The following is a 57,422-nucleotide window of genomic DNA, read 5'->3' as shown; positions in this document are numbered from 1 at the left end:
CAGCAGCTGCACGAGGATCGGCATCGACCTGAACAGCCAGACGTAGCCCCAACTCACCGCGCGCAGCACGGGGTTGGCGGACAGCCGCATGACGGCCAGCAGGGTGCCGAGGGCGAAGCCGAGCGCCATGACGAGGGCGGTCAGCCAGAGGGTGAGACCGAGTCCGCGCAGGACGGACGCCGATGTGAAGTAGTCGGCGACGACGTCCCACTGGAAGGCGTCGTTGCGGATCACCGAGTTGGCGGCGAGCGCGAGGAGTACGAGGACGACGGCGGCGGCGAGCCACTGGCCGGTGCGGGGCCGGCGGACGATGCGGGGCTGTGCCTCACCGGTCTCGGCGGGCGGTCCGGCCGCGGCAGGCGCGGTCTTTGCGAGTGTGTTCGAGGACATGCGAAGGCTCCGTGGGCACTGGAATCCAGCACGGTCTTGCCTTCACACGGAACTTGCGGACCGAGCCCCTCAGCAGCGGTCCCCTCACCGAGGGTACGGGGCTCGCTCCGCTCGCTGTCAAGGCTGTCCAGAGTGTGAGCCGTACGTCTCATGTGAGTTGACGCGGAAACGGATGCCTGTTCCACTTGCCCCATGCATCCGCAGCAGTGGCTGGTCACGCGCTCCCACATCGACTTCGGTCGAGTGTGGTCGGCGTCCTGTTGATGCCCTTCTGACGCCCGCTGCGCGTCTGCTTCTCTCTCTTCTCGACGCTTCCTGACGCTCGCCGCGTTCTGAGCGTTTCTGCGTTTTCTGCGTTTCCCGGTGCGCCCAAGTGCGCGCACTCGTCCGCGCCTTCACACACCCACGCGTCCTCGCGTACCCCTCCCCTCAGCTGCCTCCTCACCCCTGCGTGCCTGTTGTCTTCGAAGGGCAGAACTCCACGCCATGCGTACAACCTTGACGACCCATCAGCGGCTCACCGCCGCGTTCGCGCTGATCACCGCGGCCACGCTGACACTGACCGGCTGCGGCTCCGGCGACCCCGGAGCCTCCGCCGGCGGCGCCGCACCCGCGGGCAAGAGCGACAAGATCCCCACGACCGACGTGGTGAAGGCCGTCAAGAAGGACGAGGCGGCGGCGAAGCTGCTGCCCGCCGACGTCCGGGCCGGCGGCAGGCTGACCGTCGGCGCCTCCATCGGCGGCACCCCGCCCGGCGCCTTCTACCTGGAGGACGGCAGGACCGCGGCCGGCCAGGACATCGACTTCGCCGACGCCGTCGCCAAGGTCCTCGGGCTGAAGCTGAAGCGGGAGGCGGCCGGTTTCGAGGCGATCCTGCCCGCGCTCGGCAGCGGCAAGTACGACCTGGGCACAGGCAACTTCGGCGTCACGGACGAGCGGCGCAGGACGATCGACTTCGTCACGTACATCAATGACGGCCAGGGCTTCGCCGTGCGCAAGGACAGCGACCTGAAGAAGGTCACCGACCTCAGGCAGCTGTGCGGCCTGAACGTGGCGACCGGCGCGGGCACCACCTTCGAGGCGACCCTGGAGGAGAACAAGCACCTCTGCGCGGACGCCGGGAAGAAGGCGTACAGCGTGAAGACGTACGCCGACCAGAGCGCGATCTGGTCGTCCCTCCAGCAGGGCAGGTCCGACGTGGTGATGAGCACCATCAACGGGCTGCGCTACGCCGTCGCCCACCAGGAGGGGCTGAAGTTCCTCAACGAGTACCACCGCCTCGACGTCGGCTTCGCCTTCAAGAAGGGCACGAAGCTGGCGCCGGCGTTCCGCGCGGCGGTGAACAGGCTGATCGCCGACGGGACGTACGACAAGATCCTGAAGAAGTGGGGCACGAGCGAGTCCGCGATCGAGAAGTCGCAGATCTCACCGCCCGAGATCAAGGACTGACCCCGACCCCGGACCCGCGACCTGCGACCCGCGCCCCGGGGGCTCAACAGTCGCAGCAGGAGCAGCACTCACAGCATTCGCAGATGGAGCACGCCTCGCAGCAGCTGCAGTCGGTGGAGCAGCATTCGCTGCACCAGCCGTCGCGCTTCTTCCGGGACCAGGGCCCCTCGAACTCGTCGGCACAGCACACCTTGCAGGTGCAGCAGAGCCCGATGGCCGCGGCGCACCCGGCGAAGAACCCGCGCTTGCCGGGCTTCGGCGGCTGAAAGGACGGCCCGCCGCCGTAGCCACCGGGCCCGCCCGGACCACCGGGACCGCCCTGCCCGCCGCCGTACGGATTCTGCGAGCCGTACGGGCCCGAGGATCCGGGCGGCACATACGGGCCCGATCCGGTGGGCACCCAGGGGCCGGGCGCGCCGGGGCCCTGTTGCGGCGTGGACGCGGCCGGTGCGTGCGCGCCGCGCGCGGGGCCGGCGCCGTGGGACGCGTCGGTTCCGTGGGACGCGTCGGCGCCGTGCGCACAGCCCGACGTGCCGAAGACGCGGTCGACCGAGCGGCGCAGTTCGTGGACGAACAGCAGGTGCGCGAGCGTGCCGTCGACGAATTCGGCCTCGCGCAGGGCGAGGCGGATGCCGCGCAGCGCGTCGTCGGCGAGGCGGCGCGCCTCGGCGAGGTCCGTGCCGGTCGCCGTGAGCGGGTTCCAGGCACCCGACGCGGCGTCAGCTTCCTTGTCCTCCACGGCATCCAGAAGGTGCGCGAGTCGCCCGAAGAGCCGGCCGGCCTCGGCGAGCGGCGCCGCGTTTCCGGGGCGTCCGGCGAGGACCGCGGTGTGCGCGAAGGCGGCGGCGGTCGCCGTCTCGGTCGGTTCGGTGACCGTGAGCACCGGGGTGCCGAGGCCGGCGAGCGCCTCGATCCCGATCTGGCGCTCCACGGCGTCGACCAGGACCGCCGTATCGAACCCCACGTCAGAACCCGTACGGGAACCGGCCTTTCCCCACTTTGTGGCGACCCTGCGGGCCGCCGCGGCCACCGGCCTGCGGGCCAGGAGGCCGTCGCCGTCGGCGACGTGGTCGCGGACCTTCGCCGAGGCGAGGACCAGTGAGACGGCCGCGGCGAGCCGGGCGCCCTCGCCCTGCGCGACGGACGCGGTGCGCATCCCGCGCAGCGGACAGGGCCCTGCCGTGCGCCGTCCCCCCGCTGCGTGTTCGGCCTGAGCCTCCGTCAGAACCGAGATCAGCAAACCGTCGTAGTTCGTGACAACTCGGGCGAACTGCCCGTGGTCACCGCGAAGTGCCAGGCAGAGTCCGCACAGATGAGCCATCCATTGCGCCTTGAGCCCCTCGCCGAGACGATGGCTGCAAGGCCGGACTATTCCGAACAAGACGACTCCCCCGAGGGTCTCGAAGACGTAAGCTGCGGCATCGTACCGAGGGTGCCGTTCACCCGTACGCCCCGGCCGTCACCCATACGCCGCGAAGAATCATATTTCACTCACTGTCAGCAGCCGTACGGGGTACGACCCTTGGGATTCACGGGACAGCGCCGTGTTGACTCTGCACCAGTAGCGTCACGAAAACCCCGCGCGGCGACTATCCACTTGGCGCACCATCCGCATCATGGACGACCATAGGGATGCGGAACGCAGAGGAACCGCTGTGAGAGGAGGCGTCCATGGGATCGGTGCGCAAGGCGAGTGCCTGGCTTGGCCTCGTCGACGACAACGATGACGAGCGTTACTACGACGACGACTACGCCGAGGGGTCCGAGCCCCACACCGGCGCCGCCTGGGTCACGGACCCGCGCGTGAAGGTGGCGGCCGACGCCGCCGAGGAGCAGGGCCGCCGGATCGGCACGGTCACCCCGGACGGATTCCGGGACGCCCGTGGCATCGGCGAGATGTTCCGGGAAGGTGTCCCGGTCATCATCAACCTCACGGCCATGGAGCCCGGGGACGCCAAGCGCGTCGTCGACTTCGCGGCCGGGCTCACGTTCGGGCTGCGGGGTTCGATCGAGCGGGTGGCGAACCGGGTGTTCCTGCTGAGCCCTGCCGACACGCAGGTGGTCAACGGTGAGGCGGAGAGCCGTCCGACGGACGGTTTCTTCAACCAGAGCTGAGCGTCACGAGTGGGCAGGGCCCGGCCCCTAGGGCCTGTCTTCAAATTCCCGCCGTCCGCCCGGAGGGCGGGCCCCGCGGCGTCTGGTGCGTGCAGCTGCAAGGCGGAGGAGGGCGTCGACGCGATGGGGGTCCCCCCTGCTCGAGCGCAGCCGAGAGCTCGGGGGAGTCGGCAACCGACGACAACGCCGCTGGGGGTCCCCCCACGCCCTTAAGGCAGTGGGGGAGTGCGTGCCAGACGCCGCGGGGCAGGCGGGAATTTGAAGACAGGCCCTATAGGCCGGGCCACCGCCCGCGGCAGCCGTCACGCGACGGTGGACTCCACGCCGACCCGCTCGGGACCGCGCTGGGGCCCGATCTTCGCCGTGCCCTCCGCGTCCTGCGGGGCAACGGCTTCGCACTCCATCCGCCGGGGCAGCCGCAGGGCGGCCAGCGCCCCGAGCAGCAGGAGCCCGGCGCTGACGAACAGCGTCACGTGCAGCCCGTGGACGAAGGCGACCCGGGCGGCGCTGCGCAGCGCCTCACCGGCGGTGCCGCCGAGCCGCGTCGCGACCTGGTACGCCTCGCCGAGCGAGTTCCCCGCGTGGGCGCTCGCGGATCCGGGCACCCCGGTGACCCGGGCGATCCCGGGTGCGTACGCGGCGTTCATCACCGAGCCGAGCAGGGCGATGCCCATGCCCGCGCCCAGCTGGTAGGAGGTCTCCCCTATCGCGGCGGCGCCGCCCGCGTCCTGCGCCGAGGCCTCGCTGAGCATCGACTCGTACGCGCCGAAGAGGGTGGTCTGCAGGCCGAAGCCGAGAAGGACGAAGCCGAAGGTGAGCAGCGACGGCCGGTCGTGCTGTCCCATCAGCGTGAGCGTGAGCACCGCGGCCGCGGTGAGGACGAAGCCGGCCGAGACCATGCGGCGCGGTCCGAAGCGGCGCAGCTGGGACGAGCCGAGGACACCCGCGGCCATCGCCGCGAAGGTGAGGGGCAGCAGCCGCAACCCCGTCTCCAGGGGGCTCAGGCCGAGTACCAGCTGGAGGTACTGGACGGCGATCAGCTCCAGGCCGACCAGGGCGAGCATGGCGAGGACGATGCAGCCGACCGCGGTGGAGAAGGCGGGCCTGGCGAACATCTTCATGTCGATGAGCGGATGCTCGCGGCGCTTCTGCCGCCGCACGAACACGATCAGCACGGCCGCGCCGACGAGGAGGGGGCCGACGGCGGACGGGTCGAGCAGGTCACGGTCGACGCCGAGCCGCTTCACGCCGTAGACGACACCGAGCATTCCGACGGCCGCCATGAGTGCGCCGACCACGTCCCAGGGCCCGTCGGAACGGCCCTTGGACTCGGGAAGTATGAGACGGCCGAGGGGCAGCATGACGGCCATCAGCGGGATGTTGATCAGGAAGACCGAGCCCCACCAGAAGTGCTCGACCATGAAGCCGCCGAGTACCGGTCCGGTGGCGGCGCCTATCGCGGCGACCGCGGACCAGACGCCGATGGCCACGGCCCGCTCGCGCCGGTCGGGAAAGACCGCCCGCAGGATCGACAGGGTCGCGGGCATGATCATCGCGCCGCCGACGCCGAGCAGCGCGCGGGCCAGGATCAGGACGTGCGGCGTCGAGGCGAACACGGCGAGTGCGGAGGCCACGCCGAAGAGGCCGTATCCGAGGAGCAGGACGCGTCTGCGTCCGACGCGGTCGCCGAGTGTGCCGAAGAGGATCAGGAGCGCCGCGCAGATCAGCGGATAGGCGTCGACGATCCACAGCAGCTGTACCGCCGAAGGGCGCAGGTCCTGGGTGACGGCGGGGACGGCGACGTGCAGCACGGTCGCGTCGAGGGCGACGAGCAGCAGGCTGGTGCACAGGACGACGAGGACGACCCAGCGATTGGCGCCTGGCCCGGCGGTCCGCCAGCGAGAGGGCACGGCGGCCGTGGTCGTCCCGGACATATGCGTACCTCCCAGTGGTCCCTCGCGCTCGGCGGATCCGCAGGGTGGGGACTTCCCCGCGGTTGCGGCCGGAAGGAGCGGACCCCCGTGCCCACGCAACGATTGGCGAGTGAGCCGCCAGAGTACGCGAGTTCATTGCGGTGACACGTGGCGGACCTCTCATGTCCCTGACCGTGGAGTGTGGTGTACGCCACGCTCCACCCCCCCGACCACGCACCGCGCGTGCGGTCCGGTTGCGCCCGGCGCCGATAATCGACGCCGTGACCGAAGTCGACCTGCAAGAACTGCGGCGCGTGCCGGCCCGGGCGGCCGGTGCGCTGCGCCGCGCGGCGCCCGCGCTCCTTGCCTATGCCGGGGTGCGCGCCCTGGGCCTGCTCATGCTCGCCGTGTGGAGCGCGGGGAACGCGGAAAAGGGGAAGAGCCCGCACACGCTGCTGACCGCCCGCTGGGACTCGCTCTGGTACACCCGCGTCGCGGATTTCGGCTACGGCTGGGAGGTGCGCCTGCCGGACGGCACCGTGCACTCGAACCTCGCGTTCTTCCCGCTGCTGCCGTGGCTGGAGCGGCTGGTGTCGGCGGTGAGCCCGCTGTCGTACGCGGACGCGGGCCTGCTGGTGAGCTGGCTCGCGTCGCTCTGCGCGGCCTGGGGGATCTTCCTGGTGGCCGAGCTGCTGTACGGGCGGCGGGCCGGGGTCTGCGCGGTCGTGCTGTGGGCGGTGCTCCCGGTCGGGATCGTGCAGTCGATGGCGTACAGCGAGTCACTGTTCACGGCGCTCGCGGCCTGGTCGCTGTACGCGGTCCTGACCGGACGGTGGGTGAGTGCGGGGCTGCTCGCCTCGCTCGCGGGGCTGACCCGGCCGGTGGGGGCGGCGGTGGTCGCCGCGCTCTGGGCGACGGCTGCGGTCCACGTCGTTCGCGACAGGAAGGTCTCCTGGCGCATGGCCGTCGGCGTGCTGCTCGCCCCGCTGGGCGCCGCCGCGTACGTCCTGTGGGTGGGGCACCGCACGGGGGGCGGCCTCTTCGGATATCTCGACGTGCAGGGCCAGTGGGGCAACGGCTTCGACGGCGGTCTCGCCTTCGCGCGCTTCGTCGGCGACAAGTTCACGTCATTCCCCTCGGCGCTCGCGGGGCTCGGCCTGATCGTCGGGGTCGCGCTCGTGATCTGGCTCTACGTGCTGTGTGTACGGCGAGGTCAGCCGCTCGCGCTGCTCGTCTACTGCGGGATCGTCGTCGCGCTCGCCCTGTGCGCGTCGGGGTACTTCGGCTCGAAGCCGCGACTGCTGCTGCCCGCCTTCCCGCTCCTGCTGCCGGTCGCGGTGGCGCTCGCCCGGCTGCGTACGAGCAGATCGGCGGCGGTGCTCGGCGGCGTGGCCGTGGCGTCGGCGGTGTACGGGGCCTTCTGGCTGAACGGGTCGGGTCCTCCTTGATCGACTCGGCGGGCCCCGGGAGGCCGTCCGATCGCCCCGGGTGATCGGACGGGAAATTCCGGGGAAGCCGTCGGTGAACGAATTCGGGCGCGGCGAAAAACGAATGCGAGAAATGATCAATGAAATTGAAGGCGGTACCCCGGTCGGATAGTGATATCCGCAGGAATAAACGCCCCGCTGAGAGCAATCCCACATCACATCGTCATCACAAACCGAGTGATTCGGCCGGGTTCGGCACTCACTCGCTGTAGCGTCGATTGGGTGCGTACCGAACGAAACCTCACCCGTCTGGAGCGGCTCTTCGCCCGCCTCGACCGTGAGCCGGAACGACCGGTCAACCTGGATGTGCCCAGGATGAGCCGGCACAGGGTCGTGCTCTTCGGGGCCACCCTGTCCTTCTACCTCGCCATCGTGGTGGCCGTGCTGATCACGTCCTGGCTGGTCACGTTCGACTGGCAGGTCATGTTCTTCCGGCCGTACCAGCAGTGGCCCGAGATCCACGCGTTCCTGGACTACTGGGTGGTGCTCGGCCAGCGCGGTCCGACCGCGGTCATGGTCATGGCCTGGCTCGGCTGGCGCTCCTGGCGCCAGCACACGCTGCGGCCGCTGCTCATGTTCGGTGCCGCGCTGCTGCTCCTGAACATCACCGTGGGCGCCGCCAAGCTCGGCATGGGCCGCCTCGGCCCGCACTACGCGACCACCATCGGCTCGAACGAGATGTGGCAGGGCGGCGATATATTTCCTTCCGGCCACACCGCCAACGCCGTGGTGACCTGGGGAATCCTCGCCTATCTGGCCTCGACGCCGCGCGCCAGGCGCTGGCTGTCGGCCGCCTCCGCCGTGATCTCGCTGAGCGTCGGCCTGACCACCGTCTACCTCGGTACGCACTGGCTCAGCGATGTCTTCCTCGGCTGGACCGCCGGACTGCTCATCCTGCTCGCGCTGCCCTGGGTCGAACCGCTGATCACGCAGGTGGAGGCCTGGATCTTCTCGCTGCGCGAACTGTGGCGCAACCGTCGTTCCGGTGCGCTCCCGGCGCCCGCCCCGGCCGCCGCCACGCCCGCGCTGGTTCCGCAGCGCGTCTCCCCGCCCGCCTCGGAGGAGCCGCCGGTACGCGAACCGGTCGGCGCCGCGCGGGCCGTGCGGCCTCCCGGGCTGCTCGCCCCGGGTCCGCACACCGCGCGCTCCGAGCGCACCCCGGTCACTCCGGCCGGCAGCCGCAGGCCGCCGCACGCGGACCGGGTGCCGCGCGGCACCACGTCCGCCCGCCCGGTCGCCGGCGGCTGACCGCCCCCGGCGCGAGAGCGTCGAAGGCCGCGGGGCCGGTACGCACCGCCTGCCCCCGCACGCCGAAGGCCCCCGGTTCCGTCACGGAACCGGGGGCCTTCGCGCTGCTTGTCGGCCCTGTCAGCCCTTCCAGCAGCGGGTCACGGTGCCGTCGGACACCTCGAAGTTCAGGCGTCCCACGCGGTACTCCATGGTGATGATCGCGCCCGGGGGCAGCGACCTGACCGTGGACCAGCCGCGCTCACGGGCCCGCCGCTCGGCGCCCGGCGCATCGAGGCCGACGTACGTGTCGAGGGTGTCCTGGGGTTCTGCGGGAGGGGTCGGAATGGGTGCCATGACCGCCACGTTAGGCGGCCGGGCTGCCTGGCACCAGGGCGGACCACACCCCGTCACCGGTCCCCCTCCGGTCACGCTTCTGTCACAGGTCCACGACACGCGTTTCACTCGAACTCCGTCACACGTACGAGCGATTTGATGCTCCTTCTGCGCATGTTCTGCGCGCGCCACGACATAATTCCGCGGCTTCGCCGAAAGCGTCCGGATAACGTGCCCGAAATAGCGTCACGACCGCGCCCGGGACCCGCCCAATTCGGATTCCCCGGGCGCTCTTCATCAGTTGACGTCCCATCGGAATTGCATGAACGCGACACAGAGCTCCCGTACGCCCACTGTCGGAGTCGGTGGGGAGGCGAGCATCATGGCGTGTGCTCGAGGCAGGCCCGGGGCGCGAGAAGCGAGGGGGCAAGCGATGGGTACGACGGACGTGCAGCCCGTGCAGCCGGCGGCAGGAGCGGTGCGGACGAGGACGCCGGGCCGGATCGTCGTGGAGTGGCTGACCACCACGGACCACAAGAAGATCGGCCACCTCTACCTGATCACGTCGTTCGCGTTCTTCCTCGCCGGCGGGATCATGGCGCTCCTGATGCGGGCCGAGCTGGCACGGCCCGGCCTTCAGATGCTGTCCGCCGAGGAGTACAACCAGCTCTTCACGGTGCACGGCACGATCATGCTGCTGCTCTTCGCGACCCCGACCTTCGCGGGCTTCGCCAACGAGATCATGCCGCTGCAGATCGGCGCCCCCGACGTGGCGTTCCCCCGGCTCAACATGTTCTCGTACTGGCTGTTCCTGTTCGGCGGGCTGATCGTGATCAGCTCTCTGATGGTGCCCGGCGGGGCCGCGGACTTCGGCTGGTTCGCGTACGCCCCGCTCAACAGCCTGACGCGCTCGCCGGGCGTCGGCGCCGACATGTGGATCATGGGGCTGGCGCTGGCGGGCTTCGGCACGATCCTCGGCGCGGTGAACTTCCTGACGACCATCATCGGGATGCGGGCGCCCGGCATGACGATGTTCCGGATGCCGATCTTCACGTGGAACACGCTGTTCACGTCGATCCTCGTGCTGATGGCCTTCCCGGTGCTCGCCGCGGCGCTGCTCGTCCTGGAGGCGGACCGGCGCTTCGGGGCCGTGGTCTTCGAGGCCCAGTTCGGGGGTGCACTGCTGTGGCAGCACCTCTTCTGGTTCTTCGGCCATCCGGAGGTCTACATCATCGCTCTGCCGTTCTTCGGCATCATCTCCGAGATCCTCCCGGTCTTCAGCCGCAAGCCGATCTGGGGCTACTCGACGCTGGTCGGCGCCACGATGGCCATCACCGGGCTCTCGATCGTCGTGTGGGCGCACCACATGTTCGTGACGGGTGGGGTGCTGCTGCCGTTCTTCTCGTTCATGACGTTCCTGATCGCGGTGCCCACGGGCGTGAAGTTCTTCAACTGGATCGGGACGATGATCAACGGGTCCCTGTCCTTCGAGACCCCGATGCTGTGGTCCATCGGCTTCCTGGTGACGTTCCTGTTCGGCGGCCTGACCGGCGTCATCCTCGCCGCGCCGCCTATGGACTTCCATGTGACGGACTCGTACTTCGTCGTCGCGCACTTCCACTACGTCGTGTTCGGCACGGTCGCCTTCGCGACGTTCGGCGGCTTCTACTTCTGGTGGCCCAAGTTCACCGGGAAGATGCTCGACGAGCGGCTCGGGAAGATCCACTTCTGGACGCTGTTCGTCGGCTTCCACACCACGTTCCTGGTGCAGCACTGGCTCGGTGCCGAGGGCATGCCGCGGCGGTACGCCGACTATCTGGCGGCCGACGGGTTCACTGCGCTCAACACGCTGTCGACCATCGGCTCGTTCCTGCTCGGCTTGTCCACGCTGCCGTTCCTCTACAACGTCTGGAAGACGGCGAAATACGGCGAGAAGGTCGACGTGGACGACCCGTGGGGCTACGGGCGTTCGCTGGAGTGGGCGACACCGTGCCCGGCGCCGCGGCACAACTTCCTCACGCTGCCCCGGATCCGCTCCGAGTCCCCGGCGTTCGATCTGCACCATCCGGGGTTCGCGTCGTCCCGTCCGCTGAGCCGGCCCGTTCCAGTGCCCGGGACAGACGGTCTCGAGCGGTCCTGATCACGTCCGTGAGCCCGTCGGGTTCGAGCACCTCGAACTCGAAGCCCATCAGGATCACGTGGATCACCATCGCGTCGAGGCTCGCCGCCCCGGTGCGCAGCACACAGCTGTCGTCGCCGTCGGCCTCGAGCGTGCCCGCCGACGGGCTGATCCGCTGCGCCGCCTCCTCGACGGGCACCAGGAGCCGGATCGTCGCCCCGGTGGCGTACGGGCCCTGCGAGACGCCCTTCGAGACATACGCGGCGAGGTCGTCGGCGGGTGGCGTGCGCGGGGTGAAGCGCGGCCCGTGCGGCGGCTTCGGCGTGATGCGGTCGACGCGGAACGTGCGCCAGTCCTCGCGGTCGACGTCCCAGGCGACCAGGTACCAGCGGCGCTCGCTGCACACCAGGCGGTGCGGCTCGACGGTGCGGCGCGTGGCGGCGCCCCCGTGGTCCTCGTAGGCGAAGCGCAGCCGCTCCGAGTCCCGGCAGGCGGCGGCGAGTTCGGTCAGGACGGACGGGTCGACGTCGGAGGGCCCGGGCCGCGGAGCATCGGCACGGTGAACGCGTTGAGGGCGGACACGCGGCGCCGGAGCCGGCCGGGGAGGACCTGTTCGAGCTTGGACAGGGCCCGTACGGACGTCTCGCCGATGCCCTCGATGCCCTGGCCGGCCGAGGTGCGCAGGCCGACGGCGACGGCGACGGCCTCATCGTCGTCGAGGAGCAGCGGCGGCAGCTCGGCACCGGCGCCCATCCGGTAGCCGCCGCCGGTGCCGGGGCTCGCGTCGACGGGGTAGCCGAGCCCGCGCAGCCGGTCGACGTCGCGGCGGACGGTGCGCGGCGTGACGCCGAGCCGGTCCGCGAGGTCGGCGCCCGACCACTCGCGGCGGGCCTGCAGCAGCGAGAGCAGCCGCAGGAGTCGGGCCGAGGTCTCCAGCATGGGCCCGAGTCTGCCAGCCCTCGCGGACAGCCGGAGTCCGCAAGGGCGCCGCGCGGGCTACTCGGCGGCGGCCGCCGCGGTCACCAGGACCGCCAGGTCGTTGTCGCTCGTGTAGTACGGCTCGACCGCGATCCGGCCGCGCCCGGTGTCCAGGCGTGCGGTCGGGTAGGTGAAGATCGGCTTCTTGTCGGCGACGTCGTCCAGGAGCCGGGCGACGCGTACCGCGAGTCCGTCCTCGCCCTCCGGGCGCACCCACAGGTCCCAGCGTCCCGCTTCCAGCTCCTCGTACCCGACGCGGAAGGTGAACTCGTCGCCACGCGGGGTCAGTTCGCTGCGGAGCGCCGGCCCGCCGTCCGTGCGTGAACGTATCTCCGCGTACGCCTTGGGGGTGATCGCGGTGCCGTAGACCCGGCCGCTGACCGTCATCTCGCTGTCCGTGACGAGCAGTTCGCCCGCCTCGGCGTGCGGCGCGCGCAGCCAGCTGCGCACGGTGAGGTTGCCGTGCTTGGTCGCGTAGGGGATGCGGACGGCGACGAAGCCGCGGGAGCCGCTGGGTACCCGGTCGACGAGGGACCGCAGGTCGTTGAGGCCGGGGGCCAGGCGCCGCGGCTCCTCGCCGGCCACCTGCGCGAAGACGTCCCAGCGTCCCTCGGGCAGCCGGACGCTGCTGGGCAGCGCCGCCCGGAGGCTGCCGTCGCCCGCCGGGGTCAGCGGCAGGCGCACGTCCTCGCCGCTGTCGCGTTCGGTGAGGACCAGATGGGCCGGGTCGGGCCCGCCGTGGTCGGTGACATCGAAGGTGAGACCGCCCGCCGAGTCGGCGATGCAGTCGGCGTGGGGCGCCGTGGTCCCGCCCCCCAAGGACGGCTCGGACGAGGCCGAGAAATCGGCCGAAGCGGTCGGCGGCGTCATGCCGTGCGCCCCTTTCTCTGTGACGTTCCCTGGGCCGTGAACGCGGAGCGTCCCGAGTCCCGCACCGCGTACGCGCCCCCGAGCAGCGCGCCGCGGGTGCGGTGCAGAAGGCCTCCGCCGCGGCGGGCCGTCAGCGAGCCGAACAGCGATTCGTAGCGCTCGGCGATGTGCGCCGGGTCGAACCGCTCGGAGTCCTTGAGCGCGGCGCTCGCCATCCGGGCGCGCAGCGCGTCGTTGTTGATCAGTTCGAGGAGGCCGCCGGAGATCGCCGCGACGTTGCCCACCTCGACCAGACGCCCGTCGACACCGTTGTCGATGATTTCGCCGGGGCCGTGCGGACAGTCGGTGGCGACCACCGGGAGGCCGCAGCGCATCGCCTCGACGATCGTCATGCCGAACGACTCCAGGCTGGAGGTGACGGCGGCGATGGAACCTTTCGCCCACTCCGGTTCGATGGGGTGGGCGGGGCCCATGAGGAACACGTGGTTGTAGAGACCGAGGTCGTCGATCAGGGCGCGGAGCTTGTCCTTCTGCTTGCCGCTGCCGTAGATCCGCAGGCGCCAGTCGGGCCGCTCGGCGCGGACCCGGTCGAAGGCCCTGACCAGCAGGTCGTACCGCTTCACGGGCGCGAGCCGGCCGGCCGCGACGACCCACTTGCCCGAGCCGTCCGCCGGCTCGACGCCGGGCGCGGGCACGGGGTTCGGCACGGCCTCGATCCGCACGCCGGGCAGCCGCATCTTCGCGCGGTAGGCCCGGGCGTCGGCCTCCGTGGTCGTGGTGAGCGCGTCGAGCCGCGGGTAGACCGCGCGCAACTGCCGGTGCAGCGCGGTGGGGTGGCTGTCGAGAGTGAGGTGTTCCTGGCCGACGCGCCGGGGGCCGCGCCGGGTCTGGCGGGCCAGGTGCACGTTGAGTCCCGGGCGGGTGCCGACGACGACGTCGGCGTCGACCGCACGCAGGTGCTCGGCGATCCGCCGGTCGGTGAGCGCGTTGTACTGGTCGTAGCGGCCCTCGGCGTGCGGGAACGTCGTGGCGGGGGTGCGGTATTCGGGGCTGTCGCCCTCGTAGCCCGGGCTGCCCTTGCGGATGTCGACGAGATGACGGACCCGGATCCTCGGGTCGGCCCTGAAGACCGGCTCGTCACGGTGGCGCAGGACGGAGACCACCTCGACGTCGTGCTGTTCGGCAAGCGTGTTCGCGAGGTTGTACGTCGTCCGAATCGTCCCCCCGATTCCATACGCGTTGTGAATCAGGAAAGAAATCTGCATGCGTCCCCGTATTCCACTGTTCCTCGCGGACAGTCCGTCTCGTCCGCCTACCGCAGGGTTAGACAGGGGTGCGGGGGCAGAGGTTGGGCGTCATCACCATCTTGTTCCAGAACAGATGCGTGATTGAGAGACGATTCGTGGAACCTTTTGACGTTTTCTGACATCAAGGCAGATAGGAGAGCTGAGGTACCACGAAACAGTTCGTGGTCATGTCACCCGCTTGAGTGACCCACCCCGAGCCGTCCTTCCAGCGCGCCGACCGCGTCCATCCCGAGCGGCAGGCGGTCTTCGGCTCCCCGACCGTGGCCGAGAACCTCGAACTGACGGCCCGAAGCCGCGATTTCGGGCCGGCCCTTGAGGCGTACCCCGAGCTGCGCCCCCTGCTGCTGGGGGAGCTCGACGCGTGCGTGGTCGTCGCCGAGCAGCGGCTGCCGCCCGGCCTGCGCACGCGCGCGGGTGTGGTGGTGTACGAACTGCGGCGGGGTGCCGTCGTGTTCGCCGGCGAGGCAGCCGAGCTCAGTTGAGGCTCTCGGCCGACGCCTTCGGGATGAGCAGCATCGTGCCGGTGTTGAGGCGGTCGGGGTGGGCCCCGACCATCTGCTTGTTGGCCTTGTAGAGCGCCTGCCAGCCGCCCTTGACGCGGTACCGCGTGGCGATCGAGCTGAGGGTCTCGCCCGGCTTGACCACATGGACGGAGCCGTCGACCTCGAGGACCCTGGAGCAGACCGGCCAGGCACGCCAGCCCTGGGTGCTCAGCACCTTCTCGGCGACCGCGATCTGTTCGGCGCGCGTCGCAAGGTCCGCGCGCGGGGCGTACCCGAGGCCGCCGTTCTCCTTCCAGGTGGACTGCCGGAACTGCAGCCCTCCGTAGTAGGCGTTGCCGCTGTTGATGTGCCAGCGCCCGCTGCTCTCGCACTCGGCGAGGCAGCCCCACGGCCACTGGTCCTTGGCGCAGTCGTCCAGCTTGAGGATCATGCGCCCGGGGCCGGGAGCCGGTGGGGGCGGGACGGCGGCCGCGGCCGCGGGGGCGAGCAGGGCGGCGAACAGGGCGGCCGGCAGGGCCGCGAGACGGAAGCGGCGTGCGGGGCGCGTGCGGTTCACGGGCATGGGGCGCATCGCGTCACGCTAGGCACGCGAGCCCGCGCCCGCGCCGAGCCGCGCCATGCACGGACCCGGCCCCACCCGGTCGGCCGCCTCCCGGCCCGCCGTAGGCACACTTTCGCCAACGACTGTTTTCAGCCACCTGCTTCATTACACGATTTCAGGATTTGTCGACCTGTGGGCATGGCGACCTGCCGCTCACCTCTCCGGATCAATCTCCTTACGTACAACGGGAGTTGATGTGGAGCGATTGATTCCGGCCGCCGGTTCGCGCCGTGCGTCGGATGGGTCGATTCCGTCCCCTTCCGGGCGTGACCCCCGGCACAGATCATCCGTTGTCTTCTTTATGAGCCGGGGACCGCCCGGCCGCATTCGACGCAGCAACACACCGAATCCGAGGAGCCACCCGTGCCGCGCATGCTCGACGTCAGCGACGACGTACGCGCCGAGATCGGCGACGCAGAAGCCGACCGGCTGCTCGCCGGAGAGAACGCCCCGGGCACGTACGACTGCACGTCCTGCCGTACTCCGGGCGATTCGGAACAGGAGCGCACCAGCACCGTCCTGTTCATCGGCGACGAGACCGCCGTCCTGGCCTTCGCCCACTCCACCTGCCTGCCCTCACAGGTCGTCCAGGTGTCCGAGGAGCAGCTGCAGGGAGCCGTACGTTCCATCACCGGCGACGGCGGCGCCCCCGCCGCGGCCCCCGCCCCCTCCCCCGCGGCGCAGTCCATCCCCGGGCAGGCCGTTCCGGAGCAGGCCGTGCTCGGCGTGACCAGCGGGCTCGTCCTGATCTCCGGCGAGCTGCACCCCGCGCTCGTCGTCGAGCCGACCGGGCCGATCGCCCGCCCCGGCTCGACGGGCGGCATCGACGAGTTCCTGACCCTCCTCGTGGAGCAGGGCTTCACGCCGACCGCCCAGGTCGGCGAGGTGCCGCCGGTGCTGCACGGCTGGTCCGTGCTGCTCGCCATGGGCCAGCTGCACGCCGTCCTGCAGCCCGGCTCCGTCGGTGCGGGTCAGGTCGCGTGGTGGCAGGCGCACCAGCCGCTGCACGTCACCGACAGCTGGCGCGCGGCGGCGAACAAGACGAACTCCGTCCTCGTCTTCGCCGCCCCGGCCGGCACGATCGGCCGCCAGCCCCGCGAGGACCTGCTCCGCGGCGCCCTCGACAAGGCCGCGGCGAACGGGCTGCTCGTCGGCGCGACGATGCCCCTGGCAGGCACGTGACCCTCAGCCGTGAACCGAGTTGACCGTGGGCCGGGCGCGCGCCCGGCCCACGGTCGTACCCGGCCCCGGACGCCGGCCCGTGCACCTCCGCGTGCGCCGCCCGCACCCTCGTCGGGCCTGCGAAAGCGCGAACCGGACCGCATCCGCGAGGGTGTGCGGGTCGTTGGCACCTACGTGCACGCATACGACCCCCCTCGCCGCCCGCAGTATCCGACCCCGATCCCCGCCATGCGCGGGACGCATGAATCGGCGGGTGGCCGCTCGGCCACACCGATCTACGACGCCCTGTACTCGGAGTACCGCAGATCCTTCCGGGCCCTGCCGGGCGACCGCAGCGGCGAAGAGAACCTCTCGTTCTCCGCGTTCGGCTCGAGCCTGTACGCCGTGCACCACAGCACCAGCGGCCGGCACAGCGCGTCGTACCACGAACCACAGCAGGTCCACAGCTCGCCGCCGACCGGCTCCTGGCACACGAGCGGGCGGCAGCACAGCACCGGGAGCAACCTCCCTGCCGCACTGCCGCCCGCTCCACGCCGCGAGCGCTAAGGCCCAAGTCCTGGGAGCCGGGCGCTAGTTCACTTCTTGCGGCCGCGCTTCTCGCGCACCCGGACCGAAATGTGGATCGGCGTCCCCTCGAAACCGAACTCCTCGCGCAGGCGCCGCTCCACGAACCGGCGGTAGCCGGCCTCGATGAAGCCCGAGGCGAAGAGCACGAACCGCGGCGGCTTCGTGCCGGCCTGCGTGCCGAAGAGGATGCGGGGCTGCTTGCCGCCGCGGACCGGGTGCGGGTGCGAGGCCACCAGTTCACCCAGGAACGCGTTGAGCCGGCCCGTCGGAACGCGCGTCCCCCAGCTGTCGAGAGCCGTCTCGATCGCGGGGACGAGCTTCTCCATGTGGCGCCCGGTCGTCGCCGACACGTTCACCCGGGGCGCCCACGCGACCTGCGCGAGCTCCGTCTCGATCTCGCGCTCCAGGTAGTAGCGCCGCTCCTCGTCGAGCGTGTCCCACTTGTTGTACGCGACGACGATCGCGCGGCCCGCCTCGACGGCCATCGTCACGATGCGCTGGTCCTGGATCGAGATCGACTCGGACGCGTCGATCAGGATGACCGCGACCTCCGCCTTCTCGACGGCGGCGGCGGTGCGCAGGGACGCGTAGTAGTCGGCGCCCTGCTGCAGGTGTACCCGCTTGCGGATGCCCGCCGTGTCGACGAACTTCCAGGTCTTGCCGCCGAGCTCGATGAGCTCGTCGACCGGGTCGCGGGTGGTGCCCGCCAGCTCGTTCACGACGACGCGGTCCTCGTTCGCCACCTTGTTCAGGAGGGAGGACTTGCCGACGTTCGGGCGGCCGATGAGGGCGACGCGGCGGGGGCCGCCGATCGCGGTGCCGAAGGTCTGCGCCGGAGCGTCGGGCAGCGCCTCGATGACGGCGTCCAGCATGTCGCCGGTGCCGCGGCCGTGCAGGGCCGACACCGGGTACGGCTCGCCGAGGCCAAGGGACCACAGGGCGGTGGCGTCCGCCTCGCCGCTCGGCCCGTCCACCTTGTTGGCGCACAGCACGACCGGCTTGCCGGCCTTGCGCAGCAGCCGTACGACCGCCAGGTCGGTGTCGGTGGGGCCGACCGTGGCGTCGACGACGAAAACGACGGCGTCGGCGGTCTCGATCGCGTACTCGGCCTGCGCGGCCACGGACGCGTCGATGCCGAGGACGTCCTGCTCCCAGCCACCCGTGTCGACGAGCCGGAAGCGGCGGCCCGCCCACTCGGCCTCGTACGAGACGCGGTCGCGGGTGACGCCCGGCTTGTCCTCGACGACGGCCTCGCGGCGGCCGATGATGCGGTTCACCAGGGTCGACTTGCCGACATTGGGGCGGCCGACGACGGCGAGTGCGGGCAGCGGGCCGTGGCCCGCCTCCTCGATCGCGCCCTCGACGTCCTCGATGTCGAAGCCCTCTACCGCGGCGAGCTCCATGAACTCCGCGTACTCCGCGTCGCCAAGGGCCCCGTGCTCGTGCTCGGCCGAGCCCTCCGGCTGGATCTGGTCGTTCATGAAGTCCGTACCTCGTCGTTCATCGTGGTGATCGGTGGACCGTCTGATCACTTACGGCGGTCCACTACTGAAAGTCTCGCTCAGTGCCCGGTGAGGCGCCTGGCGTTTTCCAGGTGGGCGGTGAGCCGCTCCTGGATGCGCACGGTCGCCTCGTCCAGCGCCTTGCGCGTACGCCGCCCGCTGCCGTCGCCCGCCGGGAACGGGTCCCCGAAGACGACATCGACGCGGCTGCGCAGCGGCGGCAGCGCCTTTATCAGCCGGCCGCGCTTGTTCGTGCTTCCCAGGACCGCCACCGGCACGATCGGCGCCCCGCTGCGCACCGCGAAGTACGCGAGGCCGGCCCGCAGGGAGGCGAAGTCGCCGCCCCCTCGGGTGCCCTCCGGGAAGATCCCGAGGACTCCCCCCTCGTCGAGCACGCTCAGCGCACGCGTGATCGCCGTACGGTCCGCCGTCGAGCGGTCCACCTCGACCTGGCCGATGGCGCCCAGGAATGTGCCGAGCGGTCCGACAAAGGCTTCCTTCTTGATCAGGAAGTGCGTCGGCCTGGGCGCGACGCCCATGACCATCGGCCCGTCGACGTTGTGCGCGTGGTTGACGGCCAGGATCACCGGGCCGGTCGCGGGGACCTTCCAGGCGCCGAGGACGCGGGGCTTCCACAGCCCGTACATGAGGCCGACCCCGATACGGCGGCCGACCTCCGCGCCTCTTTCCGAGGGGGAAGCCGCGGTCACTTCGCCGCCCGCTTCTCCCCGATGAGGGTGACCACGCACTCGATGACCTGCTGGAGCGTGAGCTCGGACGTGTCCACCTCGACGGCGTCGCCGGCCTTGGCCAGCGGGGACGTCTTGCGGCTGGAGTCCGCGGCGTCCCGCTTGATCAGGGCCTCCTGGGTCGCCTTCACGTCGGCGCCCTTGAGCTCACCGCTGCGGCGGGCCGCGCGGGCCTCCGGCGACGCGGTGAGGAAGATCTTCAGGTCGGCGTCGGGCAGGACGGTCGTACCGATGTCACGGCCCTCGACGACGATGCCCTGCCCGGCCGAGGCGGCGATGGAGCGCTGCAGCTCGGTGATGCGGGCACGCACCTCGGGGACGGCGCTGACGGCGCTGACCTTCGAGGTGACCTCGGTGGTGCGGATGGGACCGGCGACGTCGACGCCGTCGACCGCGATCGTCGGGTCGGACGGGTCGGTGCCGGAGACGATCTCGGCCTTGCCGGCCACGGCGGCGATGGCCGTCGGGTCGGTCAGGTCTATGCCGTTGTTCACCATCCACCAGGTGATCGCCCGGTACTGGGCGCCGGTGTCCAGGTAGCTGAGCCCGAGCTGGGCGGCGACGGCCTTGGAGGTGCTCGACTTGCCCGTGCCGGAGGGGCCGTCGATGGCGACGATCACTGCTGCCGGGGCGGCGCTTGCGGCGGTTGCGGCGGTTTCCACGGGGCTGCGGACACCTTTCTCAGTGCACGGGACAGGGAGGCGGGGCGCAAAGGCGCCCCGCACAAGGTTACTGGCTCAAGCACCCTGCCCTTACAGCCCCTGAGGACAGGACCTACTGGCGCATCGCCCAGCCCCGGTCGCGCAGTGCCGCCGTCAGCTTCGGGGCCGCCGCCGGCTGGACCATCAGCTGGACGAAGCCCGCCTGCTGGCCGGTCGCGTGCTCGATGCGGACGTCCTCCACGTTGACGCCCGCGGCGCCCGCGTCGGCGAAGATCCGGGCCAGCTCGCCGGGCTGGTCGGAGATGAGGACCGCCACGGTGTCGTACGCCGCCGGGGCCGCGCCGTGCTTTCCGGGGACGCGGACCTGGCCCGCGTTCCCGCGGCGCAGGACTTCCTCGATGCCGGTGGCGCCCTCGCCGCGCTTCGCCTCGTCCGAGGACTGGAGGGAGCGCAGGGCGCTCACCGTCTCGTCGAGGTCGGCGGAGACCGCGGAGAGCAGGTCGGCGACCGGGCCGGGGTTCGCGGAGAGGATGTCGATCCACATGCGGGGGTCGGAGCCCGCGATGCGCGTCACGTCCCGGATGCCCTGACCGCACAGGCGTACGGCCGACTCCTCGGCGTGCTCCAGGCGGGCCGCGACCATGCTGGAGACCAGGTGCGGCATGTGGGAGACGAGGGCGACGGCGCGGTCGTGGGCGTCCGCGTCCATGACGACGGGGACGGCCCGGCACAGCGCGACCAGTTCCAGCGCGAGGTTCAGGACCTCGGTGTCGGTGTCGCGGGTGGGCGTCAGCACCCAGGGGCGGCCCTCGAAGAGATCCGCGGTGGCCGCCAGGGGCCCGCTGCGCTCGCGGCCCGACATGGGGTGCGTACCGATGTAGGGGCTGAGGTCGAGGCCGAGGGCCTCCAGCTCGCGGCGCGGGCCGCCCTTGACGCTGGCGACGTCGAGGTAGCCGCGGGCCACCCCGCGCCGCATCGCGTCGGCCAGGGTCGTCGCGACGTGCGCGGGCGGCACGGCCACCACGCACAGGTCCACGGGTCCCTCGGGCGCCTCGTCGGTGCCGGCGCCCAGCGCGGCGGCGGTGCGGGCCTGCGCCGGGTCGTGGTCGGCGAGGTGCACGTGCACGCCGCGCGAGGCGAGCGCCTGGGCGGCCGAGGTGCCGATGAGGCCGGTGCCGATGACGAGGGCGGTTCTCACTGGGCGATGTCCTTGCGCAGGGCGGCGGCGGCGCCGAGGTACACGTGCGCGATCCCGGACTTCGGCAGCTCGGACTCGATATGGGCGAGGACGCGGACGACGCGCGGCAGCGCCCCCTCGATGTCGAGTTCCTGCGCGCAGATCAGCGGCACGTCGACGATGCCCAGCTTGCGGGCGGCGGCGGCCGGGAAGTCGGCGTGCAGATCGGGGGTGGCCGTGAACCAGATCGAGATCAGGTCGTCGGAGGTCAGCCCGTTCCGCTCAAGGATGGCGGTGAGCAGCTCGCTGACCTGCTCGTCCATGTGTCCGGCTTCGTCCCGTTCCAGTTGGACGGCGCCCCGGACCGCTCGTACCGCCACGGTGTCGCTCCTTGCTCGCGTACGTACAGCTCATGAGGTGCCAAGCCTAGTCAGCCCCGCAGACACCGGCGCGTGGCGCCCGCCTGCCGAGACGGACGCCGCGCACGGTGCGGTACATCAGAGCTTCCGGTCTCCGGCCGGCAGGTCAGAACTTCTGCTGCTTGACCAGCTCGTCGAGCGAGAGGCCCGGCACCTCGCCCTCCGGGGTCAGCTTGTCGACGGCCGTGGGCAGGGCGCTCGCGATGTCGTTCGCCGCCTGGTCGGGGCTGACGCCCGACTCCGCCGCGACCTTCTGCAGCGTGGCGTCCGGCAGGGCCTCCTTGACCTGGTCCGGGGTCAGCTGCTCGTTCGAGCCGGTGCCGACCCAGGACTGCGCCTGCCCGCCGAGGCCCGACTTGGCGAGCGCCTCCAGGAGGCCGCCCAGCGGGTTGCCGCCCGCGGAGCCGCCCTGGCCCTGGGTGAACGCCGCCAGGAGCGAGGTGAGGACTCCGCCCGCCGAGCCGCCCGCCTTGTCACCGAGGAGGCCGCTGAGCAGGCTTCCCAGATCGTTGTTACCCGCCATGGTCACGCCTTTCAGAACGTTCTTGAAGTCTTGATTTGGGCTCGCTCCGGGGGTCCACAGACCCTGCCAATGTGACCCCACCCACACCCTGTCGCCACTCGGGCAGCCCTGCCCGGCCCGCTCTCCGGAAGATCGATGGCACCGGAAATTCGGCCGCTCCGGCCGGGCACGGCCCGTACGCTCCGTCCATGACAGAGGCCCTGGACCTGGTGCGCGACCACACGATCTACTCCTGCGTGATGGGGTCGCGGGCGTTCGGCCTGGCCACGGACGACAGCGACACCGATCGCCGGGGCGTGTTCGTGGCGCCGACGCCGATGTTCTGGCGGTTCGAAAAGCCGCCGACGCACGTCGACGGTCCGGCGGACGAGCAGTTCTCCTGGGAGCTGGAGCGCTTCTGCGAGCTCGCCCTGCGGGCCAATCCGAACATCCTGGAGTGCCTGCACTCGCCTCTGGTCGAGCACCTCACCGACACGGGCCGCGAGCTGCTCGCCCTGCGCGACGCGTTTCTGTCCCGGCAGGTCCACGTCACGTTCACCGGCTACGCGATGGGCCAGCGCAAGAAGCTCGACGCCGATGTCCGCCAGTACGGCGCCCCGCGCTGGAAGCACGCGATGCATCTGCTGCGCCTCCTCACCTCCTGCCGCGACCTGCTCCGCACCGGCCGGCTGACCCTCGACGTCGGCGAGGACCGTGAGGCACTCCTCGCGGTGAAACGGGGCGAGGTTTCCTGGGACGACGTGGTGGCCCGGATGCAGTGCCTGGGCGGCGAGGCGGAGGAAGCCGCCGCCCGCACCCCGCTCCCGGCCGAGCCGGACCGGGCGCGAGTGGCGGACTTCCTGTTCGGGGTGCGCCGGGCGTCAGCCCTTGAGCCGGAGCCGCGGCCTTACACCCGCTGAGCCCCGCTGAGCCCCCCTCTGACGTTCGTCGAAGACGACGCGCACAGACCAGGCCCCTGTCCGGCACATCGTCATCGATCACGCGTCCCAGAGCGCGCCGAGCGACAGCAGGTCGCTGCGGTACTCGATCCGTTCCGACCAGTCCGCCGGCCAGACCTCGTCGCCCAGGTACGCCCCGGCGAAGGCTCCCGTGAGGCAGGCGATCGAGTCCGAGTCGCCCGAGGTGCAGGCGGCGCGGCGCAGGGCGGTGACGGGTTCGTCGACGAAGAGCAGGAAGCAGAGCAGGCCCGTGGCGAGCGCCTCCTCGGCGATCCAGCCCGCGCCGGTGGCCAGGCACGGGTCGGTCTCGGGCGACGGCGAGGCCAGCGCCTCCTGGAGCCGTTCGAGCGCGGCCAGGCAGTCGTCCCAGCCGCGCGCGATGAAGTGCTCCGGGCTCGGGTCGGCAGCGTGCGCCCACAGGTCGCCGAGCCAGGCCTCGTGGTACTTCTGCCGGTTCTCGTACGCGTACGAGCGCAGCATCCCGACGAGTCCGGTCGGCTCCGCGCCCTGCGCCAGGAGGTGAACGGCGTGCGCGGTGAGGTCGGACGCGGCGAGGGCCGTGGGGTGGCCGTGCGTGAGCCCGGACTGCAACTGGGCGGCGCCCGCGCGCTGTTCGTCGCTGAGGCCCGGGATCAGGCCGACCGGCGCGACGCGCATGTTGGCGCCGCAGCCCTTGGACCCGATGCGGCTGGCCTCCTGCCAGGGCTTGCCGGTCTTGAGGAGGTAGCAGGCCTGGAGGCAGGTGTTGCCGGGGGCGCGGTTGTTCTCCGGCGACTGGTACCAGTCGATGAACTCCTCACGCACGGGCCGCGTCATGCCCATCGGCGCGAGCACGCCGCGGTCCATCGCCGTGCGCAGGCCTCGCCCCAGGGCGAGCGTCATCTGGGTGTCGTCGGTGACGATCGCGGGCTTGGGCAGAGCCATCTGCCGCCACGGCCCGAACTTGGCGAGGATCGACGGCACGTCGTTGAACTCGGTCGGGAAGCCGAGCGCGTCCCCCAGGGCGAGCCCGACGAGGGAGCCGGTCGCCGCACGCTTCTTCATGAGGGTCGTCCTTCCACGGGGGGCCTGAGCAGGGGCGGGTGCAGGGTGGTGGCGGGCCCTGCCTTGTAGAGCGCGGCGGGCTTGCCGCGGCCGCCGGTGAGCCGGGCGGCGCCGAGCACCGGTTCGACGAAGCCGGGGGTGGCGAGGACCTTGCGCCGGAAGTTCGCGGGGTCGAGCCCGGCGCCCCACACCGCTTCGTAGACTCCCCGCAGCTCGCCGAGGGTGAACTCGGGCGGGCAGAAGGCCGTGGCCAGGCAGGTGTTCTCGATGCCGGCGCCGACGCGTTCGTGCGCGTCGGTGAGGATCCGGTCGTGGTCGAAGGCGAGCGGGCCGTACGCGCCCGTGCCGTACGGCAGCCAGTCCGCGCGGGCGGCGTCACCGCCCCCGCGCACCTCGGGCGGGTCGGGCACGAGGGCCGCGAACGCGACGGAGACGACCCGCATCCGGGGGTCGCGGTCCGGGTCGCTGTAGGTGCGCAGCTGTTCCAGGTGCAGTCCGGTGACGTCGGACAGGCCGGTCTCCTCGGCCAGTTCGCGCGCCGCCGCCGTCTCCGCGGACTCGTCGGGCAGGACGAAACCGCCGGGCAGCGCCAGGCGTCCCGCGTACGGGGCCTGCCCCCGCTCGACGAGCAGCACCCTCAGCGCGCCGTCCCGGATCGTGAAGACGGCCAGATCGACGGTGACGGCGAAGGGCTCGAAGGCGTGCTTGTCATAGCCCTGCACGCACACCACCCCCCTCTCTTTATGGTCTTACCGACTATAAAGAGAGGGGGGTGGCACACACAAGAGCCAGGCCCCTGCCGGGGCGGGGTGCCCAGGCGCTTCTAGAGGTCGACCTCCTGCATCAGCATGCCGACCTCGGTGTTGGACAGGCGCCGCAGCCAGCCCGACTTCTGGTCGCCGAGCGCGATCGGCCCGAAGGACACCCGCACCAGCTTGTCGACCGGGAACCCGGCCTCCGCGAGCATGCGGCGCACGATGTGCTTGCGGCCCTCGTGCAGGGTGACCTCGACCAGGTAGTTCTTGCCGGTCTGCTCGACGACGCGGAAGTGGTCCGCCTTCGCGTACCCGTCCTCCAGCTGGATGCCGTCCTTGAGCTGCTTGCCCAGGTCGCGCGGGATCGGGCCCACGATGTGCGCGAGGTAGGTCTTCTTCACGCCGTACTTGGGATGGGTGAGGCGGTGGGCCAGCTCTCCGTGATTGGTGAGCAGGATGATGCCCTCGGTCTCGGTGTCGAGCCGCCCGACGTGGAACAGCCGCGTCTCGCGGTTGTTCGTGTAGTCACCCAGGCACTGGCGGCCGTCGGGGTCCTCCATGGTGGAGACGACACCGGCCGGCTTGTTCAGCGCGAAGAACTGGTACGACTGGGTCGCCACGGTCAGACCGTCGACCTTGATCTCGTCGTTCTCGGGGTCGACGCGCAGCCCCTGCTCGAGCACGATCTGGCCGTTGACCTCGACCCGAGCCTGCTCGACGAGCTCCTCGCAGGCGCGCCGGGAGCCGTAACCGGCCCGCGCGAGCACCTTCTGGAGCCGCTCGCCCTCCTGCTCGGCGCCCGGGAAGGTCTTGGGGGTCTTGATGTCCGGCCTGCCCGCGTACCGGTCGCGGTTGCGCTCCTCCTGCCGGGCGTCGTACTCCCGCGAGGTCCCCGGGGCGCCGCTGCGACCGCCGCCGCGGGCGCCGGTGCCCTGGGAGGTGCGGGGGCCGCCCTTGGCGCCGCCGCGCGCTGCCGCGCCCCGGCCCCTCTTCGGCGCGCCGCCGCCGTCGGCGGGGCTCACGTCGTAGCGCCGCTCCTCGGGACGCGGCTTGCTCGGCCGGCCCTGCTTGTCGTCCCGGTCGTTGCCGGCACCGCGGTAGCTCCCGCGAGCGCCGCCGGCGCTGCCGCCGCGAGCACCGCCGCCACCACCGCTACCGCCGCGGCCACCGCTGCCGCCGCGACCGCCACCGCCGCCACTGCTGCCGCGGCCGCCGCTGTTGCCACCACGGCTCCCGCCGTTGTTTCCGCTGCTGTTCCTGCCGCTGCTGCTGCTTCGCATCAAAAGTTCCGTCTAGTCGTCTGCGTCCTCGTAACCCGGCGCATCGGGTGCGTCCGGGTCGAACGACGGGACCCCTTCCTGCGTCTCGGCCTCGATCGCGTCCGCCTCCGGAAGGAAGGGCGCGAGTTCCGGGAGCTCGTCCAGGCCGCGCAGGCCCATCCGCTCCAGAAAGTAGTTCGTCGTCCTGTACAGGATCGCACTTGTTTCGGGTTCCGCGCCCGCCTCCTCGACGAGGCCCCTCTGGAGGAGGGTCCGCATCACGCCGTCACAGTTCACTCCGCGCACGGCGGAGACCCGCGATCGGCTCACCGGCTGGCGGTACGCGACGACCGCGAGGGTCTCCAGCGCTGCCTGGGTGAGCCGGGCATGCTGCCCGTCGAGCACGAAGCGTTCGACCGCCGCCGCGTACTGCGGCCGGGTGTAGAACCGCCAGCCGCCCGCCACGAGCCTCAGCTCGAATCCGCGGCCCTGGACCGTGTACTCGTCCGCCAGGGCCCGCAGGGCGTCCGCCACGGCCCTGCGCGGCCGGTCCAGGACCTTCGCGAGGTGCTCCTCGGTCGCGGGCTCGTCGACGACCATCAGTACGGCCTCCAGGGCCGGCCCGAGATCCAGCTCGGCGACCCGGTCGGCCCCGGCGACGGCTTCCTGCCCACTCGTGCCCGTCATGACTGCTTCTCCTCCGCCCCGCCCCGCTCGGCCTTTGTCTCTTTACCGTCTTTGTCGGCCGTCGTCTCTTCACCGTCTCTACCGTCTTTGTCGGCCGTCTCGGGAGGCCTGTCGAACTCGTCCGTGACGGCCGGCTCCCCGTCGCTCTCCCCACCGGTCCAGCGCACGAGAAGCTCCCCGAGGGCCTCCTCCTGCTCCAGGCTGACGGCCTTCTCCCGGTACAGCTCAAGGAGCGCCAGGAAGCGGGCCACGACGGTCAGGGTGTCGTCGGTGTCCTCCACCAACACCCGGAAACTCGCCTCGCCCAGCTCCCGCAGCCGCGCCACGACGAGCCCGGCCTGCTCGCGCACGCTGACCAGCGGGGCGTGGATGTGGTCGACGTACACCTGGGGCTTCGGCCTGGGCTGCATCGCCTTCACGGCGAGCCGGGCGAATCCTTCCGCCCCGATGCTGATGACGACTTCCGGCAGCAGCTCGGCGTGGTGCGGCTCCAGACCGACGGTCCGCGGGTAGCGCCGCGCCTCCTCGTCGAGCCGCTCGCTGAAGATGTCGGCGATCTTCTTGTACGCGCGGTACTGGAGCAGCCGGGCGAACAGGAGGTCACGCGCTTCGAGGAGCGCGAGGTCGGCCTCGTCCTCGACCTCGGCGGTCGGCAGCAGCCGGGCGGCCTTGAGATCGAGCAGCGTGGCGGCGACGACGAGGAACTCGGTGGTCTGGTCGAGATCCCACTCGGGCCCCATGGCGCGGATGTGCACCATGAACTCGTCGGTCACTTTGGAGAGCGCGACCTCGGTGACGTCCAGCTTGTGCCTGGAGATCAGCTGGAGGAGCAGATCGAAGGGCCCCTCGAAGTTGGCCAGCCGCACCTTGAAACGCCCGTCATCGGGCACAGGCTGCTCACGTTCGGGTTCCGGGTCGGAGCCCGCCGGCTCCTGAGGCCCCAGATCCGGCTCAGCCACGAGCTCTGCCGGCGCTCCAAGTTCCGGCTCGGGAACGGGCTCCGACTCGGGAACGAACTCCGGCTCAGGAACGGCCTCCGGCTCCGGAACGAACTCCGCCTCGGGAACGAGCTCCGGCTCAGGAACGGCCTCCGCCTCGGGATCAAACTCCGGAACGAGCTCCGGCTCAGGTACTACCCCCGGCCCCGGCGCCGGCAGGCGCGTCGCCCCCGGGCCCCGGCCCAGCGCGCGTCGCCGCGCGCCCCGGCCGGGCGTGGAGGAGTCGTCGTATCCGGGCATCAGGCGGACGTTACCGCTACCGCCCGCGCAGTCGGCGTACGAGAATGCTCGCGTCTCCGCGCGATTCCAGGTCGGCGAGCACCACGGCGACCGCTTCGCGGACGATGCGGCCGCGGTCCACGGCGAGCCCGTGCTCCCCGCGGAGCACGAGGCGCGCGTGCTCGAGGTCCATCAGCTCCTCGGCGGAGACGTACACCGTGATCTTCTCGTCGTGGCGCTCACGCCCGCTGGGCCGCCGGTTGGCGGCCGCCCGGGAGCGCTTGCGCGACGACCCCGCGGAGGCAGAACCTTCCTGCTCCTGCGGCGGGCGGCGCCCCGCGGGCTTGTCGCCCTCGGTGGCGCGACTGCGGGACTCGCCCGACTCGTCGTCCGCCGCCGCGTGTTCGGCGCTCTCGCCGCCCTCGCCGCGCTGCTTCTCCTCGGCGGCGACGGCGTCGCTCTCACCCGCCGGTGCGGGCACCCGCGCCTCGCCGTTGGCCGGGCGCCTCGGGGAGGAGGCCTGGAGCCCCATTCCTCCGGTCGTACGGAACAGTTCGTCGGCCCCCGGCAGACTCACTCGGCGTGACACCGGGCGAGCACCTCCCTGGCGAGCTGGCGATAGGCGGCCGCGCCGACCGAGTTGGAGGCGTACGTCGTGATCGGCTCACCGGCGACCGTGGTCTCCGGGAAGCGCACGGTCCGGCCGATCACGGTGTGGTAGACGTGATCGTCGAACGCCTCGACCACACGCGCGAGCACCTCACGGCTGTGCACCGTGCGGGAGTCGTACATCGTGGCGAGGATGCCGTCGAGCTCCAGGTCGGGGTTGAGCCGCTCCTGGACCTTCTCGATCGTCTCCGTGAGGAGCGCGACACCGCGCAGCGCGAAGAACTCGCACTCGAGGGGCACGATCACCTTGTGAGCCGCCGTCAGGGCGTTCACGGTGAGCAGGCCGAGCGAGGGCTGACAGTCGATCACGATGTAGTCGTAGTCGGCCATCAGCGGCTTCAACGCCCGCTGGAGCGTGGACTCGCGCGCGACCTCGCTCACCAACTGCACTTCGGCGGCGGACAGGTCGATGTTGCTCGGCAGCAAGTCCATGTTCGGAACCGCGGTCTTCAGGAGGACCTCGTCCGCGGCCATGCCCCGCTCCATGAGCAGGTTGTAGACCGTCAGGTCGAGTTCCATCGGGTTCACGCCGAGACCGACCGAGAGCGCGCCCTGCGGGTCGAAGTCGACGAGCAGGACCCGGCGTCCGTACTCCGCGAGCGCGGCACCCAGGTTGATGGTCGACGTGGTCTTGCCGACGCCGCCCTTCTGGTTGCACATCGCGATGATCTTCGCGGGGCCGTGGTCGGTCAGCGGGCCTGGGATCGGGAAGTACGGGAGCGGGCGCCCGGTCGGGCCGACGCGCTCGCGGCGCTGACGGGCAGCGTCGGGCGCGAGCGTGGCCGCGTACTCGGGGTCCGGCTCGTACTCGGCGTCGGGGTCGTAGAAGTGCCCCTCGGGCAGTTCGTCGTAGTCGGCGAAGTGGGAGCGTTCGCCACTTCGGTCGCCGGCCATGGCGTTCACGTGATGGCCATCCATGCTCTGGGGTGCTGTCTGCGTCTGCAGGGGGCTGCTCTGACGGGCGGCAAAGGTACGGACCGCGACGGAGCCGACAGCCTCGAGCCCCGCGGGACCTTGCTCCCTCGCAACCGTTCCTGGTTGACCACCCCCGGGAGTAAATGTCGACTCATTCACAAGTCGTCTTACCTCCTTGGTGACCAGGAAACTTCTAGATAGGTCAGCGTGGCACCATGCCGACGGTTGGCGACTCTATGGCGTGTCACCGCTCCGCAGCAACACAATCCGCCGGACCCGGCCCGATGTGTCGGCAACGGAACACCCTTGTGTCAAGGGTGCACGGCGTCGGTTCGAAGCGTTTCGCGGGTGCGCGAATCGGTTAAAGGGTTACGTTCGAGGCGAGTTGACCAAGTCCGTATTGATGCCCAAGTGATACGCATACGGCCGGACCCCTCACAAGGTCCGGCCGTAGGCGTGAGATTGACGACTTCCGTTGACGGAAGTGGTCGAAGAGTCGTCGACGTCAGCCGAGCAGGGACTCCAGCTCGGTGTACTCGAGGCCGTGGGACTCGGCGACCTCACGGTAAACGACCTTGCCGTCATGGGTGTTGAGGCCCAGGGCGAGCGCCGGGTCGCGGCGCAGCGCCTCGACCCAGCCGCGGTTCGCGAGCTCGACGATGTACGGCAGCGTGGCGTTCGTCAGCGCGTACGTCGACGTGTTGGGCACGGCGCCGGGCATGTTGGCGACGCAGTAGAAGACCGAGTTGTGGACCGGGAAGGTCGGCTCGGCGTGCGTCGTCGGGTGCGAGTCCTCGAAGCAGCCGCCCTGGTCGATCGCGATGTCGACAAGGACACTTCCCGGCTTCATGCGGGAGACGAGCTCGTTGGTGACCAGCTTCGGGGCCTTGGCGCCCGGGATGAGGACGGCACCGATGACGAGGTCGGCCTCGAGGCACGCCTTCTCGAGCTCGAAGGCGTTGGAGACGACGGTCTGGATCTTCGTACCGAAGATCTTGTCGGCTTCCTTGAGCTTGTTGATGTCGCGGTCGAGCAGGGTCACGTGGAAGCCCATGCCGATGGCGATCTGCGCGGCGTTCCAGCCGGAGACGCCGCCGCCGATGACGACGGCCCTGGCGGCGAGCACGCCCGGGACACCGCCCGGCAGGACACCGCGGCCACCGTTGGCGGCCATCAGGTGGTAGGCGCCGACCTGCGGGGCCAGGCGGCCCGCGACCTCGGACATCGGGGCGAGCAGCGGGAGCGCGCGGTTCGGGGTCTCGACCGTCTCGTACGCGATGGCGGTGGTGCCGGACTCCAGGAGCGCGTCCGTGCACTCCTTGGAGGCGGCGAGGTGCAGGTAGGTGAAGAGCGTCTGGTCCTTGCGGAGGCGGTGGTACTCCTCCGCGATCGGCTCCTTGACCTTCAGGAGCAGGTCAGCGGTGGCCCAGACCTCGTCGGCGGTGCCGAGGATCTGCGCACCGGCCGAGACGTACTCGTCGTCCGTGATCGAGGAGCCGACACCGGCGTTCTGCTCGACGAAGACCTGGTGGCCGTTGCGCACGAGCTCGTGCACACCGGCGGGGGTGATGGCCACCCGGAACTCGTTGTTCTTGACCTCGCGGGGGATGCCGACCTTCATCGTCGATCACGGTCCTTGGCTCAGGGAATATCTCGGGCAATGCACTTCATACCCGTGCGCTTGGGGGCGCACCGGGAGACACCACGGAAGTACGCGGCGGAGCCAGTCTAATGAAGGATTTCTAGCTGTCTAGCCTTTCAAAGCATCAATCTTCTTCGGATGCACTACGGATTTCGTAGGCATCAGCACCCTGTTCCGGAGTCATTCCTTCGATCGGTAGCTCCTCTCCCAGCATGCGCTCGGCTGCACCGCGGTGCAGCTTCGCGGCCGCGGGGTCGCCGAGCCGGTCGAGCGTGTCGGCCAGGCGGAGCTGCAGCGCGGCCTGCAGCCGCACGTCCTTGGCCTGGCGCGCCCACTCGACCGCTTCCTGGCAGGTGTGCAGCGACTCCTCGGGCCGGCCCGCGTACTCCTGGACACGCGCCATCTCGCTCAACGCCCGCGCCTGAGCTGCGACATCACCCTCCTTGCGATACCCGGCGGCGGCCGAGCGCCAGCTGCGCAGCGCGTCGCCGTAGCGGCCCGCGTAGGTGTTCACCGTGCCGATGCGGCCATGCAGCCGCGCGGCGTCGGCGCGCTCGCCGCGGGTGAGCCGCTGGGCGAGGGCGCGCCCGTACCAGTCGGCGGCCCGGTGCCAGTCCCCCAGCTCCTGGTACGTGCCGCCTACGGATTCCATCGCGCGGCCGGTCGCGTACGGGTCCCTGGCTTCGCGTCCGGCGTCCAGAGCGGCCCGGTAGCGGGTGAGCGCCTCCCGGGTGCGGCCGGTCCGCGCGTCGAGGTCGGCGAGGTTCAGGAGGGCCGCGGCCTTCTCACGGGGCAGGTTCCTGCGCTCGGCGACGTCGAGGACGAGACGGTGGATGCCGTAGAGGTCGGGGGCGGCGGCCTCGGCGCCGACGTGCACGGCCAGGGCCCGCGTCAGGGCCGCCATCAGGCGCCTGGCCAGGGTGTCGAGCTCCCCGTCGGCGACGGCGAGGCGGGCGGCGGCCAGAAGCGCGGGCCGCCGGACCCGCAGCCACTCGGCGCCCGCCGCGGGGCTCGGGAATCGCAGGGCTCGGGGCAGCCCCGCGAGCTTCTTGCGGGCGGGCGAGCCGTCCGGTTCGGTGATCGCACGGCAGGACTGGAGCAGCCGCACCGTGCGCTCCAGCATCCGGGCGCGGGCGAGCTGTACCTCGCCGGGCCGGTCGTGGGTCTCGGTCAGGCCGCGCAGGAGCGGCATCAGGCAGCCGGGCACCTCGTACTGCGGCAACTCCGAGTCGATCCGCCCGACCAGGCCGAGCACGGTGAAGTCGTCGAGGGTGGTCTGCGCGGCGGAGACGGAGCAGCCGGCCAGCGCGGACGCGGTGTGCGGGTCGACATGGCCCTCGGGGGCGAGGGACAGGTAGCGCAGTATCCGGGCGGCGGGCACCGGCAGGGACGCGTAGGCGTGCTGGAAGACGCGGGCGAGCGCGGGCCCGTCGTCGGCCTGGGCGTGCAGCTGCTTGGCCAGGTCCGCCACGGCATCCTTGGGGCGTACGGCGAGCCAGCCGCCGGCCAGCATCAGCGCCGCGGGCTGCGACCCGCACTCCTCGACGAGGGACTCCGCGGAGCGCGGGTCGACGGTGATGCGGACCGATCCGGTGTGCCGGCCGAGCAGCTCGAGGGCGGATTTCGTGTCGAGGCCGCCGAGTGTGCAGGGCCGCACGTCGGAGATTCCGGTCAGTGGCCCCTCGGACACGGCGACGACCAGGCAGTCGGGGGTTTCGGGGAGCAGCGGGTCGACCTGTTCGGCGTCCGCCGCGTCGTCGAGGAACAGCACGGCCCTGCGGACGGAGAGCCCTTCGCGCAGCCGTTCGGCGAGGTCATCCTCGTCCTCGCCGGGGGGCGCCGGCAGATCGAGGGTGTCGAGGAGTTCGCGGGCCGTGCGTTCGGTGGGGACGCGGGTGCCGTCCGGGGCGGTGAGGCGGGTCCGCAGGATGCCGTCCGGGTAGCCGGCGGCGACCTGACCCAGGAGTTCCTCGGCGAGCGCGGTGCGACCGGATCCCGGGCGGCCCGCGATGAGCAGGACGCGCGCGCGTGGCGCTTTACGCCCGGCGATCGTATCGAGCCCCGCGCGCTCGATGTCGGCGCGCAGTTCCTTCAACTCACGGCTGCGGCCCAGGAACTGACTGCCCTTCAGTCTGTCCTTCGGTTCGACCGCCTGATCCGTCACGGGCCACGCTCCGTCCACCTGCGCCGAACCCGCCGGGGTTCGGGCGGGACGCTTTCAGAGCCTAGTTCAGGCGGAACGGCGTTCCCTGGCGGGCGGCGCGGGGATGTCCCTCAATCGGATCAGCGGATGGTGTGACCGGAGGGGCCGACGGGATTCAGCCCCTCCGGTGCACGGCCCGTACCTACGCCTCGAACGGCCGCGCAGGCCAAGCCGCCTCGGCGGACCGCAACGACTCCACCCCGCCCCCGCCCAGCGCAGCGGTCAGCGCGAGCGCCCCCACCACCAGGCAGTTGTTGTGCAGCTCGCCGGCCAGCACGCCGCGTACGAGCTCCTCCAGGGGGACGCGGGCCAGCTCCATGTCGGCCTCCTCGTCCTCCACCTCGAAGCGCTCGCCCTCCGCCTCGGACAGGTCGCGGGCCAGAAAGATGCGGACGGCCTCGGAGCAGCCGCCAGGGGTCGTGTAGACGTCGGTGAGGACGCGCCAGTCCTCCGCCTTGACGTGCGCCTCCTCGTAGAGCTCGCGCTGGGCCGCGTGCAGCGGGTTCTCGCCGGGGATGTCGAGGAGTCCGGCCGGGATCTCCCAGAGCTTGTGCCGCACGGGGTGGCGGTACTGCTTGAGGATCAGGACGCGGCCCTGGTCGTCGAGGGCGAGGACGGCGACGGAGCCGGGGTGGACCTGGTAGTCGCGGCGGACGACCGAGCCGTCGGGCATGACCACGTCGTCGGTGCGCACAGAGGTCTTGTTCCCGACGAAGGGGGTCTCGGTCGCCCGGACCTCCCACTCCTCGGCGGTGTCCTTGATCGTCGTCATGTCGACACGTCCTCCTACGCACATAAAAAGAATCCGGGGGGCAACAGAAACCGGGGCACGCACCCCAAAAGGCACGCACCCCGGCAACCGTACAACCCATGCCCTACACGGCTTACTTGGCCTTCTTGCCGTTCGCCGCGGCGCCGGTCTTGCGCTCGACGGCCGCCTTCACCAGGCCCGCGAAGAGCGGGTGCGGGCGGGTCGGGCGGGAGCGGAGCTCGGGGTGCGCCTGGGTCGCGACCAGGTAAGGGTGCACCTCGCGCGGGTACTCCACGTACTCCACGAGCTTGCCGTCCGGCGACGTGCCGGAGAACTGCAGACCGGCCTTCTTCTCCAGCTCGGCGCGGTAGGAGTTGTTCACCTCGTAGCGGTGACGGTGGCGCTCCTCGACGTACTCCTTGCCGTCGTACACCTCGCGCGCGATGGAGCCCTCGGCGAGCTTCGCCGGGTACATGCCCAGACGCATGGTGCCGCCCATGTCACCCTCACCGGCGACGATGTCGAGCTGCTCGGCCATCGTGGAGATGACCGGGTGCGCGGTGGCGGCGTCGAACTCGGTGGAGTTCGCGTCGGGGATGTCGGCCAGGTTCCGCGCGGCCTCGATCACGATGCACTGCAGGCCCAGGCAGAGGCCGAGCAGCGGGATCTTGTTCTCGCGGGCGTACTGGATCGCGCCGACCTTGCCGGACACGCCGCGGTCGCCGAAGCCGCCGGGGATGCAGATCGCGTCCACGTCGCCGAGCTGCTTCTTGGCGCCCGCCGCGGTCTTGCAGTCGTCGGACGCGACCCACTTGATCTTGACGCGGGCCTTGTTGGCGAAGCCGCCGGCGCGCAGCGCCTCGGTCACCGACAGGTAGGCGTCGGGCAGGTCGATGTACTTGCCGACGAGCGCCATGACGATCTCGTGGTTCGGGTTGTGCACCCGGTCCAGGAGGTCCTCCCACTGGGTCCAGTTCACATCGCGGAACGGGAGGTCCAGCTTGCGGACGACGTACGCGTCCAGGCCCTCGGTGTGCAGGACCTTCGGGATGTCGTAGATCGACTTGGCGTCGACACAGGCGACGACCGCGTCCTCGTCGACGTCGCACATCAGGGAGATCTTGCGCTTGATCGCGGTGGGCACCTCGCGGTCGGCGCGCAGGACGATCGCGTCCGGCTGGATACCGATGTTGCGCAGGGCGGCGACCGAGTGCTGGGTCGGCTTGGTCTTCAGCTCGCCGGAGGGGCCGATGTAGGGCAGCAGCGAGATGTGCACGACGAAGACGTTGTCGCGGCCGACCTCGTGGCGGACCTGGCGGACGGTCTCCAGGAACGGCAGGGACTCGATGTCGCCGACCGTGCCGCCGACCTCGGTGATGACGACGTCGACGTCGTCCGTGGCCATGCGGCGGATGCGGTGCTTGATCTCGTTCGTGATGTGCGGGATGACCTGGACGGTGTCGCCGAGGTACTCGCCGCGCCGCTCCTTGGCGATCACCTGGGAGTAGACCTGGCCGGTGGTGACGTTGGCCGTGCCGTCCAGATCCACGTCGAGGAAGCGCTCGTAGTGGCCGATGTCCAGGTCGGTCTCGGCGCCGTCGTTAGTGACGAACACCTCACCGTGCTGGAACGGGTTCATCGTGCCGGGGTCGACGTTCAGGTACGGGTCGAGCTTCTGCATCGTGACCCGCAGACCACGCGCCTTGAGGAGCGCACCCAGGCTGGAGGCCGTCAGGCCCTTGCCGAGGGAGGAGGCGACACCCCCGGTGACGAAGATGTGCTTGGTCGTCGTGGATTTGGGCGTCATGGCCAAGAGGGGGCTCCCGTGGTCGCGGTCTGGAATGCGTACCGGCTTGCCTGGTCCGGAGATTTCCGGGGGTGCCGTCGCTGCGGGTTCGGGGGCTTCGACTGCTTGCAGAAGCGCACCGGTCCACGGGCTACCAGGGTATCAGCGAGTGGGCGAGGCTGCTTCCGGCCACGCTCCGCACATGCCTCACCACAGCATCACCGGAGCCTCACCCACCGCTCACTCTTTCGGCCCACCTTCGTTGCCGGGACCGGCGCGCGGATCACTGCGCTGCGTCGTATCCTGCTCGGACACTCGCTGCCGAGCCAGGCCGGCAAACGGCACTACCCCCGCCCGTTACTCCCGGAACAAGAGCTCGTCAGTTCGTTTCTCACGACGACGCACCAATACGAACCCTTGACCGCAGAGACCGCAGAGCGATCGCCCTTCCGGGGGCGTACGTGGCCGTTCGACTGGAGATGCACGTGGCCGGGCGCATCGAGGACTACGCACTCATCGGAGACATGCAGACCGCAGCCCTGGTCTGCCGGGACGGAACAGTCGACTGGCTGTGCCTCCCACGCTTCGACTCGCATGCCATTTTCGCCGGCCTGCTCGGCACCGAGGAACACGGCTTCTGGCGGCTGGGACCGGCGCACGCGCCGGAGGCCGAGCCGCCGACCGCGGCGCGCCGGACGTACCGCGGCGATTCCCTGATCCTCGAATCCGAGTGGGACACCCCCCGCGGCACGGTCCGCGTGACCGATTTCATGCCGCCGCGTGACGGCGCGCCGCAGCTGATCCGGATCGTGGAGGGCATCAGCGGCCGCGTCCCGATGCGCTCGGCGCTGCGCATGCGTTTCTCCTACGGGCGGATCGTGCCGTGGGTGCACAAGGTCGACGGCCGTACGGTCGCGGTCGCGGGTCCCGACTCCGTGTGGCTCGACTCGACCGCGGAGACGTACGGCAAGGACCTGACTACGTACTCGGACTTCACGGTGGCGCCGGGCGACCGGATCGCGTTCACCCTCTCGTGGCAGCCCTCGCACCAGAAGCCGCCGGCCCTCCCCGACCCGGAGGGGTCCCTGGAGGCGACGGAGGAGTTCTGGGGCGAGTGGGTCGAGCACTGTACGTACCACGGGCCCTACCGCGAGGCCGTGGTCCGTTCGCTGATCACGCTCAAGGCCCTGACGTACGCGCCGACCGGCGGCATCGTCGCCGCGCCGACGACGTCGCTGCCGGAGGAGATCGGCGGTGTCCGCAACTGGGACTACCGCTACACCTGGCTGCGCGACGCGGCGATCACCCTGTCCTCCATGCTCCGCACCGGCTACCGCGAGGAGGCCCGTGCCTGGCGGGACTGGCTGCTTCGCGCGGTCGCGGGCGACCCCGAGAACCTGCAGATCATGTACGGGATCGCGGGCGAGCGTGAGCTGGGCGAGGCGGAGCTCGACTGGCTGCCCGGCTACGAGAACTCGGCGCCGGTGCGGGTCGGCAACGGCGCGGCGCACCAGCTCCAGCTCGACGTGTACGGCGAGGTCACCGAGGCACTGCACCTGGCACATATGACGGGCCTGACCCGCAACGACTACGCGTCCCTGCTCCAGCTCAAGCTGATCCGCTACCTGGAGAAGCACTGGGACGAGCCGGACGAGGGCATCTGGGAGGTGCGCGGGCCGCGCCGGCACTTCGTTCACTCGAAGGTGATGGCGTGGGTCGCCGTGGACCGCACGATCAAGCTCATCGAGTCGGGTGACGCGGACGGACCGCTGGAGAAGTGGCGCGAACTGCGCGACGACATCCACCGGGACGTGTGCGAGCGGGGCTACGACAAGGAGCGCAACACGTTCACGCAGTCGTACGGCTCGAAGGAGCTGGACGCCTCGCTGCTCCTGATCCCGCAGATGGGCTTCCTGCCGCCCGACGACAAGCGCGTCATCGGCACGATCGAGGCGATCCAGCGGGAGCTCTCGACGCCGGACGGGTTCATCCTGCGTTACCCGACGACGGGCGAGGACGCGGGTGTCGACGGCCTGGAGGGCGACGAGGGCGCGTTCCTCGCCTGCTCGTTCTGGATGGCCGACGACCTCGCGATGATCGGCCGCGTGGACGAGGCCCGCACGCTCTTCGAGAAGCTCCTGTCGCTGCGCAACGACCTGGGGCTGCTCGCGGAGGAGTGGGACTCGCGTCTGCAGCGCCAGGTCGGCAACTTCCCGCAGGCGTTCAGTCACGTTCCGCTGATCGACACGGCCCTGCGACTGACGGCCTCCGGGGCGTACGGCGGCTAGAGCGGCTTCCTGATCACGTTTCCGGCGGCGCGTTCCCCTGCGGGACGCGCCGCCGGCGGCGTCAGCCGCGTCCTGCCTGATGGCCGGAGGTTTTCCCGGACCGTGCGCGCAGGTAGCGTCCGCCCCATGGACACTCAGGCCCCCCACAGCAGCGCGCCCGGCACCCAGGGCGGCATCACCGTGCAGCGGGCCCTGGAACTGCCAGGTCTGCGCAGCGGGCTCCCGGAAGTGGTGGCGGGCGGGGACCGGCTGCAGCGCACCGTGCGCTGGGTGCACGCGGGCGAGGTGCCCAACATCGCCTCGCTCCTCAAGGGCGGCGAGCTGCTCCTGACTACCGGGTTCGGCATCGGTACGCGCCCCGCCGAGCAGCGGGCCTTCGTCCGCAAGCTCGCCGACCGCGGCATCTCCGCGCTCGTCATCGAGCTGGGCCAGCGCTTCGCGCGGCTTCCCGCCGCGCTGGTGGAGACCGCGCGCGCGGCCGGCCTCCCGCTGGTGCAACTGCACCGCGAGGTGCCGTTCGTGACGGTCACCGAGGAGGTCCACACCGAGATCGTCAACGGGCACTACGCGCTCCTCCAGCGCGCCGAGGAGGTCCACCGGCGCTGTACGGAGGCCCTGCTCGGCGGCGGCGGAGTGCCCCAAGTCCTGCGTATTCTCGCGGAGTTCAGCGGCAACCCGGTGTTCCTGGAGACGGCCGACGGACAGCTCCTGTACGCGGCCGGGGGCGAGCCCGAGGTCGCCGACCCGCTCCAGGTGTGGGAGGGGATGCGCGGCAAGCCCGCCGACCGGGACGAGCCGCCGGCCGGGGCCGTGCTCGTCGACGTACCGGGCGGCGGGCCGGGCACCGGATCCGTGCGGGCACGCCTCGTCCTGCTGCCGGTCGCGGCCCCGCTCGCGCCCGTGCACCGGATCGCGGCGGAACGGGCGGCGAGCAGCCTCGCCGTCATCCTGATGCAGGCCCGCCAGGAGGAGGAGCTGGCGGCGCGCGGCCGCGGCGACTTCCTCACGGATCTCGCGGAGGGCCGGATCACGCCCGACGACGCCCCGGCGCAGGCGCGCGTCCTCGGGTTCAAGCCGGGCGGCCAGGGGCCGCTGCTGCCGGTCGTGATGCGGCTGCCCGAGGCGTCGGTGGGCTCGGTGGGCCTCTCCCCCGGCGGCGGCTGGGCGGTGCTCGCCCGGGCGGTCGCCGAGGAGCTGGCCGCGGTCGGGGTTCCGGTCCTGCTCGGCGTACGGCCCGTCGAGGGGCGCGTCCCCCTGCTGCTCGGGCTGCGGTCGGACTCGGAGCGCACGGCGGTCGCGGACCGAGTGGCGGCGGCGCTGCGGGCGGGGGTCGAGCGGGCGGGCATGCAGCGTGCCGGGACGCAGCCGCCGGTCGTCGTGGTCGGCGGCGCGGGCGGCTGGGCCGCGGCCGCGGCCGGCCTGCGGCACGCGGCCGAGACGGCCACGGCGGCGCAGGGTCTGTCGGACCGGCCCTGGTACGACGCGCGGCGCCTCGACATCGACCTGCTGCTGTGGCGGCTGCGGGACCATCCGGACCTGGCGGCGTTCGTGGAGCGTGCGATCGGCCCTCTCCAGGCCCACGACCGCCGCGCCAAGCCCCCGCTCCTTCCCACGCTCCAGACGTATCTGGCGCACGCGGGCCGCAAGGCGGAGACGGCCCGCGAACTCCACCTGAACCGTCAGACGCTGTACAACCGCCTCGCCCGCATAGGCGAGTTGCTCGGCACGGACCTGGACGACCCGCAGACGGTACTCGCGTTGAGCCTGGCGCTGCGGGCACGCAGGCATGTGGGGTGAGCGTGCCGCCAGGCCTTGGTCGGGTCAGCCCGGCGGCAGCGCCCCCGTCAACTCGTCGTAGACGCTGAGCACTTGGGCCACCGTCTCGTCCTCCGTCGGCCACGACGCCGCCTGCAGCGTGCCCCGCTCCTTGAGGTGGTCGCGGCGCGCGGGGTCGGACAGGAGGCGGCTGACGGTGTCGGCGAGGGCGCGCGCGTCGCCGTAGGGGACGAGTTCCGCTGCGTCGCCCACGAGTTCGGGGATGCCGCCGACGTCGGTGGCGACGAGCGGTACGCGCGCGTGGAGCGCCTCCTGCGCGAGGACCGAGCGGGACTCCCAACTGCTGGTCAGCAGAGCCACATCGGCGGCCGCGAGCAGTTCGGAGACGTCGTCACGGCGCCCCACGAGCCGTACGGGCAGCTGCTCGCTCTCGATCCGGCGCTGGAGCGCGCCCCGCTCCGGCCCCTCGCCCGCGATGACGAGGAGCGGCACGGGGTCGAGGTGGCGCCAGGTGCGCGCGGCGTCCAGCAGCGTCCCGTAGCCGCGGTGCTTGACGAGGCTGCCTACGGCCATCAGCAACGGCCGGTCCACAGCGCCGAGTTCGGCCCGTGCCTTGTGCCGCAGGCGCTCCGGGTCCTCGGGTCCCTCGGGTCCGGGCACCGGCGCGGCTTCCGATGAGTCGGGGCGGCGCGGCGCCGGGAAGGCGACCGCGGCCAGCCTGGCGTCACGGGCGCCACGGACACGCGCTCGCTCGACGAGGTCCGACGACGCGCCGAGCACCACGGACGCGGCCCTCGCCACGCGCCGTTCGAGCAGCCGCAGCAGGTGGGCGCGGGCGCCCTCGGCGTGGGAGCGGGTGTGCCAGGTGACGACGAGGGGCGTGGTCCGGCCGCTGAGCGCGAGGGACGCACGGAGCGCGGCGTGCAGCCCGTGCGCGTGAACGAGGTCGGCGTCGGCGCAGGCGAGCCGGAGCGCCGCGACGGATCCGGGGTCGCTGCTGCGGGGCACGGTGACGTGCTGGGCGCCGACGTCCGCGAAGCCGTAGACGTGCGCGACCTCGGTGGGGGCACAGACTGTGACGCGCACTCCCCTGGCGACGAGCCCGGCGGCCAGCGACCTGACGTGCATGCTGCTTCCGGCGCTGCCGCCGCCCAGCACTTGCACGGTGCGCAGCGGCGACTGGCCGTGCGCTGGCTGGCTGCTCACGTGACTCACGTGGCCGGGGCTCCTGGGTCGGTCGGTGCGGGACGCGCGGGGATGTCGCGCCGTAACGGTCTGGGCCAAGGATGCCAGCCCGTACGGGCGTTCCGGCACCGGGCCGGAGTCCCGACCGTGTCGGAGTGGGCAACACGTCGTACGGGATCACTCACACGCGTGAATTCAGGCGTGTCGGGCTGACTCCGCCCCGCGGGCCAGTGCGGTCACTTTGTCCCCGTATGCCGCCGCGAGGACCAGTCCGGCCGCGTGCGCGAGGAGTCCGGCGCGCCCGTTCCCGGCGACGACGGCGACGCCGAGCGCCGCGCCCAGGGCGTGTGCCCCGGTGTCGCCGATCATGGTGCGCCCGTCGAGATCCTCCGGCAGGACCGCCGCCACCGCGCCCATGGGGGCCGCGGCGACGGCCCCCTTGAGCAGTCCGGGCGCCCCGAGCGCGAGCACGGCCGCGGCCGCCCGCCCTGGCCGTACGTCCACCAGGTTCACGAAGTGCGCCGCGCCGGCGATCACGACACCGGCGAGTGCCTTGTCCACGGCCCGTTCCTCGAGCAGCGCGCCGGCGACGAGCCCCGCGGCGGAGATACCGATCAACTTCACGGCCCCGCTGGTCAGTTCGCCGTCGCGCAGCGCCGACAGATGGGCCCGGAACCCGCTGCGCGGATCACCGGCGCCCGCCACGTCGTCGTACGCGCCGCACGCCCCCGCGGCGAGCACCGCCAGTACGGCGGCCCGGCGATCGGGCCCCGAGGTGGCGGCGGCCGCACCGACGACGGCCCCGGCCACGACGGCCGGCCCGGCGCACAGGTCGACCGCCCGGCCCGCGAAGTTCGTCCGCTCCCACAGGGCAGACCCACCCGGCCTGGCCCGCCGCAGCGCCGCATACCCGGCCCGGGCCACGACGGCACCGGCCGCGAGAGCCGCGAACCGGCCCACCACACGCTTCTCCACAGGCGGTTACGCGTCCCCTCGGGCGGTGGCGAGCAGTTCCTCCGCGTGCGCCCGCGCCGTCTCGGAGTCCTCCTGGCCCGCCAGCATCCGGGACAGCTCGCGGACCCGGTCCTCGCCCTCGAGGACGGTGACGCCGGACCGGGTCACGGTCCCGTCGTTCGTCTTCTCCACGAGGAGCTGCCGGTCGGCGAACGCCGCCACCTGCGGAAGGTGCGTGACGACCACGACCTGCGCCGACTTGGCGAGCTTGGCGAGGCGCCTGCCGATCTCCACCGCCGCCTTGCCGCCGACGCCCGCGTCGACCTCGTCGAACAGATACGTGGGCACGGGATCGGTCCCGGCGAACACGACCTCCACGGCGAGCATCACGCGTGACAGCTCACCGCCCGAGGCCCCCTTGGCGATCGGCCGCGGCGGGGCGCCGGGGTGCGGGGCGAGCAGCAGCTCGACCTCGTCCACACCGGAGGGGCCGTACGCGACCGTGCGCCCGTCGAGCTCGACGCCGTCCGGGTCGTCGGTGCGGCGGATGTCGAAGGACACGCGCGCGTGGGGCATGGCGAGCGAGGCCAGCTCCTGCGTGACGGCGGCCGCGAAGCGTGACGCCGCCTCCGTGCGGGAGTCCGTCAACGCCTGTGCCAGGACGCCCAGTTCATCGCGGAGGCCGTCCCGCTCGGCGGTCAGCTCACCGACCCGGTCCTCGTCTCCGTCGAGTTCGAGCAGCCGCGCCGAACCCTGCTCGGCCCAGGCCAGCACCGCGGCCGTACCCTCACCGGCCCCGCCGTACTTGCGCGTGAGCTGCGTCAGCGCGGCCCGCCGCTCCTCGACCGCCGCGAGCCGCAGCGGGTCCGCGTCCAGGTCGTCGGCGTATCCGGCGAGTTCCCCCGCCACGTCGGACAGGAGGATGCCGATCTCGCCGATCCGGTCGGCGAGCGCGGACAGGGCCGGGTCGTGCGAACGCACGGCGTCGAGCGCGCGGTTCGCGCCGCCCACGAGTGTGGTGGCGTCGACGCCCTCGGGGTCCTCGGGGTTGCCCGCGAGCGCGGCGTGCGCGGCGGAGGCGGCCGAGGCGAGCGCCTCCGCGTGACCGAGCCGCTCGGCCTCCGCCGACAGCTCGACGTCCTCGCCGGCGCGCGGCTCGACGGCCGCGATCTCGTCGAGTCCGAAGCGCAGCAGATCTGCTTCCTGGGCGCGTTCACGTGCGCGCGTGACGATGGTGTCGAGCTCGGCGCTGACGGCCCGCAGCCGGCGGTACGCGGCCTGGTACTTGGCGAGCGGCACGGCGACCGCGTCGCCCGCGTACCGGTCGAGGGCACCGCGTTGCCGGGACAGCTTGAGCAGCCCCTGCTGATCGGTCTGGCCGTGCACGGCGACGAGATCCTCGGCGAGCTCGGTCAGCATGCCCACCGGCACCGAACGCCCGCCGAGATGCGCCCGTGAACGCCCCTCCGCCGAGACGGTCCGGCTGATGAGCAGCGCCCCGTCGTCGAGTTCGGCACCCGCCTCCTGGGCGCGCACGACGGCCGCGGTGCCCTCGGGCACAGTGATCCGGCCCTCGACGACCGCCGCCTTGGCACCGATCCGTACGAGGGCGGGGTCCGCGCGCCCGCCGAGCAGCAGGCCGAGGCTGGTGACCACCATCGTCTTGCCCGCACCGGTCTCGCCCGTCACGGCGGTGAATCCCGGCGACAGCTCGACCACCGCGTCGTCGATGACTCCGAGCGACCGTATCCGCATCTCCTCCAACACGGACACGACCTTACGAGGTCCGGAGCCATGTGTGCGACGGGCCCTGCCCCGCTTCCCTCCCGGCGGACCGAAATCGCAGGTCGTGAGTGGCTCTGTCCGGTCCTCCCGTCGCGCGTTTGTCACCCGTTGTCACCCGTGAGGGTGGGGACAGCCCCCGGCCGGAGGGACCTGCCCGCCGCATGGTGCCCGCGCCCCGCGCGCCCGCACGCTTGATCCCATGAGTACCGGACTGGCCCGAGCGGCCCTGCGCGCACACCGGCCCGCGTTCGTCGGCACGGCGGCCGCCGCGCTGTTCGCGGCGACGGTGGTGAGCGCGTCGACGACGGTGCTGCTCGCCACGAGCACCGACGGACTGCCGGCGGGCACGCGCCACCGCATCACGGAGAACGGCGTCGGCGACATCGCGGCCGTCCTCCTCATCGGTTCGATCTACATGTCGATTTTCGTGGTCGTCTCGACGATGGGTACGGCCGTCACGCAGCAGCACCGCGAGCTCGCCCTCGTACGCGCCATCGGGGCCCGGCCCCGGCAGGTGCGCCGAGCGGTGGCGGCGCAGGCCCTCGCCGCGTCCGTCCCCGCGGCGCTCGCGGGCTTCGCGGCGGGCGGGCTGCTCGCCAGGGCCTGGTTCTCCGGCATGGTCACGCACGGCCTGATCCCGCCCGGGGTGCCGTTCCGCTTCAGCTGGGTCGCGCTGCCGGTCTGTCTCGGGGTGACCGTGGTGACGTCGACGGTCGCCGCGCTGCTCTCGTCGCTGCGGTTCTCGCTCCTGCGGCCCGCCCACGCACTGTCCGAGGCGGCGGCGGGCAGGCGGCGCCTCGGCCTGCTCAGGGCGCCGCTCGGCCTGGTCGCGGTGGGCGGGGCGTGCTTCCTCTCGGTGCTGCTGTCCCGGCAGGACGCCGAGGAGGCGGGCCAGGGCGCGTTCCTCGTCCTGATCCTGTTCTGCGTGGGAGTGGGCCTGCTCGGCCCGCGCATCGTGGGCCCCGCGGCCTGGCTGGTCTCGGCGCTCGTGGGCCGCTTCGGCGCGAGTGCGCGGCTCGCGATGCTCAACGTCCGCTCGCAGCCCCGCCGCTTCTCGGCCGCCGTCGTCCCGCTCGTCCTCGTCGTCGGCTTCGGCCTCACCAAGGTCGCTCTGCACACGACGGCGCAGCACCGCACGGGCTCGGCGGGCAGCACCGGCGAAGTGTGGCTCGACTACATGGGTACGGCCCTGTACGCGGGGTTCGCCGCCATAGCCGCCGCCAACACGCTTGCCATGATCTCGTTCGAGCGGCGCCGGGACGTGGCCCTGCTGCGGGTCATCGGCACCCAGCGCGGCCAGGTGCGCTCCATGGCCGCCTGGGAAGCCGTCGTCGTCGCCGGTACGGCGCTGCTGCTCGGCGCCCTGATCGCGCTCGCCACGCTCGCGCCGATCCTCGACACGGCGTTCGGCTCCCCGCTGCCGTACATCCCGTGGACCCTGGCCGCCGGGACGGTCGCGGGCACGCTCCTGCTGACGCTGCTCGCGACCGGTGTCCCGGTGCGGTCGGTGATGCGCCGCCGCGCGATCACCGTCGTACGGACGTGATCACCTACGGTCCTGACGTGATCACCTGCGGGATGTCCTAGTGGGGCTTCCCGCGCCAGCCGGAGACGGGCAGCGCGAACTTGGCGACGAGCCGATCCGTGAACGAGGCGTGATGCAGCCGCGCGAGCCGCACCGGCACCGCCCCGCGCCGCACCTCGACGCGCGCACCGGCAGGCAGTTCCACGGTCCGCCGTCCGTCGCACCACAGCACGCCGTGCGGAGTGTGCTGCTGCACCTCGACGGCGAGCACCGAGTCCGGCGAGGTGACCAGCGGCTTGGCGAACAGGGCGTGCGCGCTGATCGGCACCATGAGGAGCGCCTCGACCTCGGGCCACACGACGGGCCCGCCGGCCGAGAACGCGTAGGCCGTGGAGCCGGTGGGCGTCGCGCACACGATGCCGTCGCAGCCGAAGCCGGTGACGGGACGCCCGTCGATCTCCAGGACGACCTCGAGCATCCGCTCGGCCGACATCTTCTGCACGGCGGCCTCGTTGAGCGCCCAGTCGCGGTGCACGACATCGCCGTTGCTGTGCACGACGACGTCGATCGTCATGCGCTCCTCGACCTCGTACGTCTTGGTGACGACGCGGTCGACCACCTTGTCGAGGTCGTCGCGCTCGGCCTCGGCGAGGAAGCCGACGCGGCCGAGGTTCACCCCGAGCATCGGGACTCCGGAGGCGCGGGCGAACTCGGCGCCGCGCAGCAAAGTCCCGTCGCCGCCGAGGACGACCAGCAGCTCACAGGCGTCGAGGCACTCCGGAGTCGCCTCCTTCACGAGCTCCACCGACGCCGGGAGCGGCAGGTCCGCCGCCTCCGACTCCAGGACCCGTACGCCGATGCCGCAGCGCAGCAGCCCCTCGACGACGAGTTCGGCACTCCGGATGGCGGCGGGCCGCCCGGTGTGCGCGAGCAGGAAAACAGTTCGAGCTCGAGTCTGTGTCAACGCGGCCCCTCCGCCACTGCACGGTCAACGTCCGCCGGGTCGAGTTCGGGCGCACCGGCGCGGAGCCACAGAAAGTACTCGACGTTTCCGGACGGCCCGGGCAGCGGGCTCGCCGTCACGCCCCTTACGCCGAGGCCGAGTTCCCACGCCTGCCGGGCCACCGTGCGCACCGTCTCGGCCCGCAGTTCCGGGCTGCGCACGACTCCGCCGCTGCCGAGGCGGTCCTTGCCGATCTCGAACTGCGGCTTCACCATGAGCACCAGGTCCGCGTCGGGCGCCGCGCACCGCGCGAGGGCGGGAAGCACCAGGCCGAGCGGGATGAAGGACAGGTCTCCGACGACCAGGTCCACGGGTTTTCCATCGATCGCCTCCAGCGTCAACTCGCGTACGTTCGTACGGTCCTTGACGGTGACGCGTTCATCGCTCTGCAGTGACCAGGCGAGTTGCCCGTACCCGACGTCGACGGCGACGACATGGGCGACGCCGGCCCTCAGCAGTACGTCGGTGAACCCGCCCGTGGACGCCCCCGCGTCGAGCGCGCGGCGTCCCTCGACGGCGAGCCCCTGCGGCACGAAGGCCGCGAGGGCCCCCGCGAGCTTGTGGCCGCCGCGCGAGACGTAGTCGGGGTCGTTGTCGTCCTGCGTGACCACGATCGCGGCGGCGGTCTCCACCTGCGTGGCGGGCTTGGTCGCGGTGGTCCTGCCAACCGTGACGCGCCCCGCGGCGATCAGCTGGCTCGCGTGCTCGCGCGAGCGGGCGAGCTTCCGGCGGACGAGCTCGGCGTCGAGGCGGCGTCGTGCCACTCCTGCCACGTTCGGTTCAGCTCCTGTGTCGGTTCGAGGGTGAGGGCTCGGGGCGTGCGTCCAGCGCGGTCAGCGCGTCACGCAGGCCCCGGTGTACATCCTCGTACACCTCGAGGTGTCCGTCGGCAGTGAGGTGGTCGACGTCGGCGAGCCGGTCGAGCCCGGCGTCCACGTCCGCGTTGCCGGTGGGGGTGCGCGGGACGCCGAGGGGGGCCGGGGCCGCGGGCTCGTACGACGGTTCGTCCTGGACCTCCGGGGCCCCGGCCGCCTGGTCCGGCACCTGGTCGGGGTCCGGATGAGAGTCGTTCATGCCACGACGCTACCGCGTAGCACTGGGGTACGGTCGACCGCGATGGCGACGACGCAGGAGTGCCGTGCCGCACTCGACAAACTCTCGGACAATCTGGCGGGCGCGGACGGCGGGGTACGCAGCGCGGCGGCGCTCGACCGCTCGCTGAGCTGCCACGTCACGGATCTCGGGATCACGTTCACGGGCCGGCTCGAGAACGGCCGGATCGAGGTGCTCGACACGGTCGACGGGCCGCCGCCCGACCGGGCGCAGATCCGGCTCGCGATGACCGGCGACGACCTGGTCGCGATGGTCGACGGCAGGCTGAACTTCGCGAAGGCCTGGGCCTCCGGCCGGATCAAGCTGGAGGCCGGCTTCCGCGATCTGCTGCGGCTCAGGACGCTGCTTTAGCCACCGCCTTCGCGGGCGCCTCCGCATCCCGGGCCGGAGCCTTCCTGGCCTTGCGCGCGGCCGGCACCACCAGCGGAGTACCGGTCTCCGGATCGTCGATGACCTGGCACTTCATCCCGAAGAGCCGCTCGACGAGGTCCGCGGTGACGATGTCGCCCGGCGCTCCCTCGGCGATGACCTCGCCGCCGCGCAGGGCAATCAGGTGAGTGGCGTAGCGGGCCGCGTGGTTGAGGTCGTGCAGGACCGCGACGAGCGTGCGCCCCTGCTCCTCGTGCAGCTCCGCGCAGAGGTCCAGTACGTCGATCTGGTGCTGGATGTCGAGGTACGTGGTCGGCTCGTCGAGGAGCAGCAGCGGGGTCTGCTGGGCGAGCGCCATGGCGATCCACACGCGCTGGCGCTGACCGCCGGACAGTTCGTCGACAAAGCGATCGGTGAGTTCGGCGACTCCGGTGGAGGCCATCGACTCCTGCACGATCCGCTCGTCGTCGCTGGACCACTGGCGCAGCAGGCCCTGGTGGGGGTAGCGGCCGCGCGAGACGAGGTCGCCGACGGTGATGCCGTCCGGCGCGATCGACGACTGGGGCAGGAGCCCGAGCGTGCGCGCCACCTTCTTCGCCGGCATCGACTGGATGGCCTGACCGTCGAGGAGTACCCGGCCCGTAGAGGGCTTCAGCATCCGCGACAGCGCGCGCAGCAGCGTGGACTTGCCGCAGGCGTTCGGGCCGACGATCACGGTGAAGGAGTTGTCGGGGATCTCGACCGAGAGTTCCGACGCGATCACACGCTGGTCGTAGCCCAGGGTGACGTTCTCGGCGGACAGTCGGTTCACGGCGGCGCTCCTCCGGTTGTTGCTGTGGCTGGGGTTCCTGTCGCTCATATCCGGCCGGCCTTCCGTTCGGAGACCAGGAGCCACAGCAGATAGACACCGCCGACGACTCCGGTGACCACTCCGACGGGCAGCTGGCCGGCGCCGAAGGCACGCTGCGAGATCCAGTCGGCGGTGACGAGCAGGGCCGCGCCCATGCACATGGACGCCGCGATGTTCGGACCGGGCGAGCGGGTCAGCCGCCGGGCCAGCTGGGGGGCGGTCAGCGCGACGAATCCGACGGGTCCCGCGGCGGCGGTGGCCGCGGCGGTGAGCAGCACGGCGGCCACGAGCAGGACGAGCCGCGTCCGCTCGACGCGCACCCCGAGCGCGTTCGCCACGTCGTCACCCATCTCCAGCATGCGCAGCGGACGCGCGTACGTGAGGACGACGGGCACGAGGACGGCGCACAGGGCAAGCAGCGGCCAGACCTGCTTCCAGTCGCGGCCGTCGAGGGATCCCGTCATCCAGACCGTCGCGCGGGCGGCGTCGACGATGTCGGCCTTGGTCAGCAGATAGCCGTTGACCGCGGTCATGATGGCGGACATTCCGATGCCGACCAGGACGAGCCGGTATCCGTGCACGCCGCGCTTCCAGGCGAGCAGGTAGATGCCGAACCCCGTGACCAGACCGCCGACGAGCGCCCCGAGCGCGACCTGGGCCGCGCTCCCGGAGAACAGCACGATCATGACGAGCGCACCGGCCGTAGAGCCCTGCCCGAGGCCCAGAATGTCCGGACTGCCCAGCGGATTACGGGAGATGGCCTGGAAGAGCGCGCCGCCGAGCGCGAGCGCCGCGCCCACGAGGAGGCCCACGAGGACCCTGGGCAGCCGCAGGTCGTTGACGATGATCTCCTGACCCGGGTCACCGTTGCCGAGCAGCGTACGGACCACGTCGGGGGCCGAGATGGGGAAGTCGCCGGTGCCGATCAGCGCGACGCTCGCGGCGAGCGCGGCGCACAGCAGCACGAGGACGACCACGAACGCGCGGATGTCGAGGCGCAGGGAGATCCCGCCCCGGGTACGGATCGCCTTCACAGCTGGGTGACCTTCCGCCGGCGCACGAGGTAGATGAAGACCGGGCCGCCGATGATCGCGGTGACGATGCCGACCTGGACCTCGGCGGGCCGTGCCACGAGCCGGCCGACGACGTCCGCGCCGAGCAGCAGCACGGGCGACAGGACAGCGGAGAACGGCAGGATCCAGCGCAGGTCGGGGCCGGTGAAGGAGCGGACGACGTGCGGCACCATCAGGCCGACGAACACGATGGGCCCGCAGGCGGCGGTCGCGGCGCCGCACAACAGCGTGGCAGCCGCCATGGACAGCGCGCGCGTCCTGTTCAGGTTCGCGCCGAGGGCGCGGGCCGTGTCGTCGCCCATCGCCATGGCGTTGAGGGGCCGCGCGAGCGCGAGGGCGAGCACCGAACCGACGGCGATGAACGGCAGCACCTGCCGGATCGTCGACATGTCGGCGGAGACGAGCGAACCCACCGTCCAGAAGCGCATCTTGCCGAGCGCCGCGTTGTCCATGATCATCACGGCCTGGAGATAGCCGTAGAGCGCGGCGCTGATGGCGGTCCCGGCGAGTGCGAGCCGCACCGGCGTTGCGCTGCGGGTCCCGCCGAGGATGTAGACGAGGACGCCCACGGCCGCGGCCCCCAGGAAGGCGAACCACACATAGCCCGTCAGCGAGGTGACGCCGAAGAAGCTGACGGCGGTGACGACGGCCGCCGAGGCGCCCATGTTGATGCCGAGGAGTCCGGGGTCGGCCAGCGGGTTACGGGTCAGCGCCTGGAGGACCGCGCCGGAGAGCCCGAGCGCGACACCGGCGAGGAGCCCGAGCAGCGTGCGTGCGAGCCGCTCGCCGACCACGACGTCGCTGAACGTCCCGGTGTCGTCGAACAGGCCGTGCCACACCTGGTCCACGGACAGGGGTTTCGCCCCGATCGCGATGCTCACGACCAGGAGCGCGACCAGGACGACGACGGCTCCGAGGAGCCCGACCGTACGTATCGCCCGGCGGTTCGGGGGCGCGGCGGCGGTGTCCGCGCGCTGTTCGGGGGGACTGTCGACCAACACGTGGTTAGGTTAGCCTACCCTCCTCACCCTCTTCGAGGTCGCTACCGATAGAGAAGCTCGGGGCAGCCCAGGGAAGCACTGGGTGGCACCGAGAAGCTCGGGGAAGCGCAGGCAACCCCACCCGCCGGTACGCGCCTCCCCGCCCGCGCCGCCTCAAACCCCCAGCCGCGCCAGCGACTTCGCACCGTCGAGCCCGCAGGTCCCGTCCCCGGCCGCCGTCCACGCCGCCGCGCACAGCGCCCGCAGCCCGTCGATCGCCTCGCCGTCCCCCTCCAGCTCAAGGCGCTCGTCGCCCGCGGTCGCGACCCAGCCCCCGCACGCGAACCCGTTCCCCCGCGCCACGACCTCCGGCTGCCCGGTGAGCAGCCCCCGCAGGTCGACGTCGACATACGTGGGCCGGTGCTGGGGCGGCGCGGCGAGCAGCTGCGCGCCGTCGGTGACGCCGGTCAGGACGAGCAGCGAGTCCACCTCCCCGTTGAACGCGCCCTCGATGTCCGTGTCGAGGCGGTCCCCGATCACCAACGGCCGCTCCGCGCCGGTGCGCAGGATCGTCTCGCGGTGCATCGGAGGCAGCGGCTTGCCGGCCACCTGCGGCTGCGCACCCGTCGCGATTCGGACGACCTCGACCGCCGCGCCGTTGCCCGGAGCGATGCCGCGCGCGCTCGGAATGGTCAGGTCCGTATTGGACGCGAACCACGGCACACCGCGCGCGATCGCGTAACAGGCCTCCGCGAACCGCCCCCAGGCCAGGTCGGGCCCGCCGTACCCCTGCACCACCGCCACCGGCTCGTCGTCGGCGGAGTCCACCGGCTCGAGCCCGCGCTCTCTGAGCGCGACCCGCAGCCCCTCCCCGCCGATCACCAACACCCGTGACCCGTCCGGCACTTGCTCACTGATCAGACGCGCCACGGCCTGCGCCGACGTGATGACGTCCGCCGCGTCCGTCGGAATCCCCAGCTCCGTCAGATGCTCGGCCACGGCGTCCGGCGTACGCAGCGCGTTGTTCGTGACGTACGCGAGCCCCATGCCCGCCCCGCGCGCCACGGCGAGCGACTCGGGGGCGTGCGCGATGGCGTCACCGCCCGCGTACACCACCCCGTCGAGGTCGAGCAGCGCCGTGTCGTACGCCTCGTTCAGCGCCCGCCGACTGCCTTCGGGCCGCGTCCTGACGGTCTGGCTCATTACACATCGCTCCTCGTTCGATCCCACTCCCCCGATCATCGCTCATGCCACTGACACACATACGATGCAGCAATGAACACTGCAGGACCCCCAGGTCCGACGGACAGTGACGGCCTCGACCTGATCCCGTTCAGGGGTGTGCGTTACGTCCCCGAGCGCGTGGGCAGCCTCGCCGCCGTGACGTCACCCCCGTACGACGTGGTCGTCCGCCCCGACGGTCTGCACCACCTGGAATCCGCGGACCCGCACAACATCGTCCGCCTGATCCTCCCGCAGGCCGTCTCCCCGGACACCCGCAACGCCCTCGCGGCCGACACCCTGCGCCGCTGGCTGTCCGAGGGCATCCTGGCCCCCGACGAGATCCCCGCGCTGTACGTCTACGAGCAGCGCGACGGCGACCATCTCCAGCGCGGCGTCATCGGTGCCCTGCGCCTGTCCGAGCCGTCCGAAGGGGTCGTCCTGCCCCACGAGGACGTCATGCCGCACGTGGTCGCCGACCGCGCGGGCCTGATGCGCGCCACGGCCGCCAACCTCGAACCCCTGCTCCTCACCTACCGCAGCGCGGGCAACGCGACGGGCACGACCGCGGTCATCGAACGCACGGTCAAGCGCCCCCCGCTCCTCGCGACGACCACGGAGGACGGCTTCGCCCACCGCCTGTGGTCGGTCACCGACCCGGCCGAGCTGGCCGAGATCCGCGCGGACCTCGCCCACCACCAGGCCCTGATCGCGGACGGCCACCACCGCTGGGCGACGTATCTGCGCCTGCGCTCCGAACAACCGTCCCCCACCCCATGGGACTTCGGCCTCGTCCTCCTCGTGGACACGGCCCGCTACCCGCTGCGCGTGCGCGCCATCCATCGCCTCCTGCACCGCCTCCCGGTCCCGGACGCCCTGGCCGCGCTGAAGGGCTCCTTCCGCGTGCGCGAAGTCCCCGGCCCGCTGTCTCGCGCCCTGGACGCCCTCGCCGACGCGGCCGCCCACGGCAACGCGTTCCTCCTCGCCGGCACCGGCTCCTTCCACCTCGCGGACACCCCGTCCCCGGACCTCCTGGCCCGTACGATCCCTGCCGACCGCCCGGAGGCCTGGCGCACCCTCGACGCAACGGTCCTGCACTCCACGCTCCTGGAGCATGTCTGGCGCATTCCCGAGGACGCGCCGGAGCACATCGCATACATCCATGACGCGGCCGCCACGGTCGCGAAGGCGGAACGTGACGGCGGCACGGCGGTCCTCATGCACCCGGTCCGCGAGGAAGTGGTACGCGACCTGGCACGGCAGGGCGTGACGATGCCGCGCAAGTCGACGTCGTTCGGCCCGAAACCTGCGACGGGTCTGGTGCTGCGCACGCTCTCCGACTGACCGCGCGCCACGCGCGCGTAGGCGCAAACGACGAACGGGCGGGACCCCATCGCTGGGATCCCGCCCGTTCGTCGTGCTTCGTCAAGCGCGGCCGGCAGTCAGCCGCTGAGCTCAGCCCTTGTCGTTCTCGGGCTCGAACTCCTCGTCGTCCTCGTCGTAGAACTCTTCGACGTCCTCGTCGTCCTCGACCCAGGGCTCGTCGTCGTCACCCGCGGCGGCCTTCGGCCCCGCGACAGCGGCGGGGGCGGGGGCCTCGTCGGACTCGCCCTCGAAGGCGTCGACGAACTCGACCCCGTCCATCTCGGCGAGCCGGTCGGACGCGTCGGTGCTGCCGTCCCGGTCGGACTCGACGGCCTTCGCGAACCACTCGCGCGCCTCGCCCTCACGACCGGCGGCGAGCAGCGCGTCGGCGTACGCGTACCGCAGACGCGCGGTCCACGGCTGTACGGAGTTCGACGCCAGCTCGGGGCCCTGCAGCGTCACGATGGCCGCGTCGAGCTGATCCATGTCACGCCGGGCACCGGCCGCCACGAGCCGCATCTCGACCTGTCCGGCCTTGTCCAGCTTGGCCACCTCGGGCGCACCGGCCATGTCGAGGGCCTTCTCGGGGCGCCCGAGACCGCGCTCGCAGTCCGCCATGACGGGCCACAGCTCGACGTTGCCGGTCATGCGCCGGGCGGCGCGGAACTCGGCGAGCGCCTCGCTGAACTTCTGGTTCGCGTACGCGGCGAAGCCGGCGGCCTCGCGCACGGCGGCAACCCTGGAGGCGAGCCGCAGCGCGATCTTCGAGTACTCGTAGGCCTGCTCGGGGTCCTCGTCGATGAGCTTGGCGACCATCACCAGGTTCTTGGCGACGTCCTCGGCCAGGCCCTTCGGCAGGCTCTGAAGCTCCTGCCGTACGTCCTTGTCGATCTCGTCGCCGGTGACGTCCTCGGGGATCGGCAGCCGGCGGATGGGCTCGCGGTCGCGGTCACGCTCGTCGCGGTAGCGCCCGCCACCACGGCGGTCGTCGCCCCCACGGTCGTCACGCCCACGGAACCCGCCGGGCCGCCCACCACGGTCGTCGCGGCGCGGCCCACGGTCGCGGTCGTCACGCGGCCGGTACCCGCCGCCACGGCTGTCGTCGCGACGGAAGCCACCACCGCGGCTGTCGTCACGCCGGTCATCGCGCCGGTCGTCGCGACGGAAGCCGCCACCACGGTTGTCATCGCGGCGGTCGTCCCGACGGTCATCACGACGATCGTCACGGGGACGGTAGCCACCGCGGTCGCTGTCGCGGCGCTCGTCACGGCGGAAGGCCGGGCGGTCGCCACCGGGGCGGTCGCCGTCACGACGGGGAGCACGGTCGCGGTCGTCGCGCGGGCGGTAACCGCCACCGCCACGGTTGTCGCCACCGCGGTCATCACGACGGTCATCACGACGGAACCCACCACCGCGGTTATCGCCGCCACGGTCGTCACGCCGGAAGGCGGGACGGTCGCCGTCACGACGGAACCCGGGGCGGTCGCCACCGGGGCGGTCACCGTCACGACGGGGAGCACGGTCGCGGTCGTCGCGCGGGCGGTAACCGCCACCGCCACGGTTGTCGCCACCGCGGTCATCACGACGGAAGCCACCGCCACGGTTGTCGCCACCGCGGCTGTCGTCGCGCCGGAAGCCACCGCCACGGTTGTCGCCACCGCGGCTGTCGTCGCGCCGGAAGCCACCGCCACGGTTGTCATCGCGGCGGTCGTCACGACGGTCGTCACGACGGTCGTCACGGGGACGGTAGCCACCGCGGTCGCTGTCACGACGGTCGTCGCGCCGGTTGTCGTCACGGCGGTCATCGCGGCGGAAGGGAGGACGGTCGCCGTCACGGCGGGGTCCACGGTCGCGGTCGTCACGCGGGCGGTAACCGCCACCGCCACGATTGTCGCCACCGCGGCTGTCGTCACGGCGGAAGCCGCCACCACGGTTGTCGCCGCCGCGATCGTCGCGACGGTCGTCACGACGGAAGGCGGGGCGGTCGCCACCGGGACGGTCGCCGTCACGACGGGGACCACGGTCACGGTCGCCGCCGCGGTCGTCCCGGCGGGGCGCCTGGCCACCGCGGTCGTTGTCGCGTCGCGGTCCGCCTCGGTATCCGCCCCGGTCCCGGTCACCACTGTCCCGGCGTCGCTGGTCGCGATCCGGTCGCTCATCGGGAGAGTTGGTGGACATGGGTGACTCCTGTCTTCGGTACCGCAGTCATTCTCGCGCAGCCGGGTAGCCGGCGCGCTTCGACAAAACAAAAAAGGACCTTTGGTCCCAGCGTGTGTGCTGGGACCAAAGGTCCTCTAAAAATTGTTCGGCGGCGTCCTACTCTCCCACAGGGTCCCCCCTGCAGTACCATCGGCGCTTTGAGGCTTAGCTTCCGGGTTCGGAATGTAACCGGGCGTTTCCCTCACGCTATGACCACCGAAACCCTATCAGTGTCCCGTTTCAAGGAAACGGGTTCCCGAACAAGGCAGCGAACAAGCACACTCTTCAATTAAGTAGTGCGGCCGTTCAGCCGACACAATTGTTCGTTATCTGAGAACAAACACAGTGGACGCGAGCAACTGAGGACAAGCCCTCGGCCTATTAGTACCAGTCACCTCCACCCGTTACCGGGCTTCCAGATCTGGCCTATCAACCCAGTCGTCTACTGGGAGCCTTAACCCCTCAAAGGGGGTGGGAATACTCATCTCGAAGCAGGCTTCCCGCTTAGATGCTTTCAGCGGTTATCCTTTCCGAACGTAGCCAACCAGCCATGCCCTTGGCAGGACAACTGGCACACCAGAGGTTCGTCCGTCCCGGTCCTCTCGTACTAGGGACAGCCCTTCTCAATATTCCTACGCGCACAGCGGATAGGGACCGAACTGTCTCACGACGTTCTAAACCCAGCTCGCGTACCGCTTTAATGGGCGAACAGCCCAACCCTTGGGACCGACTCCAGCCCCAGGATGCGACGAGCCGACATCGAGGTGCCAAACCATCCCGTCGATATGGACTCTTGGGGAAGATCAGCCTGTTATCCCCGGGGTACCTTTTATCCGTTGAGCGACGGCGCTTCCACAAGCCACCGCCGGATCACTAGTCCCGACTTTCGTCCCTGCTCGACCCGTCGGTCTCACAGTCAAGCTCCCTTGTGCACTTACACTCAACACCTGATTACCAACCAGGCTGAGGGAACCTTTGGGCGCCTCCGTTACTCTTTAGGAGGCAACCGCCCCAGTTAAACTACCCATCAGACACTGTCCCTGATCCGGATCACGGACCCAGGTTAGACATCCAGCACGACCAGAGTGGTATTTCAACGACGACTCCCCCTGAACTGGCGTCCAGAGTTCAAAGTCTCCCACCTATCCTACACAAGCCGAACCGAACACCAATATCAAACTGTAGTAAAGGTCCCGGGGTCTTTCCGTCCTGCTGCGCGAAACGAGCATCTTTACTCGTAGTGCAATTTCACCGGGCCTATGGTTGAGACAGTCGAGAAGTCGTTACGCCATTCGTGCAGGTCGGAACTTACCCGACAAGGAATTTCGCTACCTTAGGATGGTTATAGTTACCACCGCCGTTTACTGGCGCTTAAGTTCTCAGCTTCGCACACCCGAAAGTGCACTAACCGGTCCCCTTAACGTTCCAGCACCGGGCAGGCGTCAGTCCGTATACATCGCCTTACGGCTTCGCACGGACCTGTGTTTTTAGTAAACAGTCGCTTCTCGCTGGTCTCTGCGGCCACCCCCAGCTCATGAAGTAAATTCAATCACCGGTGATGGCCCCCCTTCTCCCGAAGTTACGGGGGCATTTTGCCGAGTTCCTTAACCATAGTTCACCCGAACGCCTCGGTATTCTCTACCTGACCACCTGAGTCGGTTTAGGGTACGGGCCGCCATGAAACTCGCTAGAGGCTTTTCTCGACAGCATAGGATCATCCACTTCACCACAATCGGCTCGGCATCAGGTCTCAGGCTCATGCTGTCCGGATTTACCTAGACAGCGCCCTACACC

49 protein-coding genes, 2 rRNA genes and 2 pseudogenes (2 of these 53 cut by a window edge) are annotated in these 57,422 nt (G+C 71.2%); 14 read left to right on the top strand and 39 right to left on the bottom strand.

All coding sequences use genetic code 11. The annotated features are described in order from the left end of the window. Positions 1-390: the 5' end (the start) of an amino acid ABC transporter permease gene (locus OHA58_RS28885; RefSeq protein ID WP_405482397.1), read on the bottom strand. Its footprint begins 477 nt before the window's first position; the window shows 390 of its 867 coding nt (coding positions 1-390); its start codon is at positions 388-390; its stop codon lies off the left edge, out of view. Between the two features lie 486 nt (positions 391-876). Here OHA58_RS28885 and OHA58_RS28880 point away from each other — a divergent pair, with 486 nt between their 5' ends. After that, positions 877-1,839 (top strand): ABC transporter substrate-binding protein, encoded by a 963-nt coding sequence (locus tag OHA58_RS28880; RefSeq protein WP_405482396.1) that lies wholly within the window; start codon positions 877-879, stop codon positions 1,837-1,839. 43 nt (positions 1,840-1,882) lie between these two features. Here the strand turns inward: OHA58_RS28880 and OHA58_RS28875 are convergent, their stop codons facing one another. Continuing rightward, positions 1,883-3,220 (bottom strand): DUF5685 family protein, encoded by a 1,338-nt coding sequence (locus OHA58_RS28875; protein ID WP_405482395.1) that lies wholly within the window; start codon positions 3,218-3,220, stop codon positions 1,883-1,885. Positions 3,221-3,510: 290 nt separating this feature from the next. Between OHA58_RS28875 and OHA58_RS28870 the strand changes: the two genes are divergently transcribed. Beyond that, entirely contained in the window at positions 3,511-3,954 is a 444-nt protein-coding gene (locus OHA58_RS28870) for a cell division protein SepF (RefSeq protein ID WP_116502912.1), read from the top strand. A 302-nt stretch (positions 3,955-4,256) separates the two neighbouring features. Here OHA58_RS28870 and OHA58_RS28865 read toward each other — a convergent pair whose 3' ends face one another. After that, on the bottom strand, positions 4,257-5,888 hold the full coding sequence (locus OHA58_RS28865) for an MFS transporter (protein ID WP_405482394.1): 1,632 nt from the start codon (positions 5,886-5,888) through the stop codon (positions 4,257-4,259). A 377-nt stretch (positions 5,889-6,265) separates the two neighbouring features. On the opposite strand from OHA58_RS28865, the gene OHA58_RS28860 reads away from it, so the two are divergent. Then, on the top strand, positions 6,266-7,315 hold the full coding sequence (locus OHA58_RS28860; RefSeq protein ID WP_405485231.1) for a hypothetical protein: 1,050 nt from the start codon (positions 6,266-6,268) through the stop codon (positions 7,313-7,315). Between the two features lie 261 nt (positions 7,316-7,576). Continuing rightward, positions 7,577-8,602 carry a phosphatase PAP2 family protein gene (locus tag OHA58_RS28855; RefSeq protein WP_405482393.1) on the top strand — a complete coding sequence of 342 codons (1,026 nt, stop codon included), beginning with the start codon at positions 7,577-7,579 and terminating at the stop codon, positions 8,600-8,602. A gap of 120 nt (positions 8,603-8,722) precedes the next feature. Here the strand turns inward: OHA58_RS28855 and OHA58_RS28850 are convergent, their stop codons facing one another. After that, positions 8,723-8,938: an I78 family peptidase inhibitor gene (locus OHA58_RS28850; RefSeq protein ID WP_266565969.1), complete on the bottom strand. Its 216-nt coding sequence runs from the start codon at positions 8,936-8,938 to the stop codon at positions 8,723-8,725. A gap of 412 nt (positions 8,939-9,350) precedes the next feature. Between OHA58_RS28850 and ctaD the strand changes: the two genes are divergently transcribed. Beyond that, positions 9,351-11,057, top strand: a complete 1,707-nt coding sequence (gene ctaD, locus OHA58_RS28845) for a cytochrome c oxidase subunit I (protein ID WP_405482391.1) — start codon at positions 9,351-9,353, stop codon at positions 11,055-11,057. Here the strand turns inward: ctaD and OHA58_RS28840 are convergent. The 3 genes and pseudogenes from OHA58_RS28840 to OHA58_RS28830 all read right to left on the bottom strand — a co-directional run. Next, a pseudogene (locus tag OHA58_RS28840) lies at positions 10,939-11,975 on the bottom strand (helix-turn-helix transcriptional regulator); the annotation flags it as partial. The gene ctaD and the pseudogene OHA58_RS28840 sit on opposite strands and share 119 nt — an antisense overlap. 57 nt (positions 11,976-12,032) lie before the next feature. Continuing rightward, a complete protein-coding gene (locus tag OHA58_RS28835; RefSeq protein WP_405482390.1) occupies positions 12,033-12,884 on the bottom strand; it encodes a hypothetical protein in 852 nt (283 codons plus the stop codon). Next, the gene (locus tag OHA58_RS28830; RefSeq protein WP_405482389.1) at positions 12,881-14,149 is read right to left on the bottom strand and encodes a glycosyltransferase family 4 protein; all 1,269 of its coding nucleotides are present in this window, start codon (positions 14,147-14,149) and stop codon (positions 12,881-12,883) included. Before OHA58_RS28830 ends, OHA58_RS28835 begins: the two co-directional genes overlap by 4 nt. A gap of 239 nt (positions 14,150-14,388) precedes the next feature. Between OHA58_RS28830 and OHA58_RS28825 the strand changes: the two are divergent. Next, positions 14,389-14,673, top strand: a pseudogene (locus OHA58_RS28825) (ABC transporter); the annotation flags it as partial. On the opposite strand, the gene OHA58_RS28820 reads toward OHA58_RS28825, so the two are convergent. Beyond that, positions 14,666-15,265: a transglycosylase family protein gene (locus OHA58_RS28820; protein WP_405482388.1), complete on the bottom strand. Its 600-nt coding sequence runs from the start codon at positions 15,263-15,265 to the stop codon at positions 14,666-14,668. The pseudogene OHA58_RS28825 and the gene OHA58_RS28820 sit on opposite strands and share 8 nt — an antisense overlap. 393 nt (positions 15,266-15,658) lie before the next feature. Here OHA58_RS28820 and OHA58_RS28815 point away from each other — a divergent pair, with 393 nt between their 5' ends. Together OHA58_RS28815 and OHA58_RS28810 are read left to right on the top strand one after the other, a co-directional pair. Next, entirely contained in the window at positions 15,659-16,477 is an 819-nt protein-coding gene (locus OHA58_RS28815) for a hypothetical protein (protein WP_405482387.1), read from the top strand. Between the two features lie 228 nt (positions 16,478-16,705). Next, positions 16,706-17,023 carry a hypothetical protein gene (locus tag OHA58_RS28810; protein ID WP_405482386.1) on the top strand — a complete coding sequence of 106 codons (318 nt, stop codon included), beginning with the start codon at positions 16,706-16,708 and terminating at the stop codon, positions 17,021-17,023. 29 nt (positions 17,024-17,052) lie between these two features. On the opposite strand, the gene der is transcribed toward OHA58_RS28810, so the two are convergent. The 6 genes from der to OHA58_RS28780 all read right to left on the bottom strand — a co-directional run bounded on the left by der (position 17,053) and on the right by OHA58_RS28780 (position 22,076). Then, the gene (der, locus tag OHA58_RS28805) at positions 17,053-18,525 is read right to left on the bottom strand and encodes a ribosome biogenesis GTPase Der (protein WP_405482385.1); all 1,473 of its coding nucleotides are present in this window, start codon (positions 18,523-18,525) and stop codon (positions 17,053-17,055) included. An 80-nt stretch (positions 18,526-18,605) separates the two neighbouring features. Next, on the bottom strand, positions 18,606-19,193 hold the full coding sequence (locus tag OHA58_RS28800) for a lysophospholipid acyltransferase family protein (RefSeq protein WP_405485229.1): 588 nt from the start codon (positions 19,191-19,193) through the stop codon (positions 18,606-18,608). A 59-nt stretch (positions 19,194-19,252) separates the two neighbouring features. After that, the gene (gene cmk, locus OHA58_RS28795; protein WP_405482384.1) at positions 19,253-19,957 is read right to left on the bottom strand and encodes a (d)CMP kinase; all 705 of its coding nucleotides are present in this window, start codon (positions 19,955-19,957) and stop codon (positions 19,253-19,255) included. Positions 19,958-20,069: 112 nt separating this feature from the next. After that, positions 20,070-21,155, bottom strand: coding sequence for a prephenate dehydrogenase (locus OHA58_RS28790; protein WP_405482383.1), 1,086 nt, complete (start codon positions 21,153-21,155; stop codon positions 20,070-20,072). Beyond that, on the bottom strand, positions 21,152-21,514 hold the full coding sequence (aroH, locus tag OHA58_RS28785; protein ID WP_405482382.1) for a chorismate mutase: 363 nt from the start codon (positions 21,512-21,514) through the stop codon (positions 21,152-21,154). The genes OHA58_RS28790 and aroH overlap by 4 nt, the downstream gene beginning before the upstream one ends. Positions 21,515-21,659: 145 nt before the next feature. Continuing rightward, positions 21,660-22,076 (bottom strand): YidB family protein, encoded by a 417-nt coding sequence (locus OHA58_RS28780; RefSeq protein WP_405482381.1) that lies wholly within the window; start codon positions 22,074-22,076, stop codon positions 21,660-21,662. Positions 22,077-22,264: 188 nt separating this feature from the next. On the opposite strand from OHA58_RS28780, the gene OHA58_RS28775 reads away from it, so the two are divergent. Continuing rightward, a complete protein-coding gene (locus OHA58_RS28775) occupies positions 22,265-22,975 on the top strand; it encodes a DNA polymerase beta superfamily protein (protein ID WP_405482379.1) in 711 nt (236 codons plus the stop codon). A gap of 78 nt (positions 22,976-23,053) precedes the next feature. Here OHA58_RS28775 and OHA58_RS28770 read toward each other — a convergent pair whose 3' ends face one another. The 11 genes from OHA58_RS28770 to OHA58_RS28720 form a co-directional block, all read right to left on the bottom strand. Beyond that, entirely contained in the window at positions 23,054-24,058 is a 1,005-nt protein-coding gene (locus tag OHA58_RS28770) for an ADP-ribosylglycohydrolase family protein (RefSeq protein ID WP_405482378.1), read from the bottom strand. Next, positions 24,055-24,780 carry an NUDIX domain-containing protein gene (locus OHA58_RS28765; RefSeq protein WP_405482376.1) on the bottom strand — a complete coding sequence of 242 codons (726 nt, stop codon included), beginning with the start codon at positions 24,778-24,780 and terminating at the stop codon, positions 24,055-24,057. The genes OHA58_RS28770 and OHA58_RS28765 overlap by 4 nt, the downstream gene beginning before the upstream one ends. Positions 24,781-24,881: 101 nt before the next feature. Further along, positions 24,882-26,093, bottom strand: a complete 1,212-nt coding sequence (locus OHA58_RS28760) for a pseudouridine synthase (protein ID WP_405482375.1) — start codon at positions 26,091-26,093, stop codon at positions 24,882-24,884. A gap of 12 nt (positions 26,094-26,105) precedes the next feature. After that, entirely contained in the window at positions 26,106-26,759 is a 654-nt protein-coding gene (gene scpB / locus OHA58_RS28755; RefSeq protein ID WP_405482374.1) for an SMC-Scp complex subunit ScpB, read from the bottom strand. Continuing rightward, a complete protein-coding gene (locus OHA58_RS28750) occupies positions 26,756-27,997 on the bottom strand; it encodes a segregation/condensation protein A (protein ID WP_405482373.1) in 1,242 nt (413 codons plus the stop codon). The genes scpB and OHA58_RS28750 overlap by 4 nt, the downstream gene beginning before the upstream one ends. Positions 27,998-28,013: 16 nt before the next feature. After that, the gene (locus OHA58_RS28745; RefSeq protein ID WP_405482372.1) at positions 28,014-28,565 is read right to left on the bottom strand and encodes a hypothetical protein; all 552 of its coding nucleotides are present in this window, start codon (positions 28,563-28,565) and stop codon (positions 28,014-28,016) included. Beyond that, the gene (locus OHA58_RS28740) at positions 28,550-29,719 is read right to left on the bottom strand and encodes a ParA family protein (RefSeq protein WP_116502892.1); all 1,170 of its coding nucleotides are present in this window, start codon (positions 29,717-29,719) and stop codon (positions 28,550-28,552) included. The genes OHA58_RS28745 and OHA58_RS28740 overlap by 16 nt, the downstream gene beginning before the upstream one ends. Before the next feature lie 346 nt (positions 29,720-30,065). Then, positions 30,066-31,181 (bottom strand): alanine dehydrogenase, encoded by a 1,116-nt coding sequence (gene ald / locus OHA58_RS28735; protein WP_116502891.1) that lies wholly within the window; start codon positions 31,179-31,181, stop codon positions 30,066-30,068. A gap of 145 nt (positions 31,182-31,326) precedes the next feature. After that, a complete protein-coding gene (locus OHA58_RS28730) occupies positions 31,327-33,366 on the bottom strand; it encodes a tetratricopeptide repeat protein (protein ID WP_405482370.1) in 2,040 nt (679 codons plus the stop codon). 181 nt (positions 33,367-33,547) lie between these two features. Continuing rightward, a complete protein-coding gene (locus tag OHA58_RS28725; RefSeq protein WP_405482368.1) occupies positions 33,548-34,177 on the bottom strand; it encodes an NUDIX domain-containing protein in 630 nt (209 codons plus the stop codon). Positions 34,178-34,289: 112 nt separating this feature from the next. After that, positions 34,290-35,963, bottom strand: a complete 1,674-nt coding sequence (locus tag OHA58_RS28720; protein WP_405482366.1) for a CTP synthase — start codon at positions 35,961-35,963, stop codon at positions 34,290-34,292. Positions 35,964-36,421: 458 nt separating this feature from the next. Between OHA58_RS28720 and OHA58_RS28715 the strand changes: the two genes are divergently transcribed. Beyond that, positions 36,422-38,230, top strand: a complete 1,809-nt coding sequence (locus OHA58_RS28715) for a glycoside hydrolase family 15 protein (protein ID WP_116502887.1) — start codon at positions 36,422-36,424, stop codon at positions 38,228-38,230. A gap of 126 nt (positions 38,231-38,356) precedes the next feature. Continuing rightward, positions 38,357-40,027 carry a PucR family transcriptional regulator gene (locus OHA58_RS28710; RefSeq protein WP_405482365.1) on the top strand — a complete coding sequence of 557 codons (1,671 nt, stop codon included), beginning with the start codon at positions 38,357-38,359 and terminating at the stop codon, positions 40,025-40,027. 24 nt (positions 40,028-40,051) lie between these two features. Here OHA58_RS28710 and OHA58_RS28705 read toward each other — a convergent pair whose 3' ends face one another. From OHA58_RS28705 to recN, 3 genes are all read right to left on the bottom strand, one after another. Then, complete coding sequence (locus tag OHA58_RS28705; RefSeq protein WP_405482364.1) at positions 40,052-41,221, bottom strand: glycosyltransferase family 4 protein; 1,170 nt, start codon at positions 41,219-41,221, stop codon at positions 40,052-40,054. A gap of 165 nt (positions 41,222-41,386) precedes the next feature. Beyond that, complete coding sequence (locus tag OHA58_RS28700; RefSeq protein ID WP_405482362.1) at positions 41,387-42,166, bottom strand: hypothetical protein; 780 nt, start codon at positions 42,164-42,166, stop codon at positions 41,387-41,389. Between the two features lie 6 nt (positions 42,167-42,172). After that, positions 42,173-43,900 carry a DNA repair protein RecN gene (gene recN, locus OHA58_RS28695; RefSeq protein WP_405485227.1) on the bottom strand — a complete coding sequence of 576 codons (1,728 nt, stop codon included), beginning with the start codon at positions 43,898-43,900 and terminating at the stop codon, positions 42,173-42,175. A 229-nt stretch (positions 43,901-44,129) separates the two neighbouring features. Between recN and OHA58_RS28690 the strand changes: the two genes are divergently transcribed. Further along, complete coding sequence (locus tag OHA58_RS28690) at positions 44,130-45,476, top strand: FtsX-like permease family protein (protein ID WP_405482361.1); 1,347 nt, start codon at positions 44,130-44,132, stop codon at positions 45,474-45,476. Between the two features lie 37 nt (positions 45,477-45,513). On the opposite strand, the gene OHA58_RS28685 is transcribed toward OHA58_RS28690, so the two are convergent. The 3 genes from OHA58_RS28685 to OHA58_RS28675 are packed head-to-tail and all read right to left on the bottom strand — an operon-like array spanning position 45,514 to position 47,532. Further along, entirely contained in the window at positions 45,514-46,419 is a 906-nt protein-coding gene (locus OHA58_RS28685; RefSeq protein ID WP_375999812.1) for an NAD kinase, read from the bottom strand. Then, positions 46,416-47,231, bottom strand: a complete 816-nt coding sequence (locus OHA58_RS28680; RefSeq protein WP_227293933.1) for a TlyA family RNA methyltransferase — start codon at positions 47,229-47,231, stop codon at positions 46,416-46,418. The genes OHA58_RS28685 and OHA58_RS28680 overlap by 4 nt, the downstream gene beginning before the upstream one ends. A gap of 7 nt (positions 47,232-47,238) precedes the next feature. Continuing rightward, positions 47,239-47,532: a hypothetical protein gene (locus tag OHA58_RS28675; protein WP_405482360.1), complete on the bottom strand. Its 294-nt coding sequence runs from the start codon at positions 47,530-47,532 to the stop codon at positions 47,239-47,241. 42 nt (positions 47,533-47,574) lie between these two features. On the opposite strand from OHA58_RS28675, the gene OHA58_RS28670 reads away from it, so the two are divergent. Then, positions 47,575-47,922 carry an SCP2 sterol-binding domain-containing protein gene (locus OHA58_RS28670; RefSeq protein ID WP_405482358.1) on the top strand — a complete coding sequence of 116 codons (348 nt, stop codon included), beginning with the start codon at positions 47,575-47,577 and terminating at the stop codon, positions 47,920-47,922. Here the strand turns inward: OHA58_RS28670 and OHA58_RS28665 are convergent. The 4 genes from OHA58_RS28665 to OHA58_RS28650 form a co-directional block, all read right to left on the bottom strand. Continuing rightward, positions 47,906-48,799, bottom strand: coding sequence for an ABC transporter ATP-binding protein (locus OHA58_RS28665; protein WP_405482356.1), 894 nt, complete (start codon positions 48,797-48,799; stop codon positions 47,906-47,908). The genes OHA58_RS28670 and OHA58_RS28665 overlap by 17 nt on opposite strands. Further along, positions 48,796-49,824, bottom strand: a complete 1,029-nt coding sequence (locus OHA58_RS28660) for a FecCD family ABC transporter permease (protein ID WP_405482354.1) — start codon at positions 49,822-49,824, stop codon at positions 48,796-48,798. The genes OHA58_RS28665 and OHA58_RS28660 overlap by 4 nt, the downstream gene beginning before the upstream one ends. Further along, positions 49,821-50,864, bottom strand: coding sequence for a FecCD family ABC transporter permease (locus OHA58_RS28655; RefSeq protein WP_405482352.1), 1,044 nt, complete (start codon positions 50,862-50,864; stop codon positions 49,821-49,823). Before OHA58_RS28655 ends, OHA58_RS28660 begins: the two co-directional genes overlap by 4 nt. Before the next feature lie 153 nt (positions 50,865-51,017). Further along, on the bottom strand, positions 51,018-52,046 hold the full coding sequence (locus OHA58_RS28650) for an HAD hydrolase-like protein (protein ID WP_405482350.1): 1,029 nt from the start codon (positions 52,044-52,046) through the stop codon (positions 51,018-51,020). 72 nt (positions 52,047-52,118) lie between these two features. On the opposite strand from OHA58_RS28650, the gene OHA58_RS28645 reads away from it, so the two are divergent. Continuing rightward, positions 52,119-53,408, top strand: coding sequence for a DUF1015 domain-containing protein (locus tag OHA58_RS28645; RefSeq protein WP_405482349.1), 1,290 nt, complete (start codon positions 52,119-52,121; stop codon positions 53,406-53,408). Positions 53,409-53,519: 111 nt separating this feature from the next. Here the strand turns inward: OHA58_RS28645 and OHA58_RS28640 are convergent, their stop codons facing one another. From OHA58_RS28640 to OHA58_RS28625, 4 genes are all read right to left on the bottom strand, one after another. Beyond that, positions 53,520-54,353 (bottom strand): hypothetical protein, encoded by an 834-nt coding sequence (locus tag OHA58_RS28640; RefSeq protein ID WP_405485225.1) that lies wholly within the window; start codon positions 54,351-54,353, stop codon positions 53,520-53,522. Then, entirely contained in the window at positions 54,245-55,588 is a 1,344-nt protein-coding gene (locus tag OHA58_RS28635) for a hypothetical protein (protein ID WP_405485223.1), read from the bottom strand. Before OHA58_RS28635 ends, OHA58_RS28640 begins: the two co-directional genes overlap by 109 nt. A gap of 144 nt (positions 55,589-55,732) precedes the next feature. Next, a 5S ribosomal RNA gene (gene rrf / locus OHA58_RS28630) occupies positions 55,733-55,849 on the bottom strand. A gap of 140 nt (positions 55,850-55,989) precedes the next feature. Continuing rightward, positions 55,990-57,422, bottom strand: a 23S ribosomal RNA gene (locus OHA58_RS28625) (it continues 1,691 nt past the right edge of the window).

Source organism: Streptomyces sp. NBC_00009 (assembly GCF_045040855.1).
In the GTDB taxonomy this organism is placed as follows: domain Bacteria; phylum Actinomycetota; class Actinomycetes; order Streptomycetales; family Streptomycetaceae; genus Streptomyces; species Streptomyces aureus.
Note: the sequence above shows the minus strand (reverse complement) of the source record. Positions and strands in the feature narration are given on the sequence as shown.

Coding starts and splice junctions, on each gene's coding strand:
- OHA58_RS28880 (WP_405482396.1), top strand. CDS start 877: ATGCGTACAACCTTGACGACCCATCAGCGGCTCACCGCCGCGTTCGCG.
- OHA58_RS28870 (WP_116502912.1), top strand. CDS start 3,511: ATGGGATCGGTGCGCAAGGCGAGTGCCTGGCTTGGCCTCGTCGACGAC.
- OHA58_RS28865 (WP_405482394.1), bottom strand. CDS start 5,888: ATGTCCGGGACGACCACGGCCGCCGTGCCCTCTCGCTGGCGGACCGCC.
- OHA58_RS28860 (WP_405485231.1), top strand. CDS start 6,266: ATGCTCGCCGTGTGGAGCGCGGGGAACGCGGAAAAGGGGAAGAGCCCG.
- OHA58_RS28850 (WP_266565969.1), bottom strand. CDS start 8,938: ATGGCACCCATTCCGACCCCTCCCGCAGAACCCCAGGACACCCTCGAC.
- ctaD (WP_405482391.1), top strand. CDS start 9,351: ATGGGTACGACGGACGTGCAGCCCGTGCAGCCGGCGGCAGGAGCGGTG.
- OHA58_RS28835 (WP_405482390.1), bottom strand. CDS start 12,884: ATGACGCCGCCGACCGCTTCGGCCGATTTCTCGGCCTCGTCCGAGCCG.
- OHA58_RS28830 (WP_405482389.1), bottom strand. CDS start 14,149: ATGCAGATTTCTTTCCTGATTCACAACGCGTATGGAATCGGGGGGACG.
- OHA58_RS28820 (WP_405482388.1), bottom strand. CDS start 15,265: ATGCGCCCCATGCCCGTGAACCGCACGCGCCCCGCACGCCGCTTCCGT.
- OHA58_RS28810 (WP_405482386.1), top strand. CDS start 16,706: ATGCGCGGGACGCATGAATCGGCGGGTGGCCGCTCGGCCACACCGATC.
- der (WP_405482385.1), bottom strand. CDS start 18,525: ATGAACGACCAGATCCAGCCGGAGGGCTCGGCCGAGCACGAGCACGGG.
- OHA58_RS28800 (WP_405485229.1), bottom strand. CDS start 19,193: ATGTACGGGCTGTGGAAGCCCCGCGTCCTCGGCGCCTGGAAGGTCCCC.
- OHA58_RS28780 (WP_405482381.1), bottom strand. CDS start 22,076: ATGGCGGGTAACAACGATCTGGGAAGCCTGCTCAGCGGCCTCCTCGGT.
- OHA58_RS28775 (WP_405482379.1), top strand. CDS start 22,265: ATGACAGAGGCCCTGGACCTGGTGCGCGACCACACGATCTACTCCTGC.
- OHA58_RS28770 (WP_405482378.1), bottom strand. CDS start 24,058: ATGAAGAAGCGTGCGGCGACCGGCTCCCTCGTCGGGCTCGCCCTGGGG.
- OHA58_RS28760 (WP_405482375.1), bottom strand. CDS start 26,093: ATGCGAAGCAGCAGCAGCGGCAGGAACAGCAGCGGAAACAACGGCGGG.
- scpB (WP_405482374.1), bottom strand. CDS start 26,759: ATGACGGGCACGAGTGGGCAGGAAGCCGTCGCCGGGGCCGACCGGGTC.
- OHA58_RS28750 (WP_405482373.1), bottom strand. CDS start 27,997: ATGCCCGGATACGACGACTCCTCCACGCCCGGCCGGGGCGCGCGGCGA.
- ald (WP_116502891.1), bottom strand. CDS start 31,181: ATGAAGGTCGGCATCCCCCGCGAGGTCAAGAACAACGAGTTCCGGGTG.
- OHA58_RS28725 (WP_405482368.1), bottom strand. CDS start 34,177: ATGACGACGATCAAGGACACCGCCGAGGAGTGGGAGGTCCGGGCGACC.
- OHA58_RS28720 (WP_405482366.1), bottom strand. CDS start 35,963: ATGACGCCCAAATCCACGACGACCAAGCACATCTTCGTCACCGGGGGT.
- OHA58_RS28715 (WP_116502887.1), top strand. CDS start 36,422: ATGCACGTGGCCGGGCGCATCGAGGACTACGCACTCATCGGAGACATG.
- OHA58_RS28710 (WP_405482365.1), top strand. CDS start 38,357: ATGGACACTCAGGCCCCCCACAGCAGCGCGCCCGGCACCCAGGGCGGC.
- recN (WP_405485227.1), bottom strand. CDS start 43,900: ATGCGGATACGGTCGCTCGGAGTCATCGACGACGCGGTGGTCGAGCTG.
- OHA58_RS28690 (WP_405482361.1), top strand. CDS start 44,130: ATGAGTACCGGACTGGCCCGAGCGGCCCTGCGCGCACACCGGCCCGCG.
- OHA58_RS28675 (WP_405482360.1), bottom strand. CDS start 47,532: ATGAACGACTCTCATCCGGACCCCGACCAGGTGCCGGACCAGGCGGCC.
- OHA58_RS28670 (WP_405482358.1), top strand. CDS start 47,575: ATGGCGACGACGCAGGAGTGCCGTGCCGCACTCGACAAACTCTCGGAC.
- OHA58_RS28665 (WP_405482356.1), bottom strand. CDS start 48,799: ATGAGCGACAGGAACCCCAGCCACAGCAACAACCGGAGGAGCGCCGCC.
- OHA58_RS28650 (WP_405482350.1), bottom strand. CDS start 52,046: ATGAGCCAGACCGTCAGGACGCGGCCCGAAGGCAGTCGGCGGGCGCTG.
- OHA58_RS28645 (WP_405482349.1), top strand. CDS start 52,119: ATGAACACTGCAGGACCCCCAGGTCCGACGGACAGTGACGGCCTCGAC.
- OHA58_RS28635 (WP_405485223.1), bottom strand. CDS start 55,588: ATGAGCGACCGGATCGCGACCAGCGACGCCGGGACAGTGGTGACCGGG.